Genomic DNA, 55568 nt, shown 5'->3' with positions numbered 1-55568 from the left:
GGCATCGACATCCGCCCGCTGAAGGAGATCACCGGCGACTCCCTCTTCAACGAGGTCTACTTCGATGCTGCGCTGCTGCCGGACGACGCGGTGGTGGGGAAGATCGGCGAGGGCTGGAAGGTCGCCCGCAACACCCTCGGCAATGAACGTGTCCACATGGCCGACCAGATCGCCTTCGACACGGGCCTTGAGGCACTTCTCGCGCGGGCGTCCGGCCTGGACGGCGCGGACCGCGTGCGGATCGGGGCGCTGGCGGCCGAGGCGCACGCTCTCGCCTGTATCGGGCTGCGGACCACGATGCGGCAGGTGTCCGGGCTCGAACCGGGCGCGGGCGCGTCCGTACGCAAACTCGTCCAGACCGTGCACCAGCAGAAGACCGCCGAGCTCGGACTCGAACTGCTCGGGCCCGAGGGCGCGTTGAACGAAGGCGCGGGCGCGCGAGCCGTGCACGGCTTTCTCATGTCGCGCTGCCTCACCATCGCGGGCGGCACCACGCAGGTACAGCTCAATGTCGTCGCCGAGCGCATCCTCGGCCTGCCCAGGGACTGAGAGGGAAGACCATGAAGGCGTACATCGTCGGGGTCGGGACGACGAAGTTCGAGAAGCCCGAGTCGAGGGACTGGCAGTACTGGGACATGGCGAAGGAGGCGGGGACAGGCGCGCTCGCCGACGCGGGGATCTCGTACGACCTCGTCGAGCAGGTGCCCGTCGGATACTGCTTCCAGGCGTCGACGGCGGGCCAGCGGGCCGCGTACGAACTCGGGCTGACCGGTGTGCCCGTCTACAACGTCAACAACAACTGCGCGACCGGGTCGACTGCGCTGATGTTGGCGCGGCAGTTCGTCGAGGGCGGCATCAGCGACTGCGTACTGGCGCTCGGCTTCGAGAAGATGGCGCGCGGGGCGCTGGGGGCGGGTGCGGACGGCGGGGCCCGCGGCGGAGCCGCTCATGTCGGGGGCGCCACGTCACCCGTCGCGCGTCATTACGGGGTCATGGCGGCCGCGCACGGCTTCGAGATGTCCCCGCCCACCGCCCAGATCTTCGGCAACGCCGCCCGCGAGCACATGGAGCGGTACGGCACGACCGAGGCGCAGCTCGCCGCCGTCGGCGCCAAGAACCACCGGCATTCGGCGAACAATCCGGAGGCCCAGTTCCAGGACGTCTACTCGGTGGACGAGATCCTCGCCGCGAAGACGATCCACCGGCCGCTGACCAAGCTCCAGTGCTCGCCCACCTCGGACGGCGCGGCCGCGGCCGTGGTCGTCTCCGAGCGTTTCGTCGTCCGGCACGGGCTGCTCGACAAGGCCGTGGAGATCGCCGCCCAGGCCATGACCACCGACACCGAGGAGTCCTTCGCCTCCGGCTCCTGCATCGACGTCGTCGGCAAGCCGATGTCGCGGCAGGCCGCACGGAGCGTGTACGAGAAGTCAGGGCTGGGCATCGAGGACATCGACGTCATCGAGCTGCACGACTGCTTCTCCATCAACGAGCTGCTGACGTATGAGGCGCTCGGCATGTGCGAGGACGGCGAGTCCGGCAAGCTCGTGGAGAGCGGCGCGACGACGTACGGCGGCCGGTGGGTGGTCAACCCGTCGGGCGGCCTGATCTCCAAGGGCCATCCGCTCGGCGCGACCGGTCTGGCCCAGGCGGCCGAACTGGTCCGGCAGTTGAGGGGAGAAGCGGGGCGGCGGCAGGTGGCGGGGGCGCGGGTGGGGCTCGCGCACAACATCGGGCTCGGCGGCGCGGCGGTGGTGACGCTGCTCCGGAATTAGCAACTCACCGTTCCCGCCGCGCCGCGATGCGTCTCGCGGTGACCCGGGAGACTTGCCCTGTGCGGGAAAGGGCCGGGCAGGGAAGCCGGCCGGTGTCAGGTACGGGTGGCGGCGGCTGCGTAGGACCCACTGCGCAGCTCGTCCAGAAGGGTGGGCTCGACCGGCTTCCAGCCGAGCACCTGCTCGGCGCGGGAGGGATCCATCGTCGAGGAGCGGGCGAGTACCCCAGCAATCCTCAAGGTCATCGGCACCCAGCGGATGGACGCGCCCACCTGAGCCCCGGGGGGTGCAGTGGCGCGGATCGGCCGGCAAGTCCTAGTCGGCCAGGACAGCGTCAAGCATCCGGCGGGCCACCGCCGTGAGTTCCGCCAGGTCGGGCGCGGGCCGGGTGCGGGCCATCGCGCCGGCGAGGCGGTCGAAGAGCAGGCCGTCCATCCAGGCGACCAGCAGCTCGGCGGCCTCCGGGGGCCGGGCGGCGCCCAGCGCCGCGAGAACGGCGGCCGCACCGGCGCGGGCCGTCAGGCCCGCACGGTGGAGAGCCGACGCCAACTCCGGCGTGCGCGCAGCCTCAAGGCTGAGCTCGTAGCGGGCGAGCTGGCGCTCGCGGCCCGTGGTCAGCCAGCGGTGCAGCAGTGCCCCGAGCGAGGCCGCGGCCTTCTCCCGCGAGACCGGCTGCCTCAACTCGATGTCGTCCAGGTCCAGTTCCGCGATGCGCGCATAGCAAGCGCCAATCAGCGCCGTACGCGTGCGGAAGTAGTACGACGTGCTGCCCGCGGGCAGCCCCGCCGAGGTGTCGATCGCGCGGTGCGTGAGCCCCCGCAGGCCGGCCGCGGCCACGGTGGCGATCGCGGTGTCCGCGATGAGGGTGCGGCGGTCAGGGCTGGACATGCCCTCACTCTACAGTTGTAGAGTGAGGGCTCTACAGGTGTAGAGGATGCCTGGACCGAACGGAAGAGGTGTTCCATGCCGAAACGTCACGCGGTGGTGGTCGGGGCCGGAATAGGCGGCCTCACGGCCGCCATCGCACTGCACCGCCGCGGCTGGCACGTCACCGTCTGCGAACGCGCCCCCGAACCCCCCACCACCGGCGCCGGCATCGGCCTCGCCCCCAACGCCCTGCGCGCACTCGAGACCATCGACGTCGACGCCGCCCACGCCGCCGGCAGCGCCGTACCCACAACGATGGGCCTGCGCCGCTCCGACGGCCAGTGGCTCACCCGGGCCGACACCGCCGACATGGCAGCCCGCTACGGCATGCCCCCGATCGCCGTCCCGCGCCCGGCCCTTGCCGCGGCCCTGACCGCCGCCCTGCCGCCGGAGGCCCTCCGCTACGGCACCGCCGTGACCGCCGTCGACGACGCCGCGGGCCGCCCGACCATCCGTACGGAAGTCGGCCCGGACCTTCCCGCCGATCTGGTCGTCGCCGCCGACGGCATCCACAGCCCGCTGCGCCGCGCGTACTTCCCTGCCCACCCCGGCCTGCAGTACATCGGCGAGACCGCCTGGCGGACCATCGTGGACGCCCCGGACCTCCGGATACCGGCCATGAGCGAGACCTGGGGGCGGGGCGAGCGGTTCGGCGTCACCCCGCTCACCGACGGCCGGTTCTACCTCTACGCCACGGCGGTCGTCCCGGCCGGCACCCGGTCGGCCGACCCCCGCGCCGAACTCCGGCACCGCTTCGGCTCGTGGCACGACCCGATTCCGGCCCTGCTGGACCGCGTCGGGCGACTCGACCCCGCCGACGTCCTCCAGAACGACCTCTACGACTTGGCTGCCCCGCTCCCCGCGCTGCACCACGGCCGGATCGCCTGGCTGGGCGACGCCGCCCATGCCATGGCCCCCAACCTCGGCCAGGGCGGCTGCCAGGCCATCGAGGACGCGGTGCTCCTCGCGCACCTGCTTCCCGCCGGAGACGGCGGAGACAGCACAGAATCCGTCCCGGCCGCCCTCGCCGCGTACACCGCCGCCCGCCGCGACCGCACCGACGCCGTGCGCGTCCGCGCCCGCCGGGTCGGCCGCCTGGGCGCCCTCCGTAACCCGCTCGCGGTGGCGGCCCGCGACCTCGCGGTCCGTGCCACCCCTGCCCGCCTGGCCCTGCGCGGCATGGACGACCTGTTCAACGGCTTCCGCCTCCCCGGGTAGCAGGGACCCGCCAGTTTCTTGCGTCGTCGTCAGACGGTCACCGGGGGCACTGTCGGCGGACAGGTTCGGCCGTTGTGAAGCCAGTAAGCGACAAGTCGCGGCGGGCGCGGTCCTGGCGTACTGGAATGGCCCGATTCACGGTAGGCGGCACGTCTGGGGCGGACATGGGTGACTTTGTTGGACCGGCATCGGCTCGGTCCGCGGATGCGGCGGTCCGGAAGCAGTGTCTGTGTGGTGTCGCGGCTCACGAAGGCGGGCCGGGAGCCGCTGAGGAGCGGTTTCGGGGGTTGTTGGAGGCGGCGCCGGACGCGATGGTGATTGTGGATGACACGGGCATCATCAAGCTTGTGAATGCCCAGACCGAGGCTCTTTTCGGTTATCAGCGTGGGGAGTTGCTGGGTCGCCCTGTTGAGTTGTTGGTTCCTGGCCGGTTTCGGGCTCATCATGCGGGTCATCGTGATGGCTATGCGAATAATCGGCAGGTGCGGCCCATGGGTGCGGGGTTGGAGTTGCATGGGTTGCGTAAGGACGGTACTGAGTTCCCGGTCGAGATCAGTTTGAGTCCGCTGGAGACTGCTGACGGTCTTTTGGTGTCTGCTGCCGTTCGGGATGTCAGTGACCGTAAGGCTGCTGAGGAGCGGTTTCGGGGGTTGTTGGAGGCGGCGCCGGACGCGATGGTGATTGTGGATGACACGGGCATCATCAAGCTTGTGAATGCCCAGACCGAGGCTCTTTTCGGTTATCAGCGTGGGGAGTTGCTGGGGCATCCTGTTGAGTTGTTGGTTCCTGGCCGGTTTCGGGCTCATCATGCGGGTCATCGTGATGGCTATGCGAATAATCGGCAGGTGCGGCCCATGGGTGCGGGGTTGGAGTTGCATGGGTTGCGTAAGGACGGTACTGAGTTCCCGGTCGAGATCAGTTTGAGTCCGCTGGAGACTGCTGACGGTCTTTTGGTGTCTGCTGCCGTTCGGGATGTCAGTGACCGTAAGGCTGCTGAGGAGCGGTTTCGGGGGTTGTTGGAGGCGGCGCCGGACGCGATGGTGATTGTGGATGACACGGGCATCATCAAGCTTGTGAATGCCCAGACCGAGGCTCTTTTCGGTTATCAGCGTGGGGAGTTGCTGGGTCGCCCTGTTGAGTTGTTGGTTCCTGGCCGGTTTCGGGCTCATCATGCGGGTCATCGTGATGGCTATGCGAATAATCGGCAGGTGCGGCCCATGGGTGCGGGGTTGGAGTTGCATGGGTTGCGTAAGGACGGTACCGAGTTCCCCGTCGAGATCAGTCTCAGTCCGCTGGAGACCACCGACGGCCTTCTGGTGTCCGCCGCCGTCCGTGACGTCAGTGACCGCAAAGCCGCCGAGGAACGCATCAACGAACTCGCCGCGCTCGTCGAGTCCTCCCAGGACGCGATCCTCGCCAAGACCCTCGACGGCCACATCACCTACTGGAACGCCGCCGCCCAGCGGCTGTACGGGTACACCCGGGCCGAGGCCATGGGCCGGCGCGTGTCCATCCTCGCCCCACCCGAACGCCGGGACGAGATCAACGTACTCATGGACCGGCTGCGCAATGGTGAGAAAGTCGAGCACTTCGAGACCCTGCGCCTCACCCGCTCCGGCGGCCTGCTGGACGTCGACGTCACCCTCTGGCCCACCCGCGCCGCGAACGGCACAGTCACCGGCGCGTGCGCCATCGTCCGCGACATCAGCGACCGCAAGCAGGCCGAGGCGGAACTGACCGTCCTCTACGAGCAGCAGCGACACATCGCCCTCACCCTCCAGCGCAGCCTGATGGGCACCCCGCCCGCCATCCCCGGCCTCGCCACCGCCAGCCGCTACCGGCCCGCCACCCAAGGCGCCGGGGTCGGCGGCGACTGGTTCGACCTCATCCCACTCGGGGCCGGCCGGGTAGGCGTCCTGATCGGCGACGTGATGGGCCGCGGCCTGGAAGCCGCCGCCGTCATGGGGCAGTTGCGCTCCGCCGCGCACGCCCTGGCCAAGACCGGCATGCAACCCCGCCAGCTCATGCAGGCCCTGGACACCTGCGTCGCCGACCTGGACGTCCCCGACCAGTTGGTCACCTGCTGCTATCTGGTCATCGCCGCCGACGCGGGCGAGGTCACGATCTGTTCGGCCGGCCATCTGCCCACCCTGGTCGCCACCCCCGGCGACGGCGCCCGGGCGCTCGCGGCGCCCGTGAACGCGCCCCTCGGCGTCGGCGACGTCCTTTACCAGCAGTCGAGCGCCGTCATACCGCCCGGCGCCACCCTCGTGCTCTATACGGACGGCCTGATCGAAACCCCGGGCAGCGACATCGAGGACCAGCTCGACCAGCTCACCAACACCCTGAGCGACCTCTTCGCCACCCCTCCCGAGCTGGAGGCCGCCGCCGATCACATCCTGGCCACCCTGCTGCCTGACGTCGAGGGCCACAACGACGACGTCACGCTGCTGCTGACACGGCTGCCCGACGCGCCCCTGGCCGCCGTCACCACCGACCTGCCCGCCATCCCCGACTCGGTGCCCGAGGGCCGCGCCTTCCTCGGCAAGGCACTCTCCTCCTGGGACTGCACCGGGGCCGCGGACGAGGCACTGCTCCTGCTCTCCGAGATCCTGACCAACGCCGTCCAGCACGCGCAGGGACCCATCGGCCTGCACCTGCGCCGCACCGCCACCGATCTAACCGTCGAGGTCAGCGACCACAGCCCCCATCTGCCCCAGCCCCGGCTCGCGGCAGAGGACGAGGAGTCCGGGAGGGGACTGATCCTCGTCCGGGCCCTCGCCGACAGCTGGGGAGTGCGTCCCACCGACGAGGGCAAGACCACCTGGTTCACCCTTGGGCTGCAAGAGAAGACGACACGCTGAGACGCCCTCGAACGGCGGACGGGCGGAATACTGGGCGGGCTGAATACGCGGCGTTGGCTACAGCCAGCCCTGTTGCCGCGCCGCCCGCACCGCCTCCATGTGGTTGCGCGTGCCCGTCCTGCCGATCGCCGACGACAGACAGTTCCGTACCGTCGACTCGGACAGATGCAGCGTCCCCGCGATGTCGGACACCGTCGCCCCGTCCACCGACGCGTTGAGGACATCCCGCTCGCGCGCGGTGAGCGGGCTCGGGCCCGCGTTCGCGGCCGCCGCGGCCAGGGCCGGGTCGATGACCGTCTCGCCGGTCAGGACCTTGCGGATCGCCCCGGCCAGTTCCTCCACGGGCCCGTCCTTGACCAGGAAGCCCGCGGCTCCGGCTTCCATCGCTCGGCGCAGATGGCCCGGGCGCCCGAAGGTGGTGAGGATCAGTACCCGGCAGTCGGGGACCTCGTCCCGCAGGTCGGCGGCCGCGTCGAGTCCGCTGCGGCCGGGCAGTTCGATGTCGAGGAGAGCGACATCGGGGCGCGAGGTGAGCGCCGCGTCGACGATGGCGTCGCCCCGGGCGACCTGTGCGACGACTTCGATGTCCGGCTCCAGCCCGAGGAGCAGCGCGAGCGCGCCGCGCATCATGCCCGGGTCCTCGGCGAGGAGTACGCGTACGGACTTGGCGGGCCGGTGATCCTGGGGCATTTCTTCCACGATGTAAGCGTATGGCGGATCTGGGGGTTCGGCGGCCATGCGTCGCAGCTCAAAGCGGTCCCGTCGTTCCGCACCCCGGCGATCACCGACGAGCCGTACGCACTCGGCAGGGACAAGTATCCTGGGCCGCCCACCGCATCTGACGTGGAGTCAGCAGTCTTCACAAGTTCTGGGGGCTGCGTTATACATAGGGGCCACCGACCCTAGAACGCGTTCTAGAACGGGCGCCCGGGCCGGTCCCGTGCGACCTCGGTGCGGCCGACGGTGCGGACGGCCGCGCCGAGGTCTTCCACCCATCAAGGAGCAGCAACCCCATGCCCATTGATGCCGCCAAGGCCGTCGCCGCCGAACCCCGCAGCGCCGGGATCCGCTGGGAACGCAAGGACGTCCTGCTCTACCACCTCGGCCTCGGCGCGGGCGTCCCCGCCACAGATCCCGGCGAACTGCGCTACACCTTCGAATCGAAGCTGCACGTACTGCCCAGCTTCGCCACCGTCGCGGGCGGGCGCCTCGGCGTCGTCGGCGGACTCGGCAGCCCCGGGCTCGACATCGACCTCACATCCGTACTCCACGGCGGACAGACCGTCCGGCTGCACCGGCCCATCCCGGTCGAGGGGAAAGCCGTCTCGACCTCGCGTGTCGCCGCCGTCTACGACAAGGGCAAGGCCGCGATTCTCGTCCTGCGCACCGATGCCGCCGACGACGACGGGCCGCTGTGGACGAGCGACTCCCAGATCTTCGTACGCGGAGAAGGCGGCTTCGGCGGCGAGCGCGGGCCGTCGGTGCGCCTGGAGCAGCCGGAACGCGAGCCCGACAAGACCGTCGAACGGAGCATCCGCGAGGACCAGGCGCTGCTCTACCGGCTCTCCGGCGACTTCAACCCCTTGCACGCCGACCCCGAGTTCGCCGCGCTCGCAGGCTTCGACCGGCCCATCCTGCACGGGCTCTGCACGTACGGGGTGACCCTCAAGGCCGTCGTCGACACCGTCCTCGGCGGGGACGTCGGCCGCGTCCGCTCGTACACCACACGCTTCGCCGGAGTGGTCTTCCCGGGCGAGACCCTGCGTATCCGGATGTGGCAGCAAGACAGCAAGGTCCAGGTGTCGGTGACAGCCGTGGAACGGGACGACGCCCCGGTCCTCGCCGACACCCTCGTGGAAACGTCCTGAAGGGAGCCGCGTCATGCGCGCAGCCGTACTGCACGAGACAGGGCAGGACAAGCTCGAAGTCCTCGACGACGTCGAGGCGGTGGGCTTCGGCCCCGGCAAGGTCAGGATCCGGGTCCGGGCCACCGGACTGTGCCACTCCGACATCTCGGCCATGAACGGCGTACTGCCGCAGCCCGCGCCCTTCGTCCCCGGGCACGAGGGGGCGGGCGAGATCACCGACGTCGGCGACGGCGTGAACGGTCTCTCGCAGGGCGACCGGGTGCTGCTGTGCTGGCTGCCCGCGTGCGGTGTATGTCCCTCCTGCAAGCGCGGCCAGAGCGAACTGTGCCTCGCCGGATTCATGAACGCCGGCACCCCCAACTTCAAGCGCCCCGGCGGCGACGTCTTCGGCTTCGCCGGGACCGGAACCTTCACCGAGGAAGTCGTCGTCCCTGCGGGCTGCGCCGTGCCGATCCCCGACGACGTGCCCTTCGACATTGCCGCCCTCATCGGCTGCGGGGTGACCACCGGCCTCGGCGCGGCCATCAACACCGCGGATGTGGCGGCCGGTTCCTCGGTCGCCGTGATCGGGTGCGGCGGCGTCGGCATCTCCGCGATCCAGGGCGCCCGGCTCAAGGGCGCGGCCCAGATCGTCGCCGTCGACCCGGTCGCCACCCGGCGCGAGGCGGCCCTGAAGTTCGGCGCCACGGAAGCCGTCTCGCCCGACGAACTCGCCGACGCCAAGCAGCGCGTCACCGCGGGCGAGGGCTTCGACTACGTCTTCGAGGTCGTCGGCAAATCCGCCACCGCGCGCACCGCGTACGAGACGACCCGGCGCGGCGGCACCCTGTGCATCGTCGGCGCGGGCGCCATGGACGACCACCTCCAGCTCAACATGTTCGAGCTGTTCTTCGACGAGAAGCGGATCCTGCCGTCCATGTACGGGGGCGGGGACGTGCTCACCTCGTACGAGAGGGCCATCGCCCTGTGGCGCGCGGGCCGTATCGACCTCGAAGGGCTCATCACCCACCGGGTGAAGCTCGCGGAGATCAACGAGGCGCTGGCCCAGATGCGTACGGGTGAGGCGCTGCGCACCTGCATCGAGATCTGAGAGGACGTTGATGTCGCTCCCACTTGAGGGACTGAGCGCGATCGTCACCGGCGCGGGCCGCGGCCTGGGCCGGGCGGAAGCCCTGGAGCTCTCCCGGCTCGGCGCGGCGGTCGTCGTCAACGACTACGGCCGCCCGGGCCGCGACGGCTCGGGCGAGGCGTCCGCCGCGCCCGCGGAGAACGTCGCCGAAGAGATCCGCGCGGCGGGCGGCCGGGCGGTCGCGCACCTCGGCGACGTGTCCGACTTCGAGTCCGCGCGCGCCCTCGTCGACCTGGCCGTCACGACGTACGGCAAGCTCGACATCCTGGTCAACAACGCGGGCATCCTGCGCGACCGGATGATCTTCTCCATGACCGAGAGCGAATGGGACTCGGTGATCCGCGTCCACCTCAAGGGCCACTTCAACACGACCCACTTCGCATCCGTCCACTGGCGCGAGCGCTCCAAGGCGGCGGGCGGCCCGGTCTACGGCCGCATCGTCAACACGTCGTCGGAGGCGTTCCTGGCGGGCTCGGCGGGCCAGCCCAACTACGCGGCGGCAAAGGGCGGCATCGTCGGCCTGACGACGTCGACGGCCCTGGCACTGTCCAAGTACGGCGTGACGGCCAATGTGATCTGCCCGAGGGCCCGTACACGCATGACGGAAGACGTCTTCGCGGGCTTCGCCGAACCGGCGGCCGGCGAACTCGACCCGCTGGCACCGGAGCATGTCGCCCCGCTGGTGGGCTATCTCGCCTCCCCGGCGGCGGGAACGGTCAACGGGCAACTGCTGGTCGTGCACGGCGGGATGGTGGCGATCGTGGAACGCCCGAAGGTGGCGGCGAAGTTCGACACGTCGAAGGAGGCGTTCAGCTTCGAGGAGCTGGAGGGGGTGCTGGGCGCGTATTACGCGGAGCGGCCGGGGGGCGGGACGTTCGCTGCGGCGGAGGTCTTGGGCTTGAAGCGGGGGTAGCGGTGCGGGGGGTCGTGGTGCGGGTTGCCTGCGGCGCTTTCCCCCACCCGCCCCTTCCCGAACTGGGGCTCCGCCCCAGACCCCGAACGCGCTTCGCGCGTGTCCTCAAACGCCGGACGGGCTGAATGTGCGGCTCGGCCGCACACTTCAGCCCCTCCGGCGTTTGAGGAGCGGGGGTCCGGGGGCAGCGCCCCCGGTTACGGGAAGGGGCGGGGCGGGGTGAAGCCCGCCGCAGGCGCCCCCGCACCACCGCACCCGGCCGCAGATTTCAACCCCCGCCGAGACGCGCCTCCCGCAAGGGGACCGGCTTCCACGCACCCGGAGTCCCCGCACCCCCGTACGGTTCCCCACCTGCGCATTCCCCTGGTGCCGGTTCCGTGATCACCTCTCGCGCCGTGATCGCCGACGCGTCGAGTCGCGCCACCCCGCACGGCACCGCCTTTGTCGCGTACGGCAGTTGCAGCACGCACTCCGGGCTCCACAGCCCGGCTCCCGCCAACCACCCTTCCGGCGCCGCCAGTTGGTGCAGCCGCCGTCCCGATGGGCACCAGATGCCCAGCCAGCTTCCCGCCGCCCCGTCGATCCGCAGCGCGACCGCGCAGCTCTCCGGCGTCAGGACCTGACCCGGCTGCACGGCGAACGGTGTCACCGCGCAGTCCGCGAGCCGCAGGCACTCCGGGAAGCGCACGGGCAGCAGGCTGCCCAGCACGCCCCAGCCGATCCGGTCGTGGCCCGGCGCGTTCGAGCGGATCACGAGCAGGCCGCTGTCCGGGGCGGCCAGCAGCAGCCGGTCGTCGCTGTCCTCGGTGATCTGGAGCAGCGGTGTCACCTCCCCGCCCCGCTCCAGGTCGACCGCCACCGCCTTCACCGGGCCGCCCTCCAACTGCCGGTCCAGGGCGAGCATCCGGCCCGTACGGTCGAGCCACACCCCGCCGGAGCAGCGCCCGGGCACCTCGGCGACATGCTCGGGGCCGAAGGCACCGCCCGCGACCAGCCAGACCGCGGTCGACCTGGGGCCGGGCGCCAGGGCGTAGGCGCAGACGCCGTCAGGCGCGGGCGGAAGGAGCCTCAGCTCCGCCGACTCGATGCCGCCGAGCGGCAGTTCGCCGGTCCCCGGCCCGGTCGGGTACAGCAGCGAGAAGGCATGCCGCCTCTCCACCCGCCGCCGGATCAGCACCCGCCCGTCGGCCAGCGGCAGCACCTCGGCGTCACGCTCCTCGGGCTGCCCGAGCGGCAGGGGCACCGCATAGGGCTCTGGCCCGTCGAGCGTCCACCGCTCGGCGAACAGGGCCTCACCGTCCCCCGCCAGCCGGGCCGCGTAGCTCCCGCCCGCGGTGATCGTGAACCCCGTACTCGCCACGGATCCGTCCTCCGCGGCGGTCTCGATGGCACAGGCTGTCATGGGATCGTCACCTCCGGTCACGAAGCTAGATATCGCACTTCCTGCCGAACAGCACGAGCCCGTCGTTTCACACATACGGGTGGCCGAGCCGGGATTCGCCTGAGGGGTGGGGGACGAGTGTGCTCAGCGGGGTTGCGGTGCTTCAGGTGAGCTTCAGGGAGCACCTCCGAGTGCCGCACCGGGAGCGCGCGTCCCCTGCGCCGCCGCGGCCGGCAGGAGCCCGGAAGAACTGGGCCAAGGAGCCCAGGCCACCGGGGCACGCGGCGCAGGTAACCTGTGTCCGTGCCCCGTCTGTCTGAAGTCATCGCCGCGCTCGACGCCCTGTGGCCCCCCGAGCGGGCCGAACAGTGGGACGCCGTCGGCACCGTCTGCGGCGACCCCGACTCCGAGGTCACCCGCGTACTGTTCGCCGTGGACCCGGTCCAGCAGATCGCCGACGAGGCGATCGGGCTCGGGGCCCAGCTGATCGTCACGCACCACCCGCTCTATCTGCGCGGCACGACGACGGTCGCCGCCTCCCACTTCAAGGGCCGGGTCGTGCACACCCTGATCAAGCACGACATCGCGCTGCACGTCGCGCACACCAACGCCGACACCGCCGATCCCGGTGTGTCCGACGCCCTCGCGGGCGCGCTGGACCTGCGGGTCACCGGCCCCCTCGTACCCGAGAGCGGCCTCGGCCGGATCTGCGAGCTCGACCATCCCGAGACCCTCGCCGAATTCGCCGAGCGCGCCGCCAAGCGGCTCCCCGCCACCGCCCAGGGCATCCGTATCGCGGGCGACCCGGACGCCCTGGTGCGCACGGTCGCGGTCAGCGGCGGCTCGGGCGACAGCCTCTTCGACGTCGTACGGGCCGCGGGCGTGGACGCCTTCCTCACCGCGGACCTGCGCCACCACCCGGCCTCCGAGGCCACCCAGCACTCACCCCTGGGGCTGGTCGACGCCGCGCACTGGGCCACCGAGTGGCCCTGGTGCGAGCAGGCAGCCGCCCAGCTCGACGCGATTTCCGACCGGCACGGCTGGGGCCTTCGGGTCCACGTCTCGCACACGGTCACCGACCCCTGGTCCGCCCACCACTCTTCTCCTGGAGCCCCCAACTGAACGCCGCGCCCGCCGACCAGATCCGACTTCTCGACGTCCAGGCACTGGACGTACGGCTGTCGCAGCTCGCCCACAAGGTCAACACACTGCCCGAGCACGCCGAGATCGAATCGCTCACCAAGGACCTCACGCAGCTGCGCGATCTACTGGTCGCCGCGCAGACCGAGGAGAGCGACACCGCCCGCGAGCAGACCAAGGCCGAGCAGGACGTCGACCAGGTGCGCCAGCGTGCCGTACGCGACCAGCAGCGCCTCGACTCGGGCGCCGTCACCTCGCCCAAGGACCTGGAGAGCCTGCAGCACGAGATCGTCTCGCTCGCCAAGCGCCAGGGCGACCTGGAGGACGTCGTCCTGGAGGTCATGGAGCGCCGCGAGTCCGCGCAGGAGCGTGCCACTGAGCTGACCGGGCGCGTCACCTCCGTCCAGGCCAAGGTCGACGACGCGACCGCGCGCCGCGACGCCGCGCAGGAGCAGATCGACGGCGAGATCGCCTCGGCCACCAAGGAGCGCGAGGTCATGGCGGGCTCGGTGCCCGCGGACCTGCTCAAGCTGTACGAGAAGCTGCGCGTCCAGCAGGGCGGGGTGGGCGCGGCCCGCCTCTACCAGCGCCGGTGCGAGGGCTGCCAGTTGGAGCTCAACATCACCGAGGTGAACGAGGTCAAGGCGGCGTCCCCGGACACGGTGCTCCGCTGCGAGAACTGCCGCCGCATCCTGGTCCGTACCTCCGAGTCGGGTCTGTAATGCGGGAGTTCGTCGTCGAGGCGGACGGCGGCTCCCGGGGGAATCCGGGCCCTGCGGGATACGGCGCCGCGGTCATCGACCCGAAGACGGGGGAGACGCTGGCGGAGGCGGCCGAGTACATCGGTGTGGCGACGAACAACGTCGCCGAGTACAAGGGCCTGATCGCCGGTCTCAAAGCCGCGAAGGCCCTTGACCCCGACGCCTCGGTCAGGGTCCGGATGGACTCCAAGCTCGTCGTCGAGCAGATGTCGGGCCGCTGGAAGATCAAGCACCCGGACATGAAGCCGCTGGCGGCCGAGGCCGCACGCGTCCTTCCCGCCTCGCAGGTGAGGTACGAGTGGATCCCGCGCGAGAAGAACAAGCACGCGGACCGGCTGGCCAACGAGGCGATGGACGCGGGCAAGAAGGGCAAGCAGTGGGAGCCCTCGCGCTCCACGGCGGCCCTTGACGCGCTCGACGCGAAGGCGGCGCGGGTGGTCGGCGACGCGGCGGCGGGCGCGGCGAAGGCAAGGGCGGCGCTCGCGGGCCGCGGCCCCGCCGACGAAGCGGCAGCCGGTGAAGCGGTCGCCGAGCCGGAGGCCGCCGAGCCGTCGGTCGGCTGGGGGCCCGCCGACCTGGGCACGCCCGCGACCTTCGTACTGCTGCGCCACGGCGAGACACCGCTCACCCCCGAGAAGCGCTTCTCGGGCAGCGGCGGCACCGACCCGTCCCTGTCCCCGGCCGGCATGCGCCAGGCGGAGGCGGTCGCCGCGGCCCTGGCGGCGAGGGGCACGGTCCAGGAGATCGTCAGCTCCCCGCTCAAGCGCTGCCGCGAGACGGCGGAGGCGGTCGCGACCCGGCTGGGTCTGGACGTCCGCATCGAGGAGGGCCTGCGCGAGACGGACTTCGGCGCGTGGGAGGGCCTGACGTTCGCGGAGGTCCAGCAGCGGTACGCCGACGACCTGTCGGCCTGGCTGGCCTCCACGAAGGTGGAGCCGACGGGCGGCGGCGAGAGCTTCGCGACGGTGGCCCGCCGGGTCGCGGCGACGCGGGACAGGCTGACCGCGCGCTACGCCGGCCGTACGGTCCTGCTCGTCACGCATGTGACCCCGATCAAGACCCTGGTCCGCCTGGGGCTCGGCGCCCCGCCGGAGTCGCTGTTCCGGATGGAACTCTCGGCGGCGTCGATCTCGGCGGTGGCGTACTACAGCGACGGCACCGCGTCGGTGCGCCTGCTGAACGACACGTCGCACCTGCGCTGAGGGGAACACCGCTAGGGCAAATACGGGTGCGCCCGCAGCCCCGCTCGTAGGAACATCTGGCATGACCTGGCATCTGACCGAGGACGTCGAGGAGTTCCACCGCGCGGCGGGCGACTACCTGGCGCGGGACCCCGCGCGGCGTACCGCGCTGCTCACCGTCAGCGAGACGGTGCGACGGCATGGTCCGCATGCGTTCGGGGAGGCCGAACCCGCGCGGTTCGGCTGGTGGCAGGAGGGCGGCAAAGCCGTGGGTGCGGCGTTTTTGCAGACGCCGCCCCGGCCGCCGCTGCTCGCCCCGATGGCGGAGCCCCTCGCCGGCGAGCTCGCTCAGGCGCTGCGGGGCGCCGGGGTCCCGGTCCGTGGGGTCAAGGGCGGGGAGGGCTCCGCCCAGGCCTTCGCCGAGGCGTGGACCGGAGGCGGCGGCTGGACCGTCGCCCAGCGGCTGCGGCTCTTCCGGCTCGGCGAGCTCACGCCCAGGCACCCGGCACCCCCGGGCGCCGCCCGGCAGGCCACGGCTGACGACGTGCCCCTGGCCGCCGCCTGGATGAAGGGGTTCGCGGCCGACATCGGCGAGAGGTCCGACGCCGACTACACCCAGAACGTCGCACGTCGCGTCGCCGACGGATGCCTGTACCTGTGGGAGACAGGCGGGCAGCCCGTCTCCATGGCCGCCCGCTCGCCGCTGCTCGCCGGGCAGTCCCGGGTCTCGCCCGTCTACACGCCGCCCGGGCTGCGCGGCCGCGGCTACGCGGGAGCGGTGACCGCTGCCGTCAGCCGGTCCGCGCTGGACGCGGGGGCCGAACAGGTCCTGCTCTTCACGGACTTGGCCAATCCCACCAGCAACGCCCTCTACCAGCGGCTCGGTTACCGCCCGCTCGCCGACTACGTGGACCTGGCCTTCAGCTGAGCGTGGCGGCCCCGCGGGCCAGCGTCTCGACCCGCGCCCAGTCCCGCGCAGCGAGCGCGTCGGCCGGAAGCATCCACGTACCGCCCACGCAGCCCACGTTCGGCAGTGCCAGATACGACGGCGCCGACGTGAGCGAGATGCCGCCCGTCGCGCAGAAGCGGGCCTGGGGGAGCGGCCCGGCAAGGGACTTGAGGTACGCCGTGCCGCCCGCCGCCTCGGCCGGGAAGAACTTCAGTTCGCTCAGCCCGCGCTCCAGCAGTGCCACGACCTCCGACGTCGTCGAGACCCCCGGCAGGAACGGCACTCCCGACTGCTGCATCGCGTCGAGCAGCCGGTCCGTCCAGCCGGGGCTCACCAGGAATCGGGCACCCGCTGTGACCGCCGCGTCCACGCCCTCCGGGGAGACGACCGTGCCCGCGCCGACGATCGCGTCCGGTACCTCGCAGGTGATCGCACGGATCGCGTCCAGTGCCGCGGGCGTCCGCAGGGTCACCTCGATCGCGGGCAGGCCGCCCGCGACCAGGGCCCGCGCGAGCGGTACGGCATCGGCGGCGTCCTCGACGACGAGGACGGGAACGACGGGCGCGAGGTCCAGGACGGAGGGCATGCGCCCATCCTGCCGGGCCCCTGCATCTGGCACAACGAGCGTTGCAGAGGGTGCAATCAGTGGATCTGGGTGACAAGCACGTCCAGCGCCCACGGCTGCCCCGCCCGCCCCGGAGCCTCCGCCTCCACGACGTACCCCAGGTCCCGCAGCACCTCCACCAGCTCCGCCGGACCCGTCGGCTTCGCGCCCGCCGTCAGCAGGTCCCGTACGAGCCGCCCCTTCGTCGCCTTGTTGAAGTGGCTGACCACCTTCCGGGTCGGCGCATGGAGCACCCGCAACGTCGCCGTACGCCCCGCCACCTCCCCCTTCGGCTTCCACGCCGCCGCATACGCGGAGGACCGCAGATCGAGGACGAGCCCGTCGCCCGCCGCCTCCGGCAGGACGGACGCCATCGGCTCCCGCCAGTGCGCACCCAGCGCGCCGAGCCCCGGCAGCTTCACGCCCATCGAGCAGCGGTACGACGGAATCCGGTCGGTGATCCGCACCGCACCCCACAGCCCCGAGAAGACCAGCAGCGACTGCCGCGCCCGGCGTCGCGCGTCCGGCTCGAGCGTCGCGAGGTCCAGCGCGTCGTACAGGACACCCGTGTAGATCTGCCCCGCCGGCCGGGTCCCCGCGGTCCGCAGTTCCACGTTCTTGGCGATCTCGCCGCGCAGGCCCTCGCTCAGCCCGAGCACCTCCCGCGCCTTGTCCTCGTCGGCGGCGCACAGCTCGACCAGTTCGTCCAGCACCGCGGCGCGCGCCCCGGCAAGACCCGGCAGCGACAAGGACTCCGGCTTCAGCGGAGCCCCGCGCCCGGAAGCGGCCTTACCTTCCGACGGCGGCAACAGCACGAGCACGGCACAACTCCTTCGTACGTACGGGGGCGGGGGTGCGAACCCCCGCGTCAGCGTACGGGGTGCCAAGGACCCCACCCCGCCATACGCTCGGTCCATGCCCCGCCGCAAGATGCTTGTGACCGGCGCAGCCGAGGCTCCGCTGCGGGCCGCGCTGCAAGAGCTGCGTACGACGCTCGACGTGCCGGAGGACTTCCCGCCCGAGGTCCTCGCCGAGGCGGAGTCGGCCGCCCGGGCCCCACGCCTGCCCCGCCACGACGCCACCGACATCCCCTTCTTCACGATCGACCCGCCGGCCTCCGCCGACCTCGACCAGGCGATGTACCTCTCGCGCCGCGACGGCGGTTTCCGTGTGCAGTACGCGATCGCCGACGTCGCCGCCTTCGTCGCACCCGGTGGCGTGCTCGACGCCGAGGCCCACCGCCGCGTCCAGACCCTCTACTTCCCGGACGAGAAGGTTCCGCTGCATCCGGCCGTGCTCTCCGAAGGCGCGGCCAGCCTGCTGCCCGACCACCCCGCGCCCGCCCTGCTCTGGCAGATCGACCTCGACGCCGAGGGCCGCACCGTCGCGACCGAGGTGCGGCGCGCGCTCGTACGCAGCCGGGCCAAGCTCGACTACGAGGGCGTGCAGCGGCAGATCGACGCGGGCACCGCCGAGGAACCGCTCGCGCTGCTCAGGGACATCGGGCTGCTGCGCGAGAACCTGGAGCGCGAACGCGGCGGGATCTCCCTGAACGTCCCCCAACAGGAAGTCGTCGAGCGGGACGGCTCGTACGTCCTCGCCTACCGTGCCGTACTCCCCGCCGACGCCTGGAACGCCCAGATCTCGCTGCTCACCGGCATGGCCGCGGCCGACCTCATGATCGCGGCGGGCACCGGCATCCTGCGTACGCTGCCCACCGCCCCGGACGGCGCGGTGGCACGGCTGCGCCGCTCGGCCAAAGCCCTGCACATCGACTGGCCGCACCATGTCTCGTACGCGGACGTGGTCCGTTCCCTCGACCCGGACAACGCCCGCCACGCCGCCTTCCTGCAGGAGTGCACGAGCCTGCTGCGCGGCGCGGGCTACAGCTCCTTCACGGACGGCGCACTGCCCTCACCGGCGGTGCACGCGGCGGTCGCCGACGAGTACACACACTGCACGGCCCCGCTGCGACGGCTCGTTGACCGGTACGCGGGCGAACTGTGCGTGGCGGCGGTGGCCGGACAGGAGCCGCCCGAGTGGGTCTCGGCCGCGCTGGAGGCACTGCCCAAGGAGATGGCGGACGGCTCCCGCCGCGCCAACACCGTCGAGCGCGAGTGCGTCGACATCGTCGAGGCGGCGCTGCTGAAGGAACGGATCGGCGAGATCTTCGACGCATACGTGGTGGACGTGAAGGAGGATGAACCCGCGGTCGGCACGGTCCACCTGGAGGACCCGGCGGTGATCGCGAGGATCGCGGGCGGCGAGGCGGAACTGCCGCTGGGGGAGCGCATGCGGGTAAGGCTCACACAGGCGGACCCGGGGTCGGCGAAGGTGCGGTTCGCGCCCGCGTGAGCGCGAGGACGAGCGCCTTCGGGTCATCGGCGTGGAAGCGCACGATCCGGGCCTGCCCTTCCTTCCCGAGCGGACGTACGTAGCGCACAGGCGCCGCCAACTCCACCGCCACCGTCGTCTGGTTCGCGACGATCAGCTCCAGCGACCCGTCGTCGCGCGACTGGATCAACCGCCCCTCGGGATAACGCCGTTCGACGCGGGCGCCGACGATCTCGTCCGCCCGTATCCGCAGGTCGAACAGCGCGCCGTAGCGGATCCGCAGCGATCCGTCCGGTCCCACCACATGGGGCCGGGTCACACAGGACGCGTGCAGGGCCACCATCAGCAGCACGCCGTACACATCGATGACCAGCGTGATCGCATGCACCACCGGCCACGGGACCAGGACGGCCAGCGCCACCGTCTCGACGACCGACACGAAGATGAACCCGTACATCATCGCGGTCTGCGGCCCGGTGTACGGGGCCGCGTGTGCCCCCGGCGCCACTGCGTGCCGCCGTCGGGCCACCCAGAGCCCGAGGCTGTGCATCGCCCGCACCTCGTGCGCGAGCAGCCTGCGCAGAGCTCTCATCGCCGCTCCCCGGCGCGCAGGGTGAGCGCCGCCAGCATCCGGCGTACGGCAGCGGCCTGGGCGGGCGCGAAGTCGTCGAGGAAGGCCTCACCGAAGGCGCTGTCAGCCTCCTGAGCCCCGTCCGTCTGCGCCCCCTCGACCATCAGCTCCAGCAGTTCGTCGGGCATGCACGCGGCCAGCTCGTCACCGAGGGGCCCCACCCGGGCGTCGTCGGGGTCCGCGTCGGCGAGGTCGTCGAGGCGCTCGTACAACTCCTGTACCCGCACGGAGAATTCGGCATCCTCGGCGAGCGGGCGCAGTGCCGCGAACAGCCGGTCGCGCTGCTCCGGCTCCACCATCGTGTCGATCAGAGCCAGATGCGAGCGGTCCTTGGCGGCCATGGGCGAATCGCTCGGTGCGAGCGCCCCGAGGAGCCCGGCGAGCTCCGGGGACACGGGTCCCTCGGCCGGCAGCAGCCCGGCCCGCGCCTGCTCGATCAGACCGCCGAGCCGGGCCCGCCGCGCGGCGATCGCTGCGGCCTGCCGGGCGAGGTCGTCGTCGAGCTCCTGAAGCACCTCGGCGAGCTCGCGCCCGGCGTCGTCGGCGAGTACGTCGCGCACTTCGGCGAGCCCGAGGCCGAGCTCGGTCAGCCGCCGGATACGGGCGAGGGCGACGGCGTGCCGGAGGCGGTAGTCGCGGTAGCCGTTGGGGAGGCGTTCGGGCTCGGGGAAGAGGCCGAGGTGGTGGTAGTGGCGGACGGTACGGGGCGTGACGCCGGCGAGTGCGGCGATCTCTCCGATCCTCATGGCTTCAGTAGAAACCCTGACGTTGCGGCAGGGTCAAGGCGGACCCGCACGGCCCGGGCGGCGGGCTCGGCGGGATTCGTCGCCGCGCACGCCAGGTAGCATGGTCGTCACGGCAGACGAGCCGGGCGGACGGCCGCGTGGAGATCTTCGGATCTCCCCGAGGAACGTCCGGGCTCCACAGGGCAAGGTGGTGGCTAACGGCCACCCGGGGTGACCCGCGGGACAGTGCCACAGAAAACAGACCGCCGGGGACCTCGGTCCTCGGTAAGGGTGAAACGGTGGTGTAAGAGACCACCAGCGCCTGAGGTGACTCAGGCGGCTAGGTAAACCCCACCTGGAGCAAGGTCAAGAGGGGCCCCTGTAACAGGGGGCCCTGCGCGGACGTTCGAGGGCTGCCCGCCCGAGTCCGCGGGTAGACCGCACGAGACCGGTGGCAACGCCGGTCCTAGATGGATGGCCGTCGCCCCGACGACCGCGAGGTCCCGGGCGCACAGAACCCGGCGTACAGCCCGACTCGTCTGCCTCCTCCGCCCGGCGCCTTTGCCCGGAGTCGTTGCCGTGAACGCACCAGTTCGGACCAATCAGTACGAGGGCCCGTGCGTCGTGTGCGGCGAGACCGTGCGCGCCGGTGAGGGGATCCTGCTGCCCGGCAAGCACGGAGGCTGGGAGGTCTGCCACCCCGAGCACGCGCGTGAGCCCGCGCCGCCGCCCCGCGGCAGGCACCCCGGATGGCACCGTCGCCCTCTCATGGCCGTGGACTTCGCGGCGACGGGCCGTCGTACCGCGGTCGACCGGATCCTCGCCGCGGCCGTACGCACCACCGACGGGCGTGATCGGGACTGGCTGATCGATCCCGGACCGGGACTCGCCGTCGATCCGCGCACTACGCATGGCATCACCCAGGACGAGGCACGTGCTCATGGTGTTCCGGCGTCCCGGGCGCTCGACGAACTGGCCGCGCATCTCGCCGGGCAGCTGGTGGCCAAGGAGTTGCTGGTCGTCTGGCACGCCCCGTACGTACTCACCCTGCTCGAGTCCGAATTGCTGCGCCACGGGCTGCGAGCTCTCTCCGACCGAGGCCCCGGAGGGCTGTTTCCGGTGTGCGATCCGCTGATACTGGACCGGCATGCCGACCGCTATCGGTCCGGTGGCCGGGCGCTGGAGAGGGTCGCCGAGTGGTACGGAGTGCCCCACGACCGTCCCGGGAACCCCGGCAGTGACGCGGCAGCCTCGCTCGTGCTGGCGCAGGTCATCGGGGCGTGCCACGCGTCGGTCGGCCGGCTGTCGCGGCCCGCGCTGCACTACGAGCAGGTTCTGTGGCGGGAACAGCAGGCGAGCGAGGCGGAAGAGTTCGATCCGTCGAGGAAGCGGGATCACCGCTGGCCGTTGGGCACGGTCGAGGCGTTGCCCTGGGAAACTCCGGCGCCCTGACGCGGGGTTCTATGACGCGGTGTTGAGCGAGCGCTCCGACACCCGGCGCAGATGTCCCGCGAAGACCTCCGACGCCTTCGGAGTCAGCGTCCTCAGCGCCACCATCGCCGTGATGATCACGTCGCACAGCTCGGACTCGACGTCCTGCCAGCTGTGCGTGATGCCCTTCCGGGGGTTCTGGCCCGTCGCGCCGACGACCGCCTGCGCCACCTCGCCCACCTCCTCGGCGAGCTTCAACATCCGCAGAAGCGTCTCCTGTTGGGGCGGCAGCTCGCTCTCCGTCTCCAGCCAGGTGTGGAGGTCGTCGACCGTGTCCCAGATGGGGTCCAGGGTGTGATTCATAGAGGCCGCCTGCCGTGTGTCGGGTTCCCGGATGATATTCGGCGCCGACACGTTCCGTTCCCCACCCCTCCCCAAGGGGGGAGGGCGGGGGCTGACGCCCCCACACCCCAGGCCCTGCTTCGCGGCGCAGGCGTCCCAACCCCCAGGGGGCGAAGGGAAACGTGGGGGCCGGCGCCCCCACACCCCCGAAGCGTCCGCTTCGCGGCGCCTGCGTTTGCGGGCGGCCGGGGGGACCGACGGCCGTCTCCCGCAAGGGGGCCGTGGAGCGGGTGGAGTCGGGACGTAGAGCGTGATTTGGGGCGCGGAGACGCCCGCGCCCCGCGGCAGACCGGAAACGCGCCGTAAATCATGCAGTCCCGGCTCTACCCCGGAGCGGACCCCGGACGGTCACCGACACGGCACCGGGCAACCCCGACCCCGCACCCCCCACCGCACCGGGCAACCACGACCCCGCGCCGGGCAACCACGACCCCCTCATCCCCGCCCGATGTACGGCATCCCCGTCGCCATCACCGTGGCGAACTGCACGTTCGCCTCCAGCGGCAGTTCCGCCATGTGCCTCACCGTCCGCGCCACATCCCCCACGTCCATCACCGGCTCCACCACCACCTCCCCGTTCGCCTGCAGAATCCCCGCCCGCATCCGCTGCGTCATCTCCGTCGCCGCGTTCCCGATGTCGATCTGGCCGCACGCGATGGAGTACGCCCTCCCGTCCAGCGACAGCGACTTCGTCAGGCCCGTCATCGCGTGCTTCGTCGACGTGTACGGCGCCGAATGCGGGCGCGGCACATGCGCCGAGATCGAGCCGTTGTTGATGATCCGGCCGCCCTGCGGTGACTGGTCCTTCATCATGCGGAACGCCGCCTGCGCGCACAGGAACGCGCCGGTCAGATTGACGTCCACCACCGCGCGCCAGTCCTCGTAGGAGATGTCCTCGAAGGGGACCCGTGGGCCGGACGTGCCTGCGTTGTTGAACAGCAGGCCAACACGGCCGTGGCGTTCGTGCGCGGTCGCAAACAGCGTGGTGACATCCGCCGGTGACGTCACATCAGTGGGGACACACAGGACATCCCCGCCCGCCAGCGAGGCCGTTTCCTCCAGGGACTCCGCCCGCCGGCCTGCCAGGACCACCGACCAGCCCGCCTCCGCCAGCGCCAGCGCCACGCTCCGGCCGATGCCCGAGCCCGCTCCCGTCACTACCGCAATCTTCGCAACAGCGTTCATGCACACGCAGCGTAGTCGCCTACTTGTACGTGGAACTCATCCGACCGACATACGGATGTTGTGTACTCGACAACACAGGGTCGTCGGCCCCTACTCCAATGCGAAAGGACAACACACGTCAGGGGAGGGGCACATGACACCCGCACCGCACGCACCCGAGCTCCGGGCCGCCGCCCGGCACATCGGCCGTCGCAGGTTTCTCACCGTCACCGGTGCTGCCGCCGCACTCGCGTTCGCCGTCAATCTGCCCGGCACGGCCCACGCCGCCGAACTCGACGCCAAGAAGATCACCGAGGATCCCTTCACCCTCGGCGTCGCCTCCGGAGACCCGCAGCCCGGTTCCGTACTGCTGTGGACACGGCTCGCGACCCGTCCGTACGAGCCCGACAGCGGTCTGCCCCGCTCCAGGGTCACGCTGCGCTGGGAGCTCGCCCACGACTCCCGCTTCACCCGTGTCGCCCGGCGCGGATCCGTCACCGCCCACCCGGAGTTCCACCACAGCGTCCATGTCGCGGTCTCCGGCCTCGACTACGACCGCCCCTACTACTACCGCTTCCGCGCGGGGAGCTGGATCAGCCCGACCGGCCGCACCCGCACCGCGCCCGCCCGGTCCGCGCGGATCGGTGAGCTGAAGCTCGCCGCCGTCTCCTGCCAGGCGTACCACGACGGCTACTTCACCGCGTACAAGCACCTCGCCGAACAGGAACTCGACGTCGTCTTCCACCTCGGCGACTACCTCTACGAGTACGCCGTCAACGCCGTCGGCGGCGCCCGCAACTACACCGACCGCCGCCTGCCCGCCCACTTCAACCGGGAGACCGTCACCCTGGAGGACTACCGGCTGCGCTACGGCCTCTACAAGTCGGACCCCGACCTCAAGGCCGCGCACGCCGCGCACCCCTTCGTCGTCACCTGGGACGACCACGAGACCGAGAACAACTACGCGGGCGACATCCCCGAGAACGGCACCCCGCCGGAGGAGTTCCTGCTGCGCAGGGCCGCCGCCTACCGCGCGTACTTCGAGAACCAGCCGCTGCGCAGGCCCCAGCAGCCCGAGGGCCCCGACATGCGGCTGTACCGAAGGCTGCGCTTCGGGCGGCTCGCACAGTTCGACATCCTCGACACCCGTCAGTACCGCTCGGACCAGGCGTACGGCGACGGCTGGCAGGTCCCGGGCCCGGAGTCCGAGAATCCGGCGCGTACGCTCACCGGCGCCGCGCAGGAACGGTGGCTGCTCGACGGCTGGCAGAGCTCCCGTGCCCTGTGGAACGTCGTCCCGCAGCAGGTCACCTTCGCTCAGCGGCGCAGTGTCCCCACCGGGACCTACAAGTTCAGCATGGACGCCTGGGACGGCTACCCCGCGTCCCGCGACCGGGTCCTCGCGGGCGCCGAGGCAGCCGGTATCGAGAATCTGATGGTCCTCACCGGTGACGTCCACGTCGGCTACGGCTTCGACCTGAAGAAGGACTTCGACGATCCCGCGTCCCGCACCGTGGGGACCGAGCTGGTCGCCACCTCCGTCAGCAGCGGAAAGGACGGCGTCGACAAGCCCGGCAACTGGGACAACCTCACCCAGGCCAACCCGCACATGAAGTTCTACAACGGCCGGCGGGGCTATGTGACCGTGACGCTCGGCGAGCAGCAGGCGCGCGCCGACTTCCGGGCGGTCGGGGCGGTCACCACGCCGGGCGCTCCGATCACCACGGCCGCGTCCTTCGTGACGGAGGCGGGCGACCCGGGCCTCAAGCCCGTCTAGGGCGTCTCGAAAGGGTCTCGACCACTGCTGCGGAGCTGAGAGCATAGGGAAGGATTCAACGACATGGAGACGTGATGCCGAAGCCGGACAGCGGCCAGGGAAGTACAGAAGGACACATACCGGCCGCCGCCCCGGCTTCCGCATCCGCCACGGCTTCCGCCACGGGACCCGCACCCGCACCCGCACCGGCATCCGTCACAGCAGCGCGCCGCGTCGGCCTGCTGGTCACGCTCGTCCTCGGCGGTCTCACCGCACTGCCGCCGCTCTCCATGGACATGTACCTCCCGGCGCTGCCCGCGGTCACCCGCTCCCTCGGCGCGCCCGCCGCCACCGTCCAGCTCACGCTGACGGCCTGCCTTGCGGGCATGGCGCTCGGGCAGCTCGTCGTCGGCCCCATGAGCGACAAGTGGGGCCGACGCCGTCCGCTGCTCGTCGGGATGATCGTGTACGTCGCGGCCACCGCGGTCTGCGCGCTCGCCCCCACCGTCGACCTGCTGATCGGCTTCCGGCTGCTGCAAGGACTCGCCGGTGCCGCGGGCATCGTCATCGCCCGCGCCGTGGTCCGGGATCTGTACGACGGCGTGGAGATGGCCCGCTTCTTCTCCACCCTGATGCTGATATCCGGCGTCGCCCCGATCATCGCGCCGCTGATCGGCGGCCAGGTGCTGCGGATCACCGACTGGCGCGGCATCTTCGTCGTCCTGACCGCCGTGGGCATCCTGCTCACGCTGGTGGTGGCGAAGTGGCTGCACGAGACCCTGCCGCCCGAGCGGCGGCACGGCGGCGGCGTCGGCGATGCCCTGCGCACCATGCGCGGGCTGCTCGCCGACCGGGTCTTCACCGGCTACACGCTCACCGGCGGGCTCGCCTTCGCCACACTCTTCGCGTACATCTCCGCCTCGCCGTTCGTGGTCCAGGAGATCTACGGCGCGTCCCCGCAGACCTTCAGCCTGCTCTTCGGCGTCAACTCCGTCGGCCTGATCACGCTCGGCCAGATCAACGGCAAGGTGCTCGTGGGCCGGGTCAGCCTGGACAAGGCGCTGGGCTTCGGCCTGGGCGTGGTCATGCTCGCAGCCACCGCGCTGCTGCTGATGACCTCGGGGGTCTTCGGCAGGGTCGGCCTGTTGCCCGTCGCGGTGGGCCTGTTCGTCCTGATGTCGGCGATGGGCCTCGTGATGCCCAACACCAACGCCCTTGCCCTGCTGCGCACCCCGCACGCCGCCGGCTCGGCGTCCGCGCTGATCGGCACGTCCGCGTTCCTCATCGGGGCGATCGCCTCACCGCTGGTCGGGATCGCGGGCGAGCAGACGGCCGTCCCGATGGCGGTGGTCCAACTGACCTGCGCGCTGGGCGCGCTGGGCTGCTTCCTGGGGCTGTGCCGCCCCTGGCAGCGCCGGGCCGAAGCGGTCTGAGACCTGCGCCTACTGGTCCTTGCGCGGGTACCCGATCAGATGCAGCCGGTCCTTCGCGTCCGTCCAGCTGAAGATCCCGACGCCCGCGGCCTCCGCGGCAGGCAGCCGGACATTGGGGGACAGCGCCTGGGGCGCGGCGCCGGCCAGATCGAGCTCGATCGGGTTCCCGCCGCCGGCCAGCGCGTCCGCCGCGCTGAGCGCGCTGGTCGCTCCGTACGCCGTGCCCGAGTCCGTCACCGACGTGAGCGTCAGCGGCTTGGAGCCGTCCGACTCCTCGAAGCAGTGCGCCGTACGCCGCTCCAGGTCGAAGGCCAGGTTCCCGGCGACCAGATAGTCACCGCCGGGAGCGGGCACGGCCTGCGGATACTCGCCCGGTTCGATCGCGGGCTTGTGGCACCGCGCCTGGGCCAGCGGCTTCCCGGTCGCCGCGTCGTGCACCGCCCAGATGTCGTACGCGGCCGAGTCGTTGCCGTTCTTGCCGCCCCTCGCGGGCTGCCACTTGGCCAGTACGTAGCCGGGGACGATCGAGGTCGGCACGCCGGAAGCCGGGTCGGTACGGGCCGGGGCCACATCGCGGCTGGAGAAACCGCCGCGCACCCAGAACCCCGGATCCCCGCTCACCAGCAGGCCCTTCGCGGTCAGCGCGCGGACCTCGGTGAGCCGGCGGCAGCCCGTACAGCCCCTGGGGTGGCCGAGCGCGCTCTCCGGCACCCGGGCCACCTCGCCCGAGACCGGGTCGACCACCGCGGTCCGCGTACGGCCGTCGCTGATGAGGATGCCGGGGCCGGTGCCCGAGACCGTCGGCGCGGCGGGCCAGGGGACCTCGATCCGCTGGCGGTCTCCGTCGGCCACGTCGTACACATCCAGCGCGACAAAGGTGTCCGCCGACGTCAGCGCGTCCTCGCCCGCCTTGCCGAAGGACCAGGTCACGAAGTACTCGTGGCCGTCCTTGGCGACGGACAGCAGTCGCGGGAACCGCTCGTCCGAAGCGGGCGGATGCCAGGGCAGCCCCGTCCAGCCGGGCCTGCCCGTGGCGGCGTCGAGGGTGCGCAGCCGGAAGCTGTCGTCCTGGACCCGCTCCAGATAGCCGACGCGGCCGCTGCCCCGCGCGATCGCGTACTCCGGCAAGGCGTTGGTGATCTCCCAGCCCTGCCGGGTGTCGTACGCGGAGGGAACGGTGAGCCGGGTCAGCGGCGCCGCGCTGTGCCGGACCGGCTTGCGGGGTTTGTCGCCGCCCGCGCCGCCCTCGTCCGTGCCGCACATACTCAGCAGGAGCAGCAGGGCCAGTACGGTCACCCCGGCCACCAGGGCCAGGCGCACGACCCGCTGTCTCATGGTCCCCCCGTGAGCGGTGCAGCACGTTCCGTGTGCGGCGACGGCCGTCAGCGTAGCAACTGGCGCCGGGCTCCCAGGAGTTCGATTCCGTCCCCGTATCGTCCCGGTTCTGTGCCGCACGGGCCCCGGGGACCTGCCCCGCCTCGCGCGTCTAAAATTTCCCCGTGAACGCCACCCTCCCCACCGCGGAAGCCCTGCGCACCACCCTGGCCGCGCTTCTGGACGGGCTGCCGCCGAAGCAGGCCGCGCAGGCCGTCGACCGGCTGATCGCCAACTACCGGGGGACCACCCCGACCGACGCCCCGGTGCTGCGGGACCGCTCGGACGTCGCCGCGTACGCCGCGTACCGGATGCCCGCGACCTTCGAGGCGGTACGGTCCGCGCTCGCCGCGCTGCGGGCGGCTGCGCCCGAGTGGACTCCGGCGACGCACACCGACATCGGCGGCGGGACGGGCGCCGCGAGCTGGGCGGTTGCCGAGGCGTGGGAGGAGGACGCCCCGCGCACCACGGTCCTGGACTGGGCCGAGCCCGCGCTGGCGCTGGGGCGTGAACTGGCCGTCGCCTCGGGGGTTCCCGCGCTGCGGGCGGCCGAATGGCAGCGCTCGCGGATCAGCGCGGCGCTCCGTATAGAGAGCACTGATCTCGTCACGGTCTCGTACGTCCTCAAGGAGCTCACCGCGGAGGACCGCGACGCGGTCGTCACCGAGGCGGCCCGCGCCGCCCAGGCCGTGGTGATCGTCGAGCCCGGCACCCCCGACGGCTACGCCCGCGTCATCGAGGCCCGCGACCGCCTGATCGCCGCCGGACTCACCGTCGCGGCGCCCTGCCCCCACAGCGCCGCATGCCCCATCGAGCCGGGCGCGGACTGGTGCCACTTCGCGGCGAGGGTCAGCCGTTCCTCGCTCCACCGCCAGGTCAAGGGCGGCTCACTCCCATACGAGGACGAGAAGTTCAGCTATGTCGCCGCGGTGCGCTTCCCGGCGAACCCGGCCGCATCCCGCGTCACCCGCAAGCCCCAGATCCGCAAGGGCCTGGTCCTGCTCGACCTGTGCACGGACACGGAGGGGCTGCGCCGCGACACGGTGACCAAGCGCCACGGCGCGCTGTACAAATCGGCGCGTGACGCGTCGTGGGGCGACCCCTGGCCGCCCCACGACGAGTGAGCGTCCAGCGTCAGACTCCTGGCTCCTGACCGCGCAGCTCCTGCGTACAGCACTTCACGCTGCCGCCGCCCTTCAGCAGCTCGCTCAGGTCCATGCCGATCGGCTCGAACCCCCGGTCCCGCAACGGTTCGAACAGCCCCACCGCCGACTGCGGCAGCAGCACATGACGGCCGTCGCTCACCGCGTTCAGACCGAACTCCGCCGCGGCCTGCTCATCGGCGATCAGGGCGTCCGGGAAGAGCCGGGCCAGCACCGAACGGCTGCCCGCCGAGAACGCGTCCGGGTAGTACATGATCTCGTCGCCCGCGTCGTCCAGGACGCACAGCGCCGTGTCCAGGTGGTAGTACCGCGGGTCCACCAGATCGAGCCCGATGACCGGCCTGCCGAAGAACTCCTGTGCCTCGGCGTGCGAGAGCGGGCTCGAACGGAAGCCCCGCCCCGCGAGCAGATAGGACGCGGTGACGGCGAAGTCGCCCTCGCCCTCGTTGATGTGCGCGGGCTCGTGGATCTCGGCGAAACCATTCGCCCGGAACCAGTCGAGATGCGCGCCGGCCTCGGGCTCGCGCTCCGCGTGCGCGAAGCGGGCGCCGAGCACCCGCCCGTCGATCACGGTCGCGCCGTTCGCGGCGTAGACCATGTCGGGCAGTTCCTCCTGCGGCTCCAGCAGCTCGACGGTGTGGCCGAGCGAGCGGTAGCGGTCGCGCAGGTCCTCCCACTGGGCGAGGGCGAGCGGCAGGTCGACGGGCTTCGCCGGATCCATCCATGGGTTGATGGAGTACGTCACCTTGAAGTGCGCGGGTGGGCACATCAGGTAGCGCCGGGGTGTGGCGTCACGGGGCAATGAGGGCTCCTCGCGGTCGGGTGTGGCAACTGCCGCCCATGGTGAGGCCTGTGGGGCCCCTGTGATGTGCACCGATCGGGTGATTCATCGTCTTGTACGCGAGCTGCCGATCGCCGTACGCCCCTGCTTCATTCCCTCCCGGCTCCGCGCTCCGAGCCCTCCCGGAATATGCCGGAAGGGACCCCGGTCGGGGACCGTGGCCACCCGGGGAGCAGGATGGTGGGACCATGGCAGAGTCCGCGCAGGACGAGCGTGAGGTGTGAGGGGATAGATGGGCGACGGTATCGGCCGCTTCCGCGGCACGGAGAACAGGCTGTCCAGGGAGAGCCGGCTGCCCCAGTGGCTGCGCCGCCGCCCCAAGAACACCGACACCGACGACTCCCGCCGCGCGCCCCTGCTGCTGGCCGCCGCCGCCGTGGGACTGCCGCTCGCGCCCGCCGCGCACCCCGTCTCCTACCGCTGCTCCTGCGAACGCATCGGCTGCCCCACACCGGGCAGGCATCCCGTCTCCTTCGCCTGGCAGACGCAGTCGACGACCGACCGCGGCCAGATCGAGCGCTGGGCGAAAGGCCAGCCGGAAGCGAACTTCATCACCGCCACCGGCATGGTCCACGATGTGCTCGACGTACCGCTGGAGGCGGGCCGCAGCGCCCTGGAACGCCTCCTCGACCTGAACATCGAGGTCGGCCCGGTCGCCGAGGACGGCGAGGACCGGATGCTGTTCTTCACCGCCACCCGCGGCACCCCCGAGGACGAGGACGAGTGGTGGCCCTGCGAACTGGACTGCCATCCCGAGACGATGGACGAGCATCCCGGGCTGCGCTGGCACTGCCGCGGCAGCTATGTGCTCGTACCGCCCGCGCGGCTGCCCGGCGGCCTCGAGATGAAGTGGGTACGCGGCCTCGAGTATTCGCTGCCCGACCCGCTGACGCTGCTGGAGACGCTGACGGACGCGTGCGCGAAGTACGCGGGCGAGAACGAGTCGGTGGACCAGTCCGCGGTGGCCTGGCCCCTCGGCCGCTGACTCGGCCCGCAGGCGCGGTCGCGACGGGCCACAGGCGGGGCTAGGCGCTGTCCGGCCGATCCTGCCGGGCTCGCGTGCCCTGGCACGGCACCTCTCCCCCGTAGCCCTTCGGGCACGGGAGGTACCCCCACCGTTGTCGTAGTCGCCTACGCTCCGCGTGGGCTCGCCCCCTGCCTTCGGCGGGGGGACCCCCATCCTCCGGCCTGCGATGCTCCCCCGTAGCCCTTCGGGCACGGGAGGTGCCCCCATCGCCAGACCCCGCTCCCTGATTCGGCCTGATCGACCGGACAGGACCTAGGAACCCTTCGCCGCCGTCAGGCCGGTCAGGCGTCCGAGCACATCGACCTTGCCGCCGCCCGCGCCGCCCGCCGGAACCGTCACCGCCTGGCTGGAGATCCGCTCCTTGGTGAGCGTGGACTTCACCTCACCCGTCAGCAGCGCCTTCACGTCCGGGACGACCTGCAGCCGTACGCCCTTCGCGGCGATCTGCCGCTCGTAGTTGCGTACGGTGAAGAAGACCAGCGCGCCGCCGTCCCGCGTGACGAACCCGAGCGGCCCGAAGTCGTCGGAGTCCAGGGCCTGGTCGATGTACAGCGTCCTTATCCCCGGCAGGTTCTCTTCCTTCTTGCGTGACGCGCGCCACTCCGAGGTGTGCGGCCCGTCCTTGAAGTGCTCCGGCTTCCCGTTCTGCATGTACGAGGAGTACTCCTCGCTCAGATCGCGGGGAGCGACCGCGAGCGCCGCGCCGTCCGGGGCGACCGGCTCGGCAAAGCCGTCCTCGTCGGTCTTCAGCGCCGGAATCGCGGCGGGCCGCAGGATCGTCAGATACGCCGCCTGCCAGACGTCGTCCGGGCTGTCGCGCAGAAAGACCAGTACCCAGCGGTTGTCCTGACTGCCCTGGTCCTGGTCGCGGTTGGAGTCGACGTCGGCGAGGAAGAAGCGCGGCCAGCCGGCCTTCTTCGGGATGGTGAACTTCGCGTCGCTCAGCTCCAGCGGCACATGCTGGGGGTTGCCGTCGGGGTAGTTGACGCTGCGTGCCTTGAGACCGGCCTGGTTTATCGCGCCGAGCGCACCGGTGACACGGTCCGCGTCCAGAGCGGGGTCATAGGCCTTGTCGGCGTTGTTGTACGCGTCGGTGAAGTCCTGGAGCGCCTGCGCGGCCTCAGCCTTCGTCGCCGACGGGACGACTTCCAGCTCCCCGTGCACCGTCACGCACCCGCTCGCCGTCAGGGACAGCACTGTCATCGCCGTCAGCCCCGTCGCCGCCAGACGCAGCCTTCCCACCCGAATCGGCCTTCTCATCGGTTGCCTTCTGCTCCTTGACCCCCACTGACCGTCCGAACCCTACCGGGGCCAGGAACAGGCCGAGCGTCGGGATCAGATAGAGCACCCACACCGTGACCTGGAGGACGGTCGGGTCGGGCTGGAAGTTGAACACGCCCTTCAGCAGCGTGCCGTACCAACTGTCCGGCGGGATCGTCGTCGTGATGTTAAAGGCCTTGTCCGCAAGACCGCCCAGGAAGCGGGCCTCCTGAAGGTCGTGGACGCCGTACGCGAGAACACCCGCCGCCACGACCACCAGCATGCCGCCGGTCCAGGTGAAGAACTTGGCGAGGTTGATCCGCAGCGCGCCCCGGTAGAACAGCCAGCCCAGCACGACCGCGGTGGCGATGCCGAGCAGCACGCCGACCAGCGGCGCCTGCGTACCGTCCCCGTCGGTGGCAGCCCTGACCGACGCCCAGACGAACAGCGCCGTCTCCAGGCCCTCGCGGCCCACCGCGAGGAACGCGGTGGCGACCAGCGCGGCGGTGCCCATCTGCAGCGCGGCGTCCAGCCTGCCGTGCAGCTCGGCCTTCAGATGCCGCGCGGTGCGCCGCATCCAGAACACCATCCAGGTCACCAGGCAGACCGCGACGATCGACAGCGAGCCGCCGAGCAGCTCCTGCGCCTCGAACGTCAGCTCCTGCGAGCCGTATTCGAGCGCGAAGCCGAAGCCGAGCGAGAGGGCGATCGCGACCCCGATGCCCATCCAGATCGGACGGAGCGCATCACGGCGATCCGTCTTCACCAGATACGCGATCAGGATGCAGACGACCAGACTGGCCTCCAGGCCCTCGCGCAGGCCGATCAGATAGTTGCCGAACACGTCGGGTCCCTTCAGGTCAGGAGAACAGCGCCCGGCCCCACCAGTCGTCCTTGTCGCGGACGCCCGGCGGGACGGCGAACAGCGCCGAACCCACGTGCTGGATGTACTCGTTGAGGACGTCGCTCCCCGCGAGACTGCGCTGCACAGGGATGAAGCCCTTGTGGACGTCGCGCTGGTAGGCGAGGAAGAACAGCCCGGCGTCCAAGCGGCCCAGACCGTCCGTACCGTCGGTGAAGGAGTAGCCGCGGCGCAGGATCTTCGCGCCGCCGTTGGTGTCCGGGTGCGCGAGCCGCACATGCGCGGTCGGCAGCATCGCCTTCAGGAACGGCTCGTCGCGCTCCTTGGCCTTGCCGACCGGCGCGCCCTCGCCCTTGTCCCGGCCGAAGATGTCTTCCTGCTCCTTGAGCGGCGTACGGTCCCAGGTCTCGATGTTCATCCGGATCCGGCGCGCGACGAGATACGAGCCGCCCGTCAGCCAGCCCGAACCCTCCTTCTCGGAGACCCAGACGTGCTTGTCGAGCGCGGCCTTGTCCGTACCGGCGATGTTCCGGGTGCCGTCCTTGAAGCCCATCATGTTGCGCGGGGTCTGCGCCTCGGGCGTCGTCGACGAGGTCTTGCCGAAGCCCAGCTGCGACCAGCGGACCGCGACCTTGCCGAAGCCGATCCGGGCGAGGTTGCGGATCGCGTGCACGGCGACCTGCGGGTCGTCCGCGCAGGCCTGCACACAGATGTCGCCGTCGCTGCGCGCCGGGTCGAGATTGTCGCCGGGGAACACCGGCAGCTCCACCAGGGCCGCCGGGCGCTTGCCCTCCAGGCCGAAGCGGCCCTTGGCGAACAGGGACGGGCCGAAGCCGATGGTGAGCGTGAGGCGGGACGGCTTGAGACCGAGGGCCTCGCCGGTGTCGTCCGGCGGCGCCTCGTCGAGGCCGCCGAACGCGCCCTCGCCGACGGCCTGTCCTGCCGTCATCCGCTCCGCCGCCCGGGTCCAGTCCTTGAGCAGCTGGACCAGCTCGGCACGGTCCTTCGTCTTCACGTCGAAGGCCGCGAAGTGCAGCCGGTCCTGTACGGCGGTGGCGATACCCGCCTGGTGCGCGCCGTGGAAGGGCACCGCCGCGCCGCTCTCGGCGGCGGGCACGGCCGTGTCCTCGCGGGTCATGGCGACAGCGGCGCCGCCTGCCGCGGCGGCGCCGAGCGCGAGCCCCGCACCGCCCCAGCCGATCAGCGAACGACGGCTCGGGGCCTGGCTGTTGGTGGTCTCCTCGGACATCTGTGGTCCCCCCTTACTTCACGACGGCGGCGGCGAGCTTGGACAGGGGCTCGGCCAGCGCGTTGACACCGTCCGACAGTTCCTTGCGCTCCGCCTTGCCGACCTTGTCGTAGGAGGTGAACTCGTACGAGGCCGGGCTCTTGCGGTACTTGTCGAGCAGCTTGTTCAGCGCGGCGAACTGCTTGTCCAGCTCGGCGACGAGCTTCGGGTCGTTCTTCGACGCGACCGGCTTGAGCAGCTCGTACGACTTCTGCGCACCCTCGACGTTCGCCTTGAAGTCCACCAGGTCGGTGTGGCTGTAGCGCTCCTCCTCACCGGTGACCTTGCCGGTGGCGACCTCGTCGAGCAGCTCCTTGGCGCCGTTGGCCATGGAGGTCGGCGTGATCTCCGCCGTGCCGACCCGCTTCTGCCAGGCGGTCAGGTCGGTGATGAGGGTGGTGGCGAGGGTCTTCTCCGCGGCGCCGATCTTCTTGTCCTGCCACAGCGCCTTCTCCAGCGTGTGCCAGCCGGTCCACTTCTGGCCCTTCTCCAGGCCGTCCTCGCGGAGGTCCACCTTCGGGTCGATGTCACCGAAGGACTCGGCGACCGGCTCGGTGCGCTCCCAGCCGATACGGGAGTCGGCGTACGCCTTCTTCGCGGCCTCGATGTCGCCCGCCTTGACGGCGTCCGTGAAGACCTTGACCTTGGGCAGCGTCTCGTCGGCCTGGGCCTGCACATAGGTGCGGTACTCGGCGACGGCCTTGTCCATCTCGGGGCTGCGCTTGGCGGCCTTGCCGCCGGTGACGGTGACCTTCTGGCGGATGCCGTCGCCCTTCATGCCGGGCTTGCAGGCGATCTCGTAGTCGCCCGCCTTCACCTCGGCGGTGAGCTTCTGCTTGGTGCCGGGGCCGATGTTCTCGCGCTCGGAGACGATGCGGTCGTCGGGGAAGAGGAGGTAGACCTCGGTGACCTTGCTGCCCTTGTTCTCGATGGCCAGCTCGACATGGCCGGCCGGGAACTCCTTCTTCGACACCTCGCAGGAGTCGTCCTTCGCGGTGACCGACACGGCGCCGTCGGAACCCTTGGCGTCGCTCTTCTCGGAGCATCCCGTGACGGCGGTCAAAGCCGCCACGGTCGCGGCGGCGGTGACGACGGACAGACGGACGGGTCGCATACGGGCTCCACAGAGGACGAGTACGGGGTACGAGGGTGAGGCGGACCTAACTTAACCGAGGCTTACCTCACCGATACCCACCCGTCCAGTGATGTAGCTCTCACATGTGGGGTACGGACACGGCACCGTCACGACAGGGTCAAGCGAATGTCACACCCCCCTCCTCGGGACGACCAGCGGCGCACCGGTCCGCGGATGCGGCAGCACCTCGACCGGCTGCCGGTAGACCCGGCTGAGCATCTTGTCGTCCAGAACTGTCCCGGGGGGACCCTCGGCCGCGATCCGTCCGGCGTGCAGCACGGCGACCCGGTGCGCGTACGCGGCGGCCAGCCCGAGATCGTGCAGTACGACGACGACGGCGTCCCCGGCCGCGGCGCGCTCCCGGCAGACGCGGAGCACCAGCTCCTGGTGGCGCAGATCGAGCGCGGCGGTCGGCTCGTCGAGCAGCAACAGGGGTGCCCGCTGGGCGAGTACGCGGGCGAGGGCGACGCGGGCGCGCTCGCCGCCGGACAGTGCGGAGAAGGGCCGCGCCGCGAAGCCCGCCACCTCGGTGGCGGCCATCGCCTCGGCGACGGCCGCGTCGTCATGCTCCTCCAGGGCGGTACCGGCCCAGGGCGCGCGGCCCATCCGTACGACGTCCTCCACCGGGAAGGGGAAGGACAGGGTGGCCGACTGGGGCAACACGGCGCGGCGCAAGGCGAGTTCGGGTGCCGACAGCTCGGCGGCCGGGCGTCCCGCGATCCGCAGCTCGCCCCGCGCCGCGGGCAGATCCGCGGCGAGGGCGGCGAGCATCGTCGACTTCCCTGCGCCGTTGGGCCCCACCAGCGCGAGCACCTCGCCGGGGTGGGCGGCGAGATCGACACCGCCGAGCACCTCACGCTGCCCGAGCCGCACATGGAGGCCGCGCGCCTCGACGAGCGGGCTGCCTGGGGCGGGAGGAGCGGGCAGTTCGCGCCCGTGTGCGGCGAAGAGACGCTTGAGGGCCCTCATGCCCAACCCCCTTGCTTGCGACGGGTCCTGCGCAGCAGCAGGAAGAAGAACGGGCTGCCGAACAGTGCGGTGAGCACGCCGAGCGGAAGCTCCGCGGGCTCGGCGACGGTCCGCGCGGCGAGGTCGCCCGCGACCAGCATCAGCGCACCGCCGAGCGCGCTGCCCGGAATGAGATAACGGTGACCGGAGCCGTGCGCCATCCGCAGCAGATGCGGCACGAGCAGGCCGACGAAGGTGATGATCCCCGCCACGGCGACGGCGGCGGCGGTGAGCAGCGCGACGACGAGCACGAGGGCGATACGGAGCCGCTCGACGTCGACACCGAGGTGCCGGGCGGGTCGTTCGCCGAGGGCGAGCAGGTCCAGTTTGCGTGCGTAGAACGGCGCGACGGCGAGCCCGGCGACGGCGCACGGCAGTACGGCGAGCACCCTCGGCCAGGTCGACTGCGAGAGCGAGCCGAGCTGCCAGAAGGTGATCTGGGTGATCTGGGCGTTGTCCGCGAAGAAGATGAAAATCCCGATGAGGGCGCCGGCGAAGGCGTTCACGGCGATGCCGGTGAGGATGAGTGTGACGACCTCGGTCTTGCCGCCCGAACGGGACAGGGAGTACACGACGAGGACGGTCACCAGCCCGGCGACGAACGCGCAGGCGGTCACGGTCCAGTTCCCGAGAAAACTCAGCCCGAGCGCAACGGCCCCGACGGCGCCGACGGCCGCGCCGGAGGCGATCCCGATGATGGCGGGCTCGGCGAGCGGATTGCCGAAGACACCCTGCATCAGGGCCCCGGCACACCCGAGGGAGGCCCCGACGAGCAGCGCGAGCACGACGCGCGGCAGCCGGACATTCCACAGGACGCTCTCGCCGACACGATCGAGGGCGTGTCCGCCGAGCCCGACGCGGTGCTGGAGGGAGGAGACGACATCGCCGAGGGGGATGTCGTAGGCGCCGAGCCCGGCGGAGAGAAGGGAGAGGACGAGGAGGGAGAGTACGAGGGACCCGGTGAGGAGGTATGTCCTGCGTGGGACGGGCTTTTCGGCCGGTCCGGCGGAAGGGTCAGCCCCTTGGGGGGAACCTTCAGCCGCCGGTCCGGCGGAAATTTCAGCCCCGACGGCGGAGGATTCAGCCGGTCCGGCGGAACAATCAGCCTCGCCGGCGTTTGAGGCGCAGGAGGTTGGGGGTCCCCCCGGACGGAGTCTGGGGGAGGGCGGGGTGGGGAACAGGCCCGCCGCAGGCGCGGACTTGGACGCGGCGTCGGCCGGGTCCGCGGCGGCCACAGTGCGGGAAGTCCCGTTCGGCGCGGGCGGATTGGGCTCCGGGCTACCCGGCTCGGGGCGGCCCGGCGCCGCATCGCCCGCCACCGCACCGCCCCGCTCGGAGGCCGGAGGCCCAGGCACCGCCCGGGCCTCCTCCGCAGACGTCGACGACATCCTCAGCTTCCGTTCGCGTAAAGCTGGTCGACCAGCGTCCGTAGCACCTGATCCGTCCGCGGCCCGTAGTTCAGGATCACCCCGTCGTCGACCGAGACGACCCTGCGGTCCATGCCCGCCGGCGTCTGCGCCACGCCCGGAATCTTGAGCAGCCCGTCGACGCCGCCCACCGACTCCAGCCCGTCCGCCATCACCAGAAGCGCGTCGGGCGCGGCCTTGGCCAGCGCCTCGCTGGTGATCGGCGTGAAGTCCTTCGTCAGGCCGGACTCCTTGCCCGCGTCCACCGCGCCCGCCGCCTCCAGCAGTGACGTCGCTCCCGATTCGGCGCCGCCGATCAGGTAGACGGACGCCGAGCCGCGGAGGTACAGGAACGCGACCCGCTGCTTCTTGCCTTCCTTCGGCTGCGGAATCTTCTTCTGGACCGCGTCGATACGGGTCTGCGTGCGCGTCTTCAGCTCGTCGCCCGCCGACGTGACGCCCAGCGCCGCCGCGACCGCGTCGATCCGCGGCCCCACGTCGGCGAGGCTCTTGCCCGGCTTGACCAGCACGACCGGGACGCCCGCGTCGCGTATCTGGCCGATGGCCTCGGCCGGGCCGGTCAGGGTCTCGGCGAGGACGACGGTCGGCTTCAGCGAGAGCACGCTCTCCGCCGAGACGTTGTGAGCGCGTGTCACCACGGGGAGTTTCTTGGCCTGTTCGAAGGTCGTCGCGTTGTCGCGGGCGACGACCTGTTTTCCGAAGCCGAGGGTGAAGACGGTCTCGCTCAGCGCCGGTGTCAGCGGCACGATCCGCTCGGTCGATGCGACAGTGACCTTTTTCCCGTCCGCCGATGTCACGGTGACCGGCACCTGTGGCTTCGGTGCCGCGGCCAGTGGCTCGACCCGGTCCGGTGCGGCGGCGGCCCGGGCCCCGGCCGGCTTCCCCTTCGTGGTCGGTCCGGCGTCGTCCGTACTGCCGCATCCACCGGCCGTCAGGGCGAGAGCGAGCACGGCAATCACCGCACCCGCAAGGCGAGTTGTGCGCACCGATGCACCTTCCTCTTGTTCGTTGTCTAACAGCGGTCGGCCGCAGTCTGCCATGGGGTGCCGTGCTGTCCAGTGGGCCTTCGCGTGGAGGGAGGTCTTTCGGCCCGAGTCACCGTCAGTTTAGGTTAGCCTTACCTAATCAACCAGGTCGTGAATCGCCGCGTTCGCGCAATCCGCCGTCACTGGCTTGAAGTGACTTGCTTCAATGTCGGGGTGAACCAACGCGACGTGCTCGACGTACTTCAGGTCTTCTGCGGCGCCGACGGCCGCCACGGCAACACCCTCGGTGTCGTCCGCGACCCCCGCGCCTTTCCCGACCGGGCGTCGCGGCAGGCTTTCGCCGCCGAGCTGGGCTTCAGTGAGACGGTGTTCGTCGACGACCCCGAGCGCGGCGTCGTCGACATCTACACCCCCGGCCTCCGGCTCCCCTTCGCCGGACATCCCCTCGTCGGCGCGGCCTGGCTGCTCGATCTGGAGGTGGTGAACCCTCCCGCGGGTGAGGTGTGGGTCAGCCAGGACGGGGAGTTCACCTGGATCACGGCGCGCGCCGAGTGGGCGCCGCCGCGCACGCTCCGGCAGTACGCCTCGGCCGCCGAGGTCGATGCGCTGGAGGTGCCGCCGGCCGGCGAGCGCAGCGAGATGGGGGTCCCCCCGGACGAAGTCTGGGGGAGGCTGTACGCGTGGGCGTGGGAGGACGAGGCCGCCGGCCGGGTCCGGGCGCGGGCCTTTCCCGGGCGGGGCGACGGTATCGACGAGGACGAGGCGACCGGCGCCGCCGCACTGCTGCTCACCGACCGGCTGGGGCGGGCGCTGAACATCACGCAGGGCCGGGGTTCGCAGATCCTCACCGCCCCCGGCCCCGACGGCACGATCGAGATCGGTGGCCGCGTACGCCTCGCGGCACCCGTTCCCGCTATGCGCTGAGCGGGAACTCCGCTCCGAGCTCCCGGAACACCGCGCCGTTGTAGTCGAACGCCTTCTTGCACTCGTCGACGATCCGCTGTTTCTCCAGATCGTCCGCGTTCACCGCGTCCAGCAGCTCGCGGTAACTCCGCTTGAACGCCGCCGGGTTGGGGATCTGCTCGAAGACGTAGAACCGCACCCCGTCGCCCTTGCGGGTGAAGCCCCAGGTCTTCTCCGCCTTGTCGCGGATGATCTGGCCGCCGGAGAGATCCCCGAGGTAGCGGGTGTAGTGGTGCGCAACGTAGCCCGCGGGCCAGTCGCGCGCACACTGCGCGACCCGCTCGGCGTACGCGACGGTGGCGGGCAGCGGCGCGAGCTCATCGCGCCAGTCCGCGCCCCTCAGGTGCGCCAGATCTCGCTCCAGCTCGGCCGTACGCATCAGCTCCGGCCGGATGAAGGGCCCCGCGACCGGGTCGTCCCTGAGCGACTCGGCGCCATCCTCCAGCGCCCGGTACACGAACCACAGCTGCTCGGTGTAGCGCGCGTACGCCGTCATGCCCAGCCGGCCGCCGAGCAGGTCGCTCATGAAGGTCGAGGTCTCCGCCTCGGTGTGCTGCTCGTGCGAGGCGACACGGATGACCGTCGAGAAGGGCGTACCGGACGTTGTGGTGGCGTCCACGGCGGGCCTCCAGGGACCGATGGTGACGGGAAAGGAAGCGATGGCGGCGCTGGGGCTTGCCGCGACCGGCCTTCCTACTTAGGCTTACCTAAGTCGATGTGTTCCCGACGTCCTGTCGGTAAAAACCCTACTCCTCGAAGCGATCACGGCAACGTGAGAATTTCGGCCCCGTTTTCGGTCACCACCAGCGTGTGCTCGAACTGGGCCGTCCGCTTCCGGTCCTTGGTCACCACGGTCCAGCCGTCGTCCCACATGTCGTACTCGTGCGTGCCCAGCGTGAGCATCGGCTCGATGGTGAAGGTCATGCCCGGCTGGATGACTGTGGTCGCGTGCGCCGCGTCGTAGTGCGGGATGATCAGCCCGGAGTGGAACGACGAGTTGATCCCGTGCCCGGTGAAGTCGCGGACCACGCCGTAGCCGAAGCGCTTGGCGTACGACTCGATGACCCGCCCGATGACATTGACCTGGCGGCCCGGCTTGACCGCCTTGATGGCCCGGTTGAGGGACTCCCGGGTCCGCTCGACGAGCAGGCGCGACTCCTCGTCGACGTCGCCGCAGAGGTAGGTGGCGTTGTTGTCGCCGTGCACGCCGTTGATGTACGCGGTGACGTCGAGGTTCACGATGTCGCCGTCGCGCAGGACGGTCGAGTCCGGAATCCCGTGACAGATGACCTCGTTGATCGAGGAGCACAGGGACTTGGGGAAGCCGCGGTAGCCGAGGGTGGAGGGGTACGCGCCGTGGTCGCACATGAACTCGTGCGCGACCCGGTCCAGTTCGTCCGTGGTCACGCCGGGCGAGATGTGCTTGGCGGCCTCCTCCATCGCCTGCGCGGCGATACGGCCGGCGATGCGCATCCGCTCGACGGTGTCGGAGTCCTGGACCTCCGGCCCGGTGTACGGCGTCGGCGCGGGCTTCCCGACGTACTCGGGGCGCCGGATGTTTCCGGGGACGGATCGGATGGGAGAGAGCTCCCCTGGTACGAGCAGCGACTGGCCAGACATGCCAGCGAGTCTAACCAGGACGTGTGGGGCAGCATGGCGGGAGAGGAAGGAGCCCACGATGGCCCTGTTCAAGAAGCGCACGGTCGGAAAACCGGGCGAGTGGTACTACTGCCTGGAGCACAAGAAGGTCGAAGAGGGCCCGGAGTGCCCGGCGAAGGACCGCTTCGGCCCGTACGCGACGCGCGGGGAGGCGGAGCAGGCGATGGAGACGGCGCGGGAGCGGAATCTGGAGTGGGAGACGGATCCGCGGTGGCACGACGGGGCGGGCAGGGGTGAGGACGACTCGGCGTAGCGGTGCGGGTGCGGTGCCGCTGCGCGGGGCTTCACCCCACCCCGCCCTCCCCCAGACTCCGTCCGGGGGGACCCCCAACCTCCGCGCGCCTCAAACGCCGGCGGGGCTGGATTGTGCGGCGCGGCCGCACGTTCAGCCCGTCCGGCGTTTGAGGACACGCGCGAAGCGCGTACGGGGTCTGGGGCGGAGCCCCAGTTCGGGAAGGGGCGGGTAGGGGACAAGGCCCGCCGCAGGCGGTCAGGCCCGCACCGCCGCCTCCTCGCGCTGCGCACGCCTGCGCGCCGCGTCCTCGTCCGTGTCCGCGTCGTACCTCAGCAGCCCCGGCATCGCCCCCGCCAGCAGCCCCACCGAGGCCACGCACGCCACGCCCCCGCTCCAGATCGCCGCGCGCGTCCCCGTCCAGCCCGCCATCGTGCCCGCGCGGACCTGGCCCAGTTGGGGGCCGACGCTGTACGAGAGCACCTCTATGCCCGCCAGCCGGCCGCGCAGCTCCTCCGGGATCGTCTGGTTCCAGATGGTCGAGCGGCCCAGGCCGCTCAGCATGTCGCCGGCGCCCGCGAAGGTGAGGCACAGCAGCACGAGCCAGACGTTCGAGAACCAGCCCGCAGCAGCGATCGCCAGGCCCCAGCCCGCCGCGCCGAAGACGACGAGCAAGCCGTGCCGTCGCACGCGGGACGTCCAGCCGCTGGTCAGGCTGAGCACCACCGAGCCGACCGAGCCCGCCGCATACATCAGGCCGAGCGCCCACTGCGCGTCCAGGTCGTCCGCGAGGAACGGGAAGATCGTGTTCGGGAAGGCGAAGAACATCGCGGCCAGGTCGATCGCGTACGTCCCGAGCAGCACCGGACGCGACCACGCATAGCGCGCCCCCTCGGCGATCCCCCGCAGCGACGGCTTGTCCGCGTCGTGCGCGGGCGGCGCCGCGGCCAGGCGCAGACAGAGCAGTACGGACGCGACGAAGCCGAGGACCGTGATCGCGTACGCGGGTGCATGACCCGCGTACGCCACGACCAGACCCGCCAGCGCGGGACCCGCGATCGCGCCGAGCTGCCAGCGCAGGGCGTTGAGCGCGGCCGCCGCCGTCAGCTGGTCATGCGGGACGATGCGGGCCATCAGCGAGTCCAGCGCCGGGCGTTGCAGACCGGCGAGCGCGGAGACGCCTGCCGCGACCAGGTACAGCGGCCAGAGCATCGGGTCGGGCAGCAGCGCGTTCACCAGCAGGATCACCGCCAGCAGGCCGAGGCCCGCCTCGGTGCCGAGGATCAGTTTGCGGCGGTCGGCCGCATCCGCCAGCGCCCCTCCGTACAGGCCGAAGACCACCAGCGGGACCAGCTCCACCGCGCCCATCGCACCGACCGCGAGCGGTGAGTCCGTGAGCTCCTTGATCTGGAGCGGCAGGGCGATCATCGCCATGAAGCTGCCGAAGTACGTGACAAGGCCCTGGATCCACAGCAGCCGGAAGTCGCGGGAGGACCGCCACGGCGACAGGTCGGGCAGTACGGAGGAGAGCTTGGAGGTCACGAGGGGTCATCGTCCGCGCCCCTCGTCGCCCCCGGCAACCGAATTACCAGCGCGCGGGCGGCGGCGACGTCAGCTGGTCGGCGAGCCGCGAGAGCCGGTCCCTGAGCCGTCGCCGCCCGCGCGCCGCGGGCAGTACGTTCTCGCCCGCCGCCGCACTGACCAGATGCTGCACGGTGTCGATGTCGACCTCGTCCACCCGGTCGCTCACCGTCAGCGCCTCGTGCGCCAGGCCGTGCACCTCCGCGTCCCCGCCGTCCAGCGCCAGCACCGTCGCCCCGGCCCGCCGTGCGTCGTGCACCCGTTCAAGAAGCCCCGCGTCCGGCCGGGTAGGTGCCACCACCAGCAGGGTCTCGCCGCGGCGCGCCGCCTGCAGCCTGCCGAGCCCGACGGCCAGTTGGGCGGGGTCCCCGGGCCGCACCCGGTGCCGTACCAGCGTCGGCGTCAGCTCCGGCTGTCCCGACCAGGCCGCCTCGTCCACGAGATGCGCGGCCAGATGCCACGGCTCGTACTCCTCGGTCCCGACCAGCAGCAGCCCGCCGCCCTGCGGCACGACCGACGAGCGCAGCGTCCCGGCGAAGCGCCGGGTCGCCGCGGGCCACTCCGTACCGGCCAGGACTTCCCGCAGCAGGGCGACGCGTACAGCATCCATGGCCCCGCATCGTGCACGACGGCCGAACCGGGCGGGCCGGATTGCCACCGGCTCACCCGATCGGGTGCCGAGACCAGGAAGTAGGGTCGGGCGCATGACTTCTCGTGACAGCGCAGGCACCGCGCCGAAGGCCCCGGCCAAGGACCCCTGGGACCTTCCCGACGTATCCGGGCTGGTCGTCGGCGTGCTCGGCGGAACCGGCGACCAGGGCCGCGGGCTCGCCTACCGGCTGGCCAGGGCGGGCCAGAAGGTGATCATCGGGTCCCGCGCCGTGGAGCGCGCCGAGACGGCGGCCGCCGAGCTCGGCCTCGGTATCGAGGGCGCCGACAACGCCGAGTGCGCCCGGCGCAGCGATGTGGTGATCGTGGCCGTGCCGTGGGACGGGCACGCCAAGACCCTGGAGACGCTGCAGAAGGAGCTGGTGGGCAAGCTCGTCGTCGACTGCGTCAACCCGCTCGGCTTCGACAAGAAGGGCGCGTACGCACTCAAGCCGGAGGAGGGCAGCGCCGCCGAGCAGGCCGCGGCCCTGCTGCCGGACTCGCGGGTGACCGCCGCCTTCCACCATCTGTCCGCGGTACTGCTGCAGGACGAGTCGATCGAGGAGATCGACACCGATGTGATGGTGATGGGCGAGGTACGCGCGGACACCGACATCGTGCAGGCGCTGGCGGGCCGCATCCCGGGCATGCGCGGAGTCTTCGCGGGCCGGCTGCGAAACGCCCACCAGGTCGAGTCGCTGGTCGCCAATCTGATCTCGGTGAACCGCCGCTACAAGGCGCACGCGGGGCTGCGCGTCACCGACGTGTAGCCGGTGACGGGGGCAGGCGGGGGGATGGGGGACACTGGACGGCGTATGCCATCAGTACCCGGACAGGAGCCCTACCCCATGCCCCGCCTCGCTCTGTACTCCCTCGTCGTCTGCATCCTCGCCGTCGCGGCAGCGGTCGTGTCCTTCGCGCAGGGCAGCTGGCTCGGGATCGTATGGGTGCTGCTCGCCGGGCTCGCGTCGAACATGACCTGGTACTACCTGCGCCGGGCGAAGGTGGAGCGCGCGGCTCGCGGGGCTACTGGCTGACGATCGCCTCGCACCTCGCGTCCGTCTGCCAGAAGCGGTAGAACTCCTGACCGCAGTACGTCTCCACCTCGCTGATGCCGAGCCCCCGCAGGATCGTGTCGATCGCTTCGAAGAACGCGAGGTTCACCTCGGGGATGAACAGCACGCCGAAGACCGCGAGCAGCCCGAAGGGCGCGAACGGCTCGACCTGGCGGCGGATCTTGTACGAGAGCCACGGCTCGATCACGCCGTAGCCGTCGAGCCCGGGCACCGGCAGGAAGTTCAAGATCGCGGCCGTGATCTGGAGCAGCCCCAGGAACGCGAGCGCGAAGCGGAAGACCATCGGCACCCCGTCCAGCGCGTGCAGCCAGAACGGCGCGGTGCACACGAGCGCGAACAGCACATTCGTCAGCGGCCCCGCCGCGGAGATCAGACTGTGCTTCCAGCGGCCCTGGATACGGCCCCGCTCGATGAAGACCGCGCCACCCGGCAGACCGATGCCGCCCATGATCACGAACAGCACCGGCAGCACGATGCTCAGCAGCGCATGCGTGTATTTGAGCGGATTGAGCGTCAAGTACCCCTTGGTACCGATGGAGATGTCCCCGCTGTGCAGCGCCGTGCGGGCGTGCGCGTACTCGTGCAGACACAGCGAGACGATCCATGCCGACGTGACGAACAGGAACACGGCCACGCCGGGGCTCGCCGCGAAGTCCGTCCACACCGCCCACCCGGTGACCGCCATCACGGCGACGATCCCGAGGAACACCGGACTGATGCGCCGGTCGCTGTGGCGGGAGGTGGCGGTGGTCATGGGTGCGGCTCCTGAGGGCTGGGGGGTCCACCCGTAGGGGGAGGGACGTGCGGGATCGACCGTACCGGTGACGTGGGGAGAACGTCCCGGGGGTGCGCGGGGGTTCCTGCTGCGCGGGCCAGGTTCGGCACCGGGTGACAATGGGCGGGTGCACTATCGGGTACTCGGCACCACTCAGGCACTTCACGACGACGGCACCCCCGTCGCCCTCGGCGGTGCGCGCCTGCGCGCGCTGCTGACCGTCCTGGCCCTGCGCGCCGGGCGTACGGTCCCGGTCGGCGTACTCGTCGGCGAAGTATGGGACGGCGATCCGCCCGCGGACGCGGTGGGCGCCGTCCAGGCGCTCGTCGGGCGGCTGCGGCGCGCGCTGGGGCACGCGGCGGTCGCCTCGGCGGACAGCGGCGGATACCGGCTGTGCGCCACGGTCGACGACGTGGACCTGCACCGGTTCGACAGGATCGCGGGGGAGGGGGTGCGGGCGCTGAACGAGGGCGACGCGGTCAAGGCGGCGGCGCTGCTCGACGACGCGCTGGCGCTGTGGCAGGGGCCGGTGCTGGCCGACCTTCCGGACCGCACGTCCGAGGCGGCACGCTGGGAGGCCCGCCGCCTGGACGCACGCAGGGCCCGGCTCGCGGCGGCGCTCGCGCTCGGCCGCGCGGAGGAGGCGCTGCCGGAGCTCGCCGCGCTGTGCGAGGCGCACCCGCTGGACGAACGCCTCCAGGTGCTGCGCCTGCGGGCGCTGCGGGACGCGGGGCGGGCGGCACAGGCGCTGGCGGCGTACGAGGAGGTACGGCGGCTGCTGGCGGACAGCCTGGGGGCGGACCCGGGTCATGAACTGCGGGCGATGCACGGGGAGTTGCTTTCCAGCGCAGCCCCGCCCGCGACGGCCCGCGCCGCGGGCATGCCGCCGGTGCCCGCGCAGCGGCCGTACAACCCCGGCAACCTGCGCGCCCGCCTGACCTCCTTCGTCGGGCGCGACGCCGACATCGAGGCCATCCACCGCGACCTCGCCGCCGCCCGGCTCGTCACGCTGCTCGGGCCCGGCGGCGCCGGGAAGACCCGGTTGTCGCAGGAGGCCGCCGAGCGGGTCGCCGCGACCGGAGAGAGCCCGTGGCCCGACGGGGTCTGGCTCGCCGAACTCGCGCCCGTGGACGACCCGGAGACCGTCCCGGAGGCCGTCCTCAGCGCGCTCGGAGCGCGCGAGACCGTGCTGCGCGGCGCCGGTGCCGAGGAGTTGAGGGCCGCGGAGGGGCACAGTGACGACGCCGTCCTGCGGCTGACCGAGCACTGCGCGCGCCGCCGTATGCTCCTGCTCCTCGACAACTGCGAGCATGTCGTCGGCGCCGCCGCCGCCCTCGCCGAGCGGCTGCTCGAAAGCTGCCCGGGCGTCACGGTGCTGGCGACCAGCCGTGAACCGCTCGGCGTGCCGGGCGAGTTGGTGCGCCCCGTGGACCCGCTGCCGGACCCCATGGCGCTGCGCCTGCTCGCCGAACGCGGCGCCGCGGCCAGGCCCGGCTTCCGTACCGAGGACGACCCGGAGGCCGCCGCCGAGATCTGTCACCGGCTCGACGGGCTGCCGCTCGCCATCGAACTCGCCGCCGCCCGCCTGCGGATGCTCACCCCGCGCCAGATCGCCGACCGGCTGGACGACCGTTTCCGCCTGCTGACCAGCGGCAGCCGTACCGTACTGCCGCGCCAGCAGACCCTGCGGGCCGTCGTCGACTGGTCCTGGGACCTCCTCGACGACGCCGAACGCGCCGTACTGCCGCGGCTGTCCGTCTTCGCGGGCGGCTGCGACCTCGCCGCCGCGGAGGCGGTCTGCGCGGAACCGGACGCCGACCTCGATGTCGCCGACGTCCTTGGATCCCTCATCGACAAGTCGCTCGTCGTCGCCGCACCCACCCCCGACGGCCAGATGCGCTACCGCCTGCTCGAAACCGTCGGAGAGTACGCCGCCGAACGCCTCGACCAGGCCGCCGAACGCACCGCCGTGGAGCGGCGGCACCTGGTCCACTACCGGGAGCTGGCACGCGTCACCGACCCGCTGCTGCGCGGCCACGGCCAGCGCGCCGCCCTGGACCTGCTTCAGCTCGAGTACGAGAATCTGCGCACCGCGCTGCGCCACGCCGTCGCCGCCCGCGACGAGCAGGAGGCGCTGTTCCTCGTCGTTTGCCTGTCCTGGTACTGGCAGATGCGGGATCTGCGCACCGAGGCCCGGCACTGGGCCACGGCCGCCGGCGAGCTCGGCCCCGACCCCTTCGCGCCGCCCGTCGAGCCCGCCCCGCCGATCACCGAACGGTTCACGGACGCGCCGCCGCCCATGTCGCCCGAGCTGCTCCAGGAGGCCCGGCGCGGCGCCGCGCTGATCCGGATGGTGTTCATGGACTACGACGTCGACGAGTGGACGACGCCGGAGAAAATGGAGCGGCTGCGCAGGATCACCGAGGCCTATCGGCCGGGGCTGCCGCAGACCTGCCGCCCCCCGGCTTCGCTCTGGTTCTTCGCCGTCGTGATGACCGGAGAGGTCGCGCAGCTCAAGATCCTGCTCGACAAGACCACCGAGGCCTGCCGCGCGTTCGCATACGAGTGGGAGCTTGCCGTTTCGCTCCAGGCGCGGGCCAATGTGCTTGCCAACCGCAGCGAGTGGGCCGGTGACGCGGCCCGCGACGCTGAGGAGGCCCTGGAGATCTTCACCCGGATCGGCGATGCCTTCGGTGCGGCAGAGGCCCTGTCCGCGCGCGGCGAGGCGCGCGAGAACCGCGGCGAATACCCGCTCGCCGCCGAGGACTTCACGGCCGCCATCGGATACGCGGAGCAGGTCGGTGCCCAGGCCCAGACGGCGGTGCTGCGCTCCCGTCTCGGCGGCATCCTGCTGGAGATGGGGGAGAGCGAGCGGGGCGAGGCCCTGATCCGTGACGTGCTGGCCGACGGCAGGGGAGCGGGCCGGGACTCGACGGTCTTCGCCCGGCTGTACCTCGCGCTGTGGCTGGGACGCACCGGCCGCGTCCCCGAGGCGCGTGCCGAGGTCGACGTGCTGCTGACGCAGTTCCAGTCCGCGACCATGGCGATCTTCGAAGGCATGATCACCGGCTTCCTCGCCCGGCTCGACCTCGTCGACGGCGACTACGAGCTGTCCCTGAGCAGGGCACGCCACGCGCTGGAGAAGGCGCGGGACCCGCTGACCCTGATGGTCGCTCCGCAGATGCCCTCGCTGCACCTGGTGACGGCTGCCGGGGCGCTGGCCCTGAGGCACCCGGACCGGGCCCCGGACGCGGCGCGGATACTCGGAGCGTCCGACGCCCTGCTGCCGCCGGGCCACTTCTCGCCCCGCTACGAGCGCGAGAGCCGGACCGATTCCGAGGCGGCGGTCCGCGCCGCGCTGGGGGACGCGGCGTACGAGAGCGCCTACGCCGAAGGCGGCGGCCTCACCCTGGAGGAGGCCGCCGCCCTGGTGTGACCCCGCGTCAGGATCAGATCTTCTTACGGAACTTGGCGACCGCGAGCGGCGCCGTGACCAGAGTGATCGCCGCCGACCAGCCGAGCGTCATCCACACGGAGTGGGCGACCGGGCCGCCGTTGATCAGGTTCCGGGCCGCGTCCGCCAGATTGGACAGCGGGTTGTAGTCGGTGAAGGTCTGCAGCCAGCCGGGCATCGTGGTCGGCGGGGCGAAGATCGACGAGCCGAACTGCAGAGGCATCAGCACCATCATGGCCACCCCCTGGACGGCCTGGGCCGTCTTCATGCTGAGACCGAGCAGAATGAAGATCCACATCAGCGAGGCGCCGAAGACCATGGAGAGGCTGACCGCGGCGAGGAGTTCGAGCACCGAGGTGTGGATCTGAAGGCCGAGCAGGAAGCCCATGGAGAGCAGGATGGTCGTGGCGATCAGCATCCTGCCGACCTCGACCACGATCTTTGCGATGAGGACCGAGGAGCGGGCGATCGGCATGGACCGGAAGCGGTCCATCACGCCCTTCTTGAAGTCGTCGTTGACGCCGGTGCCGACAGCCATGGCGATGTTCATGCCCATCATCGCCATCATGCCGGGGACCACGTAGTTGACGTACTCCTGCTGGTTGCCCTTGCCGGAGATCGCGCCGCCGAAGACGTACACGAACAGCAGAATGAAGATGACCGGCATCAGCACGGCGTCGAACATCGACTCCGGGTCCTGCTTGATCTGCAGGGCGTTGCGGCGCACCAGCGCGCCGATGTGCCGCAGATTGCCCCGCAGGCCGATCCGGCCCTCGCCGACCGACGCGTTCTTGACCGGGGCGGGCGCGGGAGCGGGCGACTGAGCGGTGGTGGCAGTGGCCGTACTCATGCGGCGACCTCCTCGGGAATCGTGTCGGACACGGTCGTCTTCTCGCCCGTGATGGCCAGGAACACCTCGTCCAGGCTGGGCAGATGGGTTCCGATGTGCGCGATGCCGAAACCGTGCGTACCCAACAGCCCCACGACCGCGGTCAGTTGCGCATCGCTCAGGATCGGTACGTACAGCAGACCCTCGTCGGGGACGACCGTCGCCCCGGCGATCCCGTCGAGACCGGACTCGCCGAGCGCGCGGGCCATGGCGGACAGCTGCGCCGGATCGCTGGGCCGGATCTGCAGGGTGCGGCCGCCGACCTTCGCCTTGAGCTCGTCGACGCGGCCGTTGGCGATGACGCGCCCGCGGTCGATGACCGTGAGCTCGCTCGCCAACTGCTCGGCCTCTTCCATGTACTGGGTGGTGAGCAGGACGGTCGCCCCCTCCGCGACCATCCGCTGCACCTCGTCCCAGACCTCGTTGCGGGTCCTCGGGTCGAGGCCGGTCGTCGGCTCGTCGAGATAGAGCACGGACGGGCTGCCGATCATCGAGGCGGCCAGGTCGAGCCGCCGCCGCATACCGCCGGAATACTGCATCGCCGGCCGCTTCGCCGAGTCGGTGAGCGAGAACCGCTCCAGCATCTCGTCGGCGCGGCGGCGGGCGTCCTTGCGGGGCAGATCGAGCAGCCGCCCGATCATGTAGAGGTTCTCCCAGCCGGACAGCTTCTCGTCGACCGAGGCGTACTGGCCGGTGAGTCCGATGGTGCGGCGCAGCTGCCGCGGCTGCTTCACCACGTCGTAGCCCGCGACGACGGCATGGCCGGAGTCCGGGGTGATGAGGGTGGACAGGCAGCGGACGAGCGTGGTCTTGCCGGCGCCGTTGGGGCCGAGGACACCGAGGACGGTGCCCTCGCGGACATCGAGGTCCACCCCGTCCAGCGCCTTGGTGTCGCCGTAATGCTTGACGAGGCCTCGTACCTCGACGGCGTTCTTGTCGATTCGCGTCATGCCGTCCACGATGACGGGCGCCGCCGACAAGCCGCCGACAAGCCGCCGACAGGCGGGCTACAGCCTGCCGACGCCCAGGAAAGGGCAGGTCAGGATGCGGGCTTGGCGTAGTCGACGAAACCGGCCCAGTCGAGCACGACGCAGGGCTCCTCGCCGACCACCCAGGCGTCGTGGCCGGGCTGGATGTCGATGAACTCGTCGGGGCCTATCTCGGCGCTCTCGCCCTCGTTCATGACGACCTTCATCCGGCCGCTGAGGACATAGCCCAGATGGTGCGACTGGCAGCTGTCGGTGCCGGCGATGGGCTTGATGTGCTTGGACCACTTCCAGCCCGGCTCGAACACGGCCCGGCCGACCTGCGGACCGCTTTCAGTGGTGAGGAGGTCGAGCCTCCCGGTTCCCTCCCCGAAGGGACGGGTCTCTTCCGGGGAGTCGAAGGTCTTGCGCACGATTCCGGCCATGACGACAGCCTCCAGGCGGGTGATGCAAGCCCCGAGTCCATTTCAAGGCTACGCGTCGGGGCCCCCGGAGGCCTTCCGGGACTTCGGGGCACGCATGCCGGACGACAGGACGACAGCCCGCCGATGGGGGATGTCGGCGGGCTGTCGGTGGTGCCGGAGATGGCTCAGTGGAAGGTGGCTCAGTGGAAGGTGTGCTCCTCCTGCGGGAACGCCCCGCCGACCACATCGTCGGCGAAGGCCTTCGCGGCGTCGCCGAGCGTCTCGCGGAGGTTGGCGTACTGCTTGGTGAAGCGCGGCACCTTGCCGCCCGTCAGGCCCGCCATGTCGGTCCAGACGAGCACCTGGGCGTCCGTGTCGGCGCCCGCGCCGATGCCGATGGTCGGGATGTGCAGGCTGCGGGTGACCTCGGCGGCCAGCTCGGCCGGTACGAGTTCCAGGACGACCGCGAAGGCGCCGGCGTCCTGTGCCGCCTTGGCGTCGCGCAGCAGCCGGTGCGCATCCTCGTTGCCGCGGCCCTGCACCCGGTAGCCCATGGTGTTGACGGACTGCGGGGTGAGGCCCAGATGCGACATGACCGGGATGCCGGCCTGCACCAGCAGCTCCGTCTGGCCCAGCGAGCGCTCGCCGCCCTCCAGCTTGACCGCGCCGACGCCTGCGTCCTTGACCAGCCGGGTGGCGTTGCGCAGCGCCTGTACAGGGCCTTCCTGGTACGAGCCGAAGGGGAGGTCGCCGACGACCAGGGCACGCCTGGTGCCCCGTACGACCGCGGCGGAGAGCATGGTCATCTCGTCCATCGTGACCGGCACGGTGGTGTCGTAACCGAGGTGACAGTTGCCCATGGAGTCGCCGACGAGAATGACCGGGATGCCGGCCTCGTCGAAGACGGACGCGGTCATCGCGTCGTAAGCGGTGAGCATCGGCCACTTCTCGCCGCGTTCCTTGGCGGTGGCGATGTCGTGGACCGTGATGCGGCGAGTGCCCTTGCCGCCGTACAGCGCCTTGCTGCTGTCGGTGGGCTTCTGGGCAGCCTGAAGCGTCATGGCTAACGGCTCCTTCGTCATCTCGAGGCGCCCTGACGGCGTCCCCGGACCGCCTCCATGGTGGCACCTCGTGCCGCCCGCGCGGAAGGGGATCCGTCACGTTCTCCTGGTTTTCGATACGAGACGGTGTCGTATCGAAATTGAGTTACGCTGCCCCCATGACGACCCCGTCCGGCAGACCCGCCCCGCCGCGGATTCCCGAAGCCGTGCACCGCCGCAGGTGGGCGATCCTCACGGTCCTGATGTTCAGCCTGATCATCGTCGTGCTGGACAACTCCATCCTGAACGTGGCGGTCAAAACGATCGCCAGCCCACCGCCGCACGGCCTCGGCGCCACCCAGAGCGAGCTCGAATGGGCGATGAACTCCTACACGCTCGTCCTCGCCGGGATGCTGTTCACCGCCGGCCTGGTGGGCGACCGGATTGGCCGCAAGAAGGTCCTGCTCTTCGGCACCTTCCTCTTCGGCTTCGGCTCGGCACTCGCCGCGCTGTCCGGCTCACCCGCCGAGCTCGTGGCCTACCGGGCGCTGATGGGCTTCGGCGCCGCCTTTGTGATGCCTGCCACGCTCGCCGTGCTGGTGCACGTCTTCGAGCGTGACGAGCAGCCCAAAGCCATGGGGATCTGGGCGGGCAGCGTCGGCGTCGCGATCGCCGTCGGCCCGGTCACCGGCGGACTGCTCCTCGACCACTTCTGGTGGGGCTCGATCTTCCTGATCAACGTGCCCGTCGTCATCATCGCCCTGGTCTGCGTCGCACTTCTGGTGCCGGACTCCATGGACCCGAACCCCGGCGGGCTCGACCCCCTCGGCGTCGTGCTGTCGATCGTCGGCATGCTGCTGCTGGTGTACGGGATCATCCACGCCGGCGAGCTGGGCGACTTCACGGCCCGGTCCGTGGTGGGCCCGGTGGTCCTGGGGCTCGCCGTGCTCGTCTGCTTCGTCCTCCACGAGAAGCGCAGCAGGCATCCCGCCCTCGACATGGGGTACTTCAAGAAGCCCGCCTTCTCCGCAGCCGTCGCCGCGGTCGCGCTCGTCTTCTTCGCCCTCATGGGCCTGACCTTCTTCTCCGCGTTCTATCTGCAGAGCGTGCGCGGCTACAGCGCACTGCGGGCCGGGCTGCTGATCCTGCCGATGGCCGCGGCGCAGATGGTCTTCGCGCCGCGGGCCAGGCTGGCCGTGGCCCGGTTCGGTACCCGGGTCACCTGTGCGGCGGGCATGCTGCTGATCGCGGCAGGGTTCGGGGCGTTCGCGCTGTTCGACACCTCGACCCCGGTATGGGCGATCGAGATCGCCTTCCTCGCCCAGGGCCTGGGCATGGCACACGTCTCCACGCCGGTGACCTACCTGGTGGTGCGGCTGCTGCCGCAGGAGAAAGCCGGCTCGGGCAGCGCCGTCAACAACACCTTCCGCCAGATCGGCGGCGCGCTCGGGGTGGCCGTACTCGGCTCGCTGCTGGCCACGCACTACCGCAGCGGGATCGAGGAGCACCTCGGCGCGCTGCCCGCGGGGGCACGGTATGCCGCGGGTGAGTCCATCGAGGCCACCCTCGCCGCGGCGGAGAGGCTCGGCCCGGCGGGCAAGGCACTGATCGGCCCGGCGAACGAGGCCTTCCTCGACGCCATGCATCTGACGTCACTCTGCTCGGCGGCCATCGCCGTCGTCGGTGCCGTGGTGGTGGGGGCGTTCCTGCCCGGCCGACCGGGCGCGGGACCGGACCGCCCGGAACCCGAACGCGTCCCGGAGACGGCGGCGCGCGACTGAGCGCCCGGTGCGCGCGAACCCTCCGCCCGGAGCCGACCCGGGCTCCGGGGCGGCGGGGAGAATCGGAAGGACGGACGAGGGCGGCAGCGAACGTCCGTGAGGGAGCAGCAGCAGATGGAGCGGCAGCAGATGGTGCGGCAGCGGGCGGAACAGCGCAAGACCCCAAGGCGAGGGCGGCCCCGCAGCGAGGCGGCCGAGCGGTCCATCGTCGAAGCCGTCGTGCGGCTCCTCGAAGAAGGCGTCCCCATATCCGAGCTGTCCATCGAGCGCATCGCCCGCACCGCCGGGGTCGGCAAGGCCACCATCTACCGCCGCTGGGAAGGCAAGGAAGCCCTCCTTCTCGACGTCGTACGTTCCATGGAACCGGTCGCTCCGCCCCTGCCCGGTACCTCCGTGCGCGACGACCTGGTCGCGCTCGTCGAGATAATGCGCCGGCGCGGTCTCGCCAAGCGGTCCTCCACGCTCCTGCACAACGTCTTCGCGCAGATGCAGAACTATCCCCAATTGTGGGAGCTGTACCACCGCACCGCAGTCGCCCCCCGCCGTGAACTCATGGAGGCCGTCCTGCGCCGCGGCATCGAGAGCGGCGAGATCCGCTCCGACATCGACATCGAACTCCTCGGCGACCTGTTCGTGGGACCGATGCTGGTCCGCACGGTCCTGCGCCCCGAAGGCACACCCGCAGAGGGCGGTGCGGAACGGATCGTGGACGCGGTGCTCCAGGGCGTACGCCCGCCACGCTGAAGCGCCCAGAACCGCCGTCCGGCCCACTGCCCGGAGTGTGCGGGTTCTGTCACAGCGCCCTCACCTGGCCCGATACGAGGAACCCCGTACGCCGTCCTGTCGTCATCGAGGCAGAACGGCCGTCCGGCGACGGCGGCGAAACGCCCGTCATCGCCTAGTGTCGACGGCGAGGTTGGTGTGACGGCAAGGCAGTGAGGAAAGCTTCATGGTGCAGGCGTACAAGACGGAGACCGGTAACGGCAGCCCCCAGAACGGGCGCACCGGAGCCCGGTTCCGGCGCCTGCTCGACGGCTGGCGCGGCGACTCCGGCATCTGGCGGCGCGGCCTCGTGCTCGCCGCACTCGCCGTACTGATCGCGCTGTTGATGATCCTGCACGCGCAA

Annotated in this window: 53 protein-coding genes and 1 other RNA gene (2 of these 54 only partly in view); 26 read left to right on the top strand and 28 right to left on the bottom strand. The window is 71.2% G+C overall.

The window, feature by feature from the left end:
- Both OG741_RS12090 and OG741_RS12085 read left to right on the top strand, forming a co-directional pair.
- Window positions 1–549, top strand: partial view of an acyl-CoA dehydrogenase gene (locus tag OG741_RS12090; RefSeq protein ID WP_405596880.1) — the 3' end only. Its footprint begins 1602 nt before the window's first position; the window shows 549 of its 2151 coding nt (coding positions 1603–2151); its start codon lies beyond the left edge, outside the window; it ends in the stop codon at window positions 547–549.
- An 11-nt stretch (window positions 550–560) separates the two neighbouring features.
- Window positions 561–1772, top strand: coding sequence for a lipid-transfer protein (locus tag OG741_RS12085; RefSeq protein ID WP_405596878.1), 1212 nt, complete (start codon window positions 561–563; stop codon window positions 1770–1772).
- A gap of 95 nt (window positions 1773–1867) precedes the next feature.
- Here OG741_RS12085 and OG741_RS12080 read toward each other — a convergent pair whose 3' ends face one another.
- Window positions 1868–2017 carry a hypothetical protein gene (locus OG741_RS12080; protein ID WP_405596876.1) on the bottom strand — a complete coding sequence of 50 codons (150 nt, stop codon included), beginning with the start codon at window positions 2015–2017 and terminating at the stop codon, window positions 1868–1870.
- Between the two features lie 70 nt (window positions 2018–2087).
- Window positions 2088–2660, bottom strand: coding sequence for a TetR/AcrR family transcriptional regulator (locus OG741_RS12075; RefSeq protein WP_405596875.1), 573 nt, complete (start codon window positions 2658–2660; stop codon window positions 2088–2090).
- A gap of 75 nt (window positions 2661–2735) precedes the next feature.
- Between OG741_RS12075 and OG741_RS12070 the strand changes: the two genes are divergently transcribed.
- Window positions 2736–3917, top strand: coding sequence for an FAD-dependent oxidoreductase (locus OG741_RS12070; RefSeq protein WP_405596873.1), 1182 nt, complete (start codon window positions 2736–2738; stop codon window positions 3915–3917).
- Between the two features lie 164 nt (window positions 3918–4081).
- Complete coding sequence (locus OG741_RS12065; protein WP_405596872.1) at window positions 4082–6781, top strand: PAS domain S-box protein; 2700 nt, start codon at window positions 4082–4084, stop codon at window positions 6779–6781.
- 57 nt (window positions 6782–6838) lie between these two features.
- Here the strand turns inward: OG741_RS12065 and OG741_RS12060 are convergent, their stop codons facing one another.
- Window positions 6839–7471 (bottom strand): response regulator, encoded by a 633-nt coding sequence (locus OG741_RS12060; protein WP_405605528.1) that lies wholly within the window; start codon window positions 7469–7471, stop codon window positions 6839–6841.
- 323 nt (window positions 7472–7794) lie between these two features.
- Here OG741_RS12060 and OG741_RS12055 point away from each other — a divergent pair, with 323 nt between their 5' ends.
- The 3 genes from OG741_RS12055 to OG741_RS12045 are packed head-to-tail and all read left to right on the top strand — an operon-like array spanning window position 7795 to window position 10691.
- Complete coding sequence (locus OG741_RS12055) at window positions 7795–8649, top strand: MaoC/PaaZ C-terminal domain-containing protein (RefSeq protein WP_405596870.1); 855 nt, start codon at window positions 7795–7797, stop codon at window positions 8647–8649.
- Window positions 8650–8662: 13 nt separating this feature from the next.
- Entirely contained in the window at window positions 8663–9739 is a 1077-nt protein-coding gene (locus tag OG741_RS12050; protein WP_405596869.1) for a Zn-dependent alcohol dehydrogenase, read from the top strand.
- Window positions 9740–9749: 10 nt separating this feature from the next.
- On the top strand, window positions 9750–10691 hold the full coding sequence (locus OG741_RS12045; protein WP_405596868.1) for a 3-oxoacyl-ACP reductase: 942 nt from the start codon (window positions 9750–9752) through the stop codon (window positions 10689–10691).
- Between the two features lie 268 nt (window positions 10692–10959).
- On the opposite strand, the gene OG741_RS12040 is transcribed toward OG741_RS12045, so the two are convergent.
- Complete coding sequence (locus OG741_RS12040; protein ID WP_405596866.1) at window positions 10960–12093, bottom strand: hypothetical protein; 1134 nt, start codon at window positions 12091–12093, stop codon at window positions 10960–10962.
- A gap of 282 nt (window positions 12094–12375) precedes the next feature.
- Here OG741_RS12040 and OG741_RS12035 point away from each other — a divergent pair, with 282 nt between their 5' ends.
- The 4 genes from OG741_RS12035 (at window position 12376) to OG741_RS12020 (ending at window position 16082) form a co-directional block, all read left to right on the top strand.
- Window positions 12376–13194 (top strand): Nif3-like dinuclear metal center hexameric protein, encoded by an 819-nt coding sequence (locus tag OG741_RS12035; protein WP_266477016.1) that lies wholly within the window; start codon window positions 12376–12378, stop codon window positions 13192–13194.
- The gene (locus tag OG741_RS12030; protein ID WP_405605526.1) at window positions 13191–13934 is read left to right on the top strand and encodes a zinc ribbon domain-containing protein; all 744 of its coding nucleotides are present in this window, start codon (window positions 13191–13193) and stop codon (window positions 13932–13934) included. Before OG741_RS12035 ends, OG741_RS12030 begins: the two co-directional genes overlap by 4 nt.
- A complete protein-coding gene (locus tag OG741_RS12025) occupies window positions 13934–15175 on the top strand; it encodes a bifunctional RNase H/acid phosphatase (RefSeq protein WP_405596864.1) in 1242 nt (413 codons plus the stop codon). The genes OG741_RS12030 and OG741_RS12025 overlap by 1 nt, the downstream gene beginning before the upstream one ends.
- A 61-nt stretch (window positions 15176–15236) precedes the next feature.
- Window positions 15237–16082 (top strand): GNAT family N-acetyltransferase, encoded by an 846-nt coding sequence (locus tag OG741_RS12020; RefSeq protein ID WP_405596862.1) that lies wholly within the window; start codon window positions 15237–15239, stop codon window positions 16080–16082.
- On the opposite strand, the gene eda is transcribed toward OG741_RS12020, so the two are convergent.
- On the bottom strand, window positions 16075–16689 hold the full coding sequence (gene eda, locus OG741_RS12015; protein ID WP_405596861.1) for a bifunctional 4-hydroxy-2-oxoglutarate aldolase/2-dehydro-3-deoxy-phosphogluconate aldolase: 615 nt from the start codon (window positions 16687–16689) through the stop codon (window positions 16075–16077). The genes OG741_RS12020 and eda overlap by 8 nt on opposite strands.
- A gap of 56 nt (window positions 16690–16745) precedes the next feature.
- On the bottom strand, window positions 16746–17528 hold the full coding sequence (gene yaaA, locus OG741_RS12010; protein WP_405596859.1) for a peroxide stress protein YaaA: 783 nt from the start codon (window positions 17526–17528) through the stop codon (window positions 16746–16748).
- A gap of 94 nt (window positions 17529–17622) precedes the next feature.
- Here yaaA and OG741_RS12005 point away from each other — a divergent pair, with 94 nt between their 5' ends.
- Window positions 17623–19062 (top strand): RNB domain-containing ribonuclease, encoded by a 1440-nt coding sequence (locus OG741_RS12005; RefSeq protein ID WP_405596857.1) that lies wholly within the window; start codon window positions 17623–17625, stop codon window positions 19060–19062.
- On the opposite strand, the gene OG741_RS12000 is transcribed toward OG741_RS12005, so the two are convergent.
- Entirely contained in the window at window positions 19013–19633 is a 621-nt protein-coding gene (locus OG741_RS12000; RefSeq protein ID WP_405596856.1) for a hypothetical protein, read from the bottom strand. The genes OG741_RS12005 and OG741_RS12000 overlap by 50 nt on opposite strands.
- A complete protein-coding gene (locus OG741_RS11995; protein ID WP_405596855.1) occupies window positions 19630–20418 on the bottom strand; it encodes a MerR family transcriptional regulator in 789 nt (262 codons plus the stop codon). The genes OG741_RS12000 and OG741_RS11995 overlap by 4 nt, the downstream gene beginning before the upstream one ends.
- A gap of 117 nt (window positions 20419–20535) precedes the next feature.
- On the opposite strand from OG741_RS11995, the gene rnpB reads away from it, so the two are divergent.
- Window positions 20536–20939: RNase P RNA component class A (gene rnpB, locus OG741_RS11990), an RNA gene on the top strand.
- A gap of 37 nt (window positions 20940–20976) precedes the next feature.
- Complete coding sequence (locus tag OG741_RS11985) at window positions 20977–21849, top strand: 3'-5' exonuclease (protein ID WP_405596854.1); 873 nt, start codon at window positions 20977–20979, stop codon at window positions 21847–21849.
- 9 nt (window positions 21850–21858) lie between these two features.
- On the opposite strand, the gene OG741_RS11980 is transcribed toward OG741_RS11985, so the two are convergent.
- Both OG741_RS11980 and OG741_RS11975 read right to left on the bottom strand, forming a co-directional pair.
- Window positions 21859–22191: a MazG-like family protein gene (locus OG741_RS11980; RefSeq protein ID WP_405596852.1), complete on the bottom strand. Its 333-nt coding sequence runs from the start codon at window positions 22189–22191 to the stop codon at window positions 21859–21861.
- A 474-nt stretch (window positions 22192–22665) separates the two neighbouring features.
- Window positions 22666–23415, bottom strand: a complete 750-nt coding sequence (locus OG741_RS11975; protein WP_266477033.1) for an SDR family oxidoreductase — start codon at window positions 23413–23415, stop codon at window positions 22666–22668.
- A gap of 133 nt (window positions 23416–23548) precedes the next feature.
- Between OG741_RS11975 and OG741_RS11970 the strand changes: the two genes are divergently transcribed.
- Together OG741_RS11970 and OG741_RS11965 are read left to right on the top strand one after the other, a co-directional pair.
- Window positions 23549–25171, top strand: coding sequence for an alkaline phosphatase D family protein (locus OG741_RS11970; protein WP_405596851.1), 1623 nt, complete (start codon window positions 23549–23551; stop codon window positions 25169–25171).
- 74 nt (window positions 25172–25245) lie between these two features.
- A complete protein-coding gene (locus OG741_RS11965; protein ID WP_405596850.1) occupies window positions 25246–26583 on the top strand; it encodes a Bcr/CflA family multidrug efflux MFS transporter in 1338 nt (445 codons plus the stop codon).
- Window positions 26584–26592: 9 nt separating this feature from the next.
- On the opposite strand, the gene OG741_RS11960 is transcribed toward OG741_RS11965, so the two are convergent.
- Window positions 26593–27918, bottom strand: coding sequence for a hypothetical protein (locus OG741_RS11960; RefSeq protein WP_405596849.1), 1326 nt, complete (start codon window positions 27916–27918; stop codon window positions 26593–26595).
- A 164-nt stretch (window positions 27919–28082) separates the two neighbouring features.
- Here OG741_RS11960 and OG741_RS11955 point away from each other — a divergent pair, with 164 nt between their 5' ends.
- Window positions 28083–29081, top strand: a complete 999-nt coding sequence (locus tag OG741_RS11955) for a small ribosomal subunit Rsm22 family protein (protein ID WP_405596847.1) — start codon at window positions 28083–28085, stop codon at window positions 29079–29081.
- Between the two features lie 10 nt (window positions 29082–29091).
- Here the strand turns inward: OG741_RS11955 and ddaH are convergent, their stop codons facing one another.
- Window positions 29092–29922: a dimethylargininase gene (ddaH, locus tag OG741_RS11950; protein WP_405596846.1), complete on the bottom strand. Its 831-nt coding sequence runs from the start codon at window positions 29920–29922 to the stop codon at window positions 29092–29094.
- A 271-nt stretch (window positions 29923–30193) separates the two neighbouring features.
- Between ddaH and OG741_RS11945 the strand changes: the two genes are divergently transcribed.
- Window positions 30194–30946, top strand: a complete 753-nt coding sequence (locus OG741_RS11945) for a bifunctional DNA primase/polymerase (RefSeq protein ID WP_405596845.1) — start codon at window positions 30194–30196, stop codon at window positions 30944–30946.
- A 294-nt stretch (window positions 30947–31240) separates the two neighbouring features.
- Here OG741_RS11945 and OG741_RS11940 read toward each other — a convergent pair whose 3' ends face one another.
- From OG741_RS11940 to OG741_RS11910, 7 genes are all read right to left on the bottom strand, one after another.
- Window positions 31241–32191: a hypothetical protein gene (locus OG741_RS11940; RefSeq protein ID WP_405605524.1), complete on the bottom strand. Its 951-nt coding sequence runs from the start codon at window positions 32189–32191 to the stop codon at window positions 31241–31243.
- The gene (gene efeU / locus OG741_RS11935) at window positions 32109–33092 is read right to left on the bottom strand and encodes an iron uptake transporter permease EfeU (protein WP_405596843.1); all 984 of its coding nucleotides are present in this window, start codon (window positions 33090–33092) and stop codon (window positions 32109–32111) included. Before efeU ends, OG741_RS11940 begins: the two co-directional genes overlap by 83 nt.
- 16 nt (window positions 33093–33108) lie before the next feature.
- On the bottom strand, window positions 33109–34359 hold the full coding sequence (gene efeB / locus OG741_RS11930; protein WP_405596842.1) for an iron uptake transporter deferrochelatase/peroxidase subunit: 1251 nt from the start codon (window positions 34357–34359) through the stop codon (window positions 33109–33111).
- A gap of 13 nt (window positions 34360–34372) precedes the next feature.
- On the bottom strand, window positions 34373–35512 hold the full coding sequence (gene efeO / locus OG741_RS11925; protein WP_405596841.1) for an iron uptake system protein EfeO: 1140 nt from the start codon (window positions 35510–35512) through the stop codon (window positions 34373–34375).
- A 150-nt stretch (window positions 35513–35662) separates the two neighbouring features.
- Window positions 35663–36502, bottom strand: a complete 840-nt coding sequence (locus OG741_RS11920; protein ID WP_405596840.1) for a heme ABC transporter ATP-binding protein — start codon at window positions 36500–36502, stop codon at window positions 35663–35665.
- The gene (locus OG741_RS11915; RefSeq protein WP_405605522.1) at window positions 36499–37599 is read right to left on the bottom strand and encodes a FecCD family ABC transporter permease; all 1101 of its coding nucleotides are present in this window, start codon (window positions 37597–37599) and stop codon (window positions 36499–36501) included. Before OG741_RS11915 ends, OG741_RS11920 begins: the two co-directional genes overlap by 4 nt.
- Window positions 37600–37931: 332 nt before the next feature.
- Window positions 37932–39008 carry a hemin ABC transporter substrate-binding protein gene (locus tag OG741_RS11910; protein WP_405596839.1) on the bottom strand — a complete coding sequence of 359 codons (1077 nt, stop codon included), beginning with the start codon at window positions 39006–39008 and terminating at the stop codon, window positions 37932–37934.
- 159 nt (window positions 39009–39167) lie between these two features.
- Between OG741_RS11910 and OG741_RS11905 the strand changes: the two genes are divergently transcribed.
- A complete protein-coding gene (locus OG741_RS11905) occupies window positions 39168–39878 on the top strand; it encodes a PhzF family phenazine biosynthesis protein (protein WP_405596837.1) in 711 nt (236 codons plus the stop codon).
- Here OG741_RS11905 and OG741_RS11900 read toward each other — a convergent pair.
- Both OG741_RS11900 and map read right to left on the bottom strand, forming a co-directional pair.
- On the bottom strand, window positions 39868–40536 hold the full coding sequence (locus OG741_RS11900) for a heme oxygenase (biliverdin-producing) (protein WP_405596835.1): 669 nt from the start codon (window positions 40534–40536) through the stop codon (window positions 39868–39870). The genes OG741_RS11905 and OG741_RS11900 overlap by 11 nt on opposite strands.
- 143 nt (window positions 40537–40679) lie before the next feature.
- Window positions 40680–41537 (bottom strand): type I methionyl aminopeptidase, encoded by an 858-nt coding sequence (map, locus tag OG741_RS11895; RefSeq protein WP_405596833.1) that lies wholly within the window; start codon window positions 41535–41537, stop codon window positions 40680–40682.
- A 58-nt stretch (window positions 41538–41595) separates the two neighbouring features.
- On the opposite strand from map, the gene OG741_RS11890 reads away from it, so the two are divergent.
- Window positions 41596–41829, top strand: a complete 234-nt coding sequence (locus tag OG741_RS11890; RefSeq protein ID WP_328678542.1) for a hypothetical protein — start codon at window positions 41596–41598, stop codon at window positions 41827–41829.
- A 237-nt stretch (window positions 41830–42066) separates the two neighbouring features.
- On the opposite strand, the gene OG741_RS11885 is transcribed toward OG741_RS11890, so the two are convergent.
- Together OG741_RS11885 and OG741_RS11880 are read right to left on the bottom strand one after the other, a co-directional pair.
- Window positions 42067–43350 (bottom strand): MFS transporter, encoded by a 1284-nt coding sequence (locus OG741_RS11885; protein WP_405596830.1) that lies wholly within the window; start codon window positions 43348–43350, stop codon window positions 42067–42069.
- A 43-nt stretch (window positions 43351–43393) separates the two neighbouring features.
- The gene (locus OG741_RS11880; protein WP_405596829.1) at window positions 43394–43999 is read right to left on the bottom strand and encodes a hypothetical protein; all 606 of its coding nucleotides are present in this window, start codon (window positions 43997–43999) and stop codon (window positions 43394–43396) included.
- Window positions 44000–44093: 94 nt separating this feature from the next.
- On the opposite strand from OG741_RS11880, the gene npdG reads away from it, so the two are divergent.
- Window positions 44094–44807, top strand: coding sequence for an NADPH-dependent F420 reductase (npdG, locus tag OG741_RS11875; protein WP_405596827.1), 714 nt, complete (start codon window positions 44094–44096; stop codon window positions 44805–44807).
- Between the two features lie 24 nt (window positions 44808–44831).
- The gene (locus OG741_RS11870) at window positions 44832–45074 is read left to right on the top strand and encodes a hypothetical protein (protein ID WP_266477073.1); all 243 of its coding nucleotides are present in this window, start codon (window positions 44832–44834) and stop codon (window positions 45072–45074) included.
- Here the strand turns inward: OG741_RS11870 and OG741_RS11865 are convergent.
- The gene (locus OG741_RS11865; RefSeq protein WP_405596826.1) at window positions 45064–45867 is read right to left on the bottom strand and encodes a site-2 protease family protein; all 804 of its coding nucleotides are present in this window, start codon (window positions 45865–45867) and stop codon (window positions 45064–45066) included. The two genes, OG741_RS11870 and OG741_RS11865, sit on opposite strands and share 11 nt — an antisense overlap.
- 148 nt (window positions 45868–46015) lie before the next feature.
- On the opposite strand from OG741_RS11865, the gene OG741_RS11860 reads away from it, so the two are divergent.
- On the top strand, window positions 46016–49324 hold the full coding sequence (locus tag OG741_RS11860) for an AfsR/SARP family transcriptional regulator (RefSeq protein ID WP_405596824.1): 3309 nt from the start codon (window positions 46016–46018) through the stop codon (window positions 49322–49324).
- A gap of 13 nt (window positions 49325–49337) precedes the next feature.
- On the opposite strand, the gene OG741_RS11855 is transcribed toward OG741_RS11860, so the two are convergent.
- The 4 genes from OG741_RS11855 to panB form a co-directional block, all read right to left on the bottom strand.
- Window positions 49338–50192, bottom strand: coding sequence for an ABC transporter permease (locus OG741_RS11855; protein ID WP_405596823.1), 855 nt, complete (start codon window positions 50190–50192; stop codon window positions 49338–49340).
- Entirely contained in the window at window positions 50189–51181 is a 993-nt protein-coding gene (locus tag OG741_RS11850; protein ID WP_405596822.1) for an ATP-binding cassette domain-containing protein, read from the bottom strand. Before OG741_RS11850 ends, OG741_RS11855 begins: the two co-directional genes overlap by 4 nt.
- Before the next feature lie 89 nt (window positions 51182–51270).
- The gene (locus OG741_RS11845) at window positions 51271–51642 is read right to left on the bottom strand and encodes a cupin domain-containing protein (protein ID WP_405596821.1); all 372 of its coding nucleotides are present in this window, start codon (window positions 51640–51642) and stop codon (window positions 51271–51273) included.
- A gap of 179 nt (window positions 51643–51821) precedes the next feature.
- On the bottom strand, window positions 51822–52682 hold the full coding sequence (panB, locus tag OG741_RS11840) for a 3-methyl-2-oxobutanoate hydroxymethyltransferase (protein ID WP_405596820.1): 861 nt from the start codon (window positions 52680–52682) through the stop codon (window positions 51822–51824).
- 158 nt (window positions 52683–52840) lie between these two features.
- Between panB and OG741_RS11835 the strand changes: the two genes are divergently transcribed.
- From OG741_RS11835 to OG741_RS11825, 3 genes are all read left to right on the top strand, one after another.
- On the top strand, window positions 52841–54442 hold the full coding sequence (locus OG741_RS11835) for an MFS transporter (protein WP_405596819.1): 1602 nt from the start codon (window positions 52841–52843) through the stop codon (window positions 54440–54442).
- Window positions 54443–54556: 114 nt separating this feature from the next.
- On the top strand, window positions 54557–55186 hold the full coding sequence (locus OG741_RS11830) for a TetR/AcrR family transcriptional regulator (protein WP_405605520.1): 630 nt from the start codon (window positions 54557–54559) through the stop codon (window positions 55184–55186).
- A gap of 205 nt (window positions 55187–55391) precedes the next feature.
- Window positions 55392–55568 carry the beginning of an endonuclease/exonuclease/phosphatase family protein gene (locus tag OG741_RS11825; RefSeq protein ID WP_405596818.1) on the top strand. 846 nt of this gene lie beyond the right edge of the window, so only the first 177 of its 1023 coding nucleotides appear in the window; it begins with the start codon at window positions 55392–55394; the stop codon falls past the right edge of the window.

This window comes from Streptomyces sp. NBC_01410, assembly GCF_045040195.1.
GTDB lineage: Bacteria > Actinomycetota > Actinomycetes > Streptomycetales > Streptomycetaceae > Streptomyces.
The sequence above is the reverse complement of the archived record's forward strand: the minus strand, read 5'-3'. Positions and strand labels throughout refer to the sequence as shown.

Bases quoted from the DNA above. Each gene is read 5' to 3' on its own strand.
- OG741_RS12085 (WP_405596878.1), top strand. From the start codon at position 561: ATGAAGGCGTACATCGTCGGGGTCGGGACGACGAAGTTCGAGAAGCCC.
- OG741_RS12080 (WP_405596876.1), bottom strand. From the start codon at position 2,017: ATGACCTTGAGGATTGCTGGGGTACTCGCCCGCTCCTCGACGATGGAT.
- OG741_RS12075 (WP_405596875.1), bottom strand. From the start codon at position 2,660: ATGTCCAGCCCTGACCGCCGCACCCTCATCGCGGACACCGCGATCGCC.
- OG741_RS12070 (WP_405596873.1), top strand. From the start codon at position 2,736: ATGCCGAAACGTCACGCGGTGGTGGTCGGGGCCGGAATAGGCGGCCTC.
- OG741_RS12065 (WP_405596872.1), top strand. From the start codon at position 4,082: ATGGGTGACTTTGTTGGACCGGCATCGGCTCGGTCCGCGGATGCGGCG.
- OG741_RS12060 (WP_405605528.1), bottom strand. From the start codon at position 7,471: ATGCCCCAGGATCACCGGCCCGCCAAGTCCGTACGCGTACTCCTCGCC.
- OG741_RS12055 (WP_405596870.1), top strand. From the start codon at position 7,795: ATGCCCATTGATGCCGCCAAGGCCGTCGCCGCCGAACCCCGCAGCGCC.
- OG741_RS12050 (WP_405596869.1), top strand. From the start codon at position 8,663: ATGCGCGCAGCCGTACTGCACGAGACAGGGCAGGACAAGCTCGAAGTC.
- OG741_RS12045 (WP_405596868.1), top strand. From the start codon at position 9,750: ATGTCGCTCCCACTTGAGGGACTGAGCGCGATCGTCACCGGCGCGGGC.
- OG741_RS12040 (WP_405596866.1), bottom strand. From the start codon at position 12,093: ATGACAGCCTGTGCCATCGAGACCGCCGCGGAGGACGGATCCGTGGCG.
- OG741_RS12025 (WP_405596864.1), top strand. From the start codon at position 13,934: ATGCGGGAGTTCGTCGTCGAGGCGGACGGCGGCTCCCGGGGGAATCCG.
- OG741_RS12020 (WP_405596862.1), top strand. From the start codon at position 15,237: ATGACCTGGCATCTGACCGAGGACGTCGAGGAGTTCCACCGCGCGGCG.
- eda (WP_405596861.1), bottom strand. From the start codon at position 16,689: ATGCCCTCCGTCCTGGACCTCGCGCCCGTCGTTCCCGTCCTCGTCGTC.
- OG741_RS12005 (WP_405596857.1), top strand. From the start codon at position 17,623: ATGCCCCGCCGCAAGATGCTTGTGACCGGCGCAGCCGAGGCTCCGCTG.
- OG741_RS12000 (WP_405596856.1), bottom strand. From the start codon at position 19,633: ATGAGAGCTCTGCGCAGGCTGCTCGCGCACGAGGTGCGGGCGATGCAC.
- OG741_RS11995 (WP_405596855.1), bottom strand. From the start codon at position 20,418: ATGAGGATCGGAGAGATCGCCGCACTCGCCGGCGTCACGCCCCGTACC.
- OG741_RS11980 (WP_405596852.1), bottom strand. From the start codon at position 22,191: ATGAATCACACCCTGGACCCCATCTGGGACACGGTCGACGACCTCCAC.
- OG741_RS11975 (WP_266477033.1), bottom strand. From the start codon at position 23,415: ATGAACGCTGTTGCGAAGATTGCGGTAGTGACGGGAGCGGGCTCGGGC.
- OG741_RS11970 (WP_405596851.1), top strand. From the start codon at position 23,549: ATGACACCCGCACCGCACGCACCCGAGCTCCGGGCCGCCGCCCGGCAC.
- OG741_RS11965 (WP_405596850.1), top strand. From the start codon at position 25,246: ATGCCGAAGCCGGACAGCGGCCAGGGAAGTACAGAAGGACACATACCG.
- OG741_RS11960 (WP_405596849.1), bottom strand. From the start codon at position 27,918: ATGAGACAGCGGGTCGTGCGCCTGGCCCTGGTGGCCGGGGTGACCGTA.
- OG741_RS11945 (WP_405596845.1), top strand. From the start codon at position 30,194: ATGGGCGACGGTATCGGCCGCTTCCGCGGCACGGAGAACAGGCTGTCC.
- OG741_RS11940 (WP_405605524.1), bottom strand. From the start codon at position 32,191: ATGACAGTGCTGTCCCTGACGGCGAGCGGGTGCGTGACGGTGCACGGG.
- efeB (WP_405596842.1), bottom strand. From the start codon at position 34,359: ATGTCCGAGGAGACCACCAACAGCCAGGCCCCGAGCCGTCGTTCGCTG.
- efeO (WP_405596841.1), bottom strand. From the start codon at position 35,512: ATGCGACCCGTCCGTCTGTCCGTCGTCACCGCCGCCGCGACCGTGGCG.
- OG741_RS11920 (WP_405596840.1), bottom strand. From the start codon at position 36,502: ATGAGGGCCCTCAAGCGTCTCTTCGCCGCACACGGGCGCGAACTGCCC.
- OG741_RS11910 (WP_405596839.1), bottom strand. From the start codon at position 39,008: ATGGCAGACTGCGGCCGACCGCTGTTAGACAACGAACAAGAGGAAGGT.
- map (WP_405596833.1), bottom strand. From the start codon at position 41,537: ATGTCTGGCCAGTCGCTGCTCGTACCAGGGGAGCTCTCTCCCATCCGA.
- OG741_RS11890 (WP_328678542.1), top strand. From the start codon at position 41,596: ATGGCCCTGTTCAAGAAGCGCACGGTCGGAAAACCGGGCGAGTGGTAC.
- OG741_RS11880 (WP_405596829.1), bottom strand. From the start codon at position 43,999: ATGGATGCTGTACGCGTCGCCCTGCTGCGGGAAGTCCTGGCCGGTACG.
- npdG (WP_405596827.1), top strand. From the start codon at position 44,094: ATGACTTCTCGTGACAGCGCAGGCACCGCGCCGAAGGCCCCGGCCAAG.
- OG741_RS11870 (WP_266477073.1), top strand. From the start codon at position 44,832: ATGGGGGACACTGGACGGCGTATGCCATCAGTACCCGGACAGGAGCCC.
- OG741_RS11865 (WP_405596826.1), bottom strand. From the start codon at position 45,867: ATGACCACCGCCACCTCCCGCCACAGCGACCGGCGCATCAGTCCGGTG.
- OG741_RS11855 (WP_405596823.1), bottom strand. From the start codon at position 50,192: ATGAGTACGGCCACTGCCACCACCGCTCAGTCGCCCGCTCCCGCGCCC.
- OG741_RS11850 (WP_405596822.1), bottom strand. From the start codon at position 51,181: ATGACGCGAATCGACAAGAACGCCGTCGAGGTACGAGGCCTCGTCAAG.
- OG741_RS11845 (WP_405596821.1), bottom strand. From the start codon at position 51,642: ATGGCCGGAATCGTGCGCAAGACCTTCGACTCCCCGGAAGAGACCCGT.
- panB (WP_405596820.1), bottom strand. From the start codon at position 52,682: ATGACGCTTCAGGCTGCCCAGAAGCCCACCGACAGCAGCAAGGCGCTG.
- OG741_RS11835 (WP_405596819.1), top strand. From the start codon at position 52,841: ATGACGACCCCGTCCGGCAGACCCGCCCCGCCGCGGATTCCCGAAGCC.
- OG741_RS11830 (WP_405605520.1), top strand. From the start codon at position 54,557: ATGGAGCGGCAGCAGATGGTGCGGCAGCGGGCGGAACAGCGCAAGACC.